The sequence below is a fragment of the Methylocystis sp. genome, assembly GCF_051061225.1.
In the GTDB taxonomy this organism is placed as follows: Bacteria; Pseudomonadota; Alphaproteobacteria; order Rhizobiales; family Beijerinckiaceae; genus Methylocystis.
In genome coordinates, this window is sequence record NZ_JBPFEB010000129.1 from 115,186 (window position 1) to 172,378 (window position 57,193).

51 protein-coding genes (1 of these 51 cut by a window edge) are annotated in these 57,193 nt (G+C 65.6%); 17 read left to right on the top strand and 34 right to left on the bottom strand.

The window, feature by feature from the left end:
• Positions 1-218, top strand: the 3' portion of a protein-coding gene (locus tag ACR652_RS22475) for an FAD-dependent oxidoreductase (protein WP_434508703.1). 1,084 nt of this gene lie to the left of the window's left edge; only the last 218 of its 1,302 coding nucleotides appear in the window; its start codon lies beyond the left edge, outside the window; its stop codon occupies positions 216-218.
• Between the two features lie 67 nt (positions 219-285).
• Here the strand turns inward: ACR652_RS22475 and ACR652_RS22480 are convergent, their stop codons facing one another.
• The gene (locus tag ACR652_RS22480) at positions 286-1,461 is read right to left on the bottom strand and encodes a L,D-transpeptidase family protein (RefSeq protein WP_434508704.1); all 1,176 of its coding nucleotides are present in this window, start codon (positions 1,459-1,461) and stop codon (positions 286-288) included.
• Positions 1,462-1,645: 184 nt separating this feature from the next.
• Positions 1,646-2,611 (bottom strand): acetyl-CoA carboxylase carboxyltransferase subunit alpha, encoded by a 966-nt coding sequence (locus ACR652_RS22485; RefSeq protein ID WP_434508705.1) that lies wholly within the window; start codon positions 2,609-2,611, stop codon positions 1,646-1,648.
• A gap of 123 nt (positions 2,612-2,734) precedes the next feature.
• Here ACR652_RS22485 and ACR652_RS22490 point away from each other — a divergent pair, with 123 nt between their 5' ends.
• Positions 2,735-3,625 carry an alpha/beta fold hydrolase gene (locus tag ACR652_RS22490; protein WP_434508706.1) on the top strand — a complete coding sequence of 297 codons (891 nt, stop codon included), beginning with the start codon at positions 2,735-2,737 and terminating at the stop codon, positions 3,623-3,625.
• A 160-nt stretch (positions 3,626-3,785) separates the two neighbouring features.
• Here the strand turns inward: ACR652_RS22490 and ACR652_RS22495 are convergent, their stop codons facing one another.
• The 3 genes from ACR652_RS22495 to ACR652_RS22505 are packed head-to-tail and all read right to left on the bottom strand — an operon-like array spanning position 3,786 to position 9,334.
• Positions 3,786-5,090, bottom strand: a complete 1,305-nt coding sequence (locus ACR652_RS22495) for a TolC family protein (protein ID WP_434508707.1) — start codon at positions 5,088-5,090, stop codon at positions 3,786-3,788.
• The gene (locus ACR652_RS22500; protein ID WP_434508708.1) at positions 5,087-8,200 is read right to left on the bottom strand and encodes an efflux RND transporter permease subunit; all 3,114 of its coding nucleotides are present in this window, start codon (positions 8,198-8,200) and stop codon (positions 5,087-5,089) included. The genes ACR652_RS22495 and ACR652_RS22500 overlap by 4 nt, the downstream gene beginning before the upstream one ends.
• Before the next feature lie 9 nt (positions 8,201-8,209).
• On the bottom strand, positions 8,210-9,334 hold the full coding sequence (locus ACR652_RS22505) for an efflux RND transporter periplasmic adaptor subunit (RefSeq protein ID WP_434508709.1): 1,125 nt from the start codon (positions 9,332-9,334) through the stop codon (positions 8,210-8,212).
• Between the two features lie 312 nt (positions 9,335-9,646).
• Here ACR652_RS22505 and pepN point away from each other — a divergent pair, with 312 nt between their 5' ends.
• Positions 9,647-12,298 carry an aminopeptidase N gene (pepN, locus tag ACR652_RS22510; protein WP_434508710.1) on the top strand — a complete coding sequence of 884 codons (2,652 nt, stop codon included), beginning with the start codon at positions 9,647-9,649 and terminating at the stop codon, positions 12,296-12,298.
• Between the two features lie 128 nt (positions 12,299-12,426).
• Complete coding sequence (locus ACR652_RS22515) at positions 12,427-14,874, top strand: PAS domain-containing sensor histidine kinase (protein ID WP_434508711.1); 2,448 nt, start codon at positions 12,427-12,429, stop codon at positions 14,872-14,874.
• Here the strand turns inward: ACR652_RS22515 and ACR652_RS22520 are convergent.
• The gene (locus tag ACR652_RS22520) at positions 14,772-16,184 is read right to left on the bottom strand and encodes a sensor histidine kinase (protein ID WP_434508712.1); all 1,413 of its coding nucleotides are present in this window, start codon (positions 16,182-16,184) and stop codon (positions 14,772-14,774) included. The genes ACR652_RS22515 and ACR652_RS22520 overlap by 103 nt on opposite strands.
• A 158-nt stretch (positions 16,185-16,342) precedes the next feature.
• On the opposite strand from ACR652_RS22520, the gene ACR652_RS22525 reads away from it, so the two are divergent.
• Positions 16,343-16,810, top strand: coding sequence for a hypothetical protein (locus ACR652_RS22525; protein WP_434508713.1), 468 nt, complete (start codon positions 16,343-16,345; stop codon positions 16,808-16,810).
• A gap of 38 nt (positions 16,811-16,848) precedes the next feature.
• On the opposite strand, the gene ACR652_RS22530 is transcribed toward ACR652_RS22525, so the two are convergent.
• The 4 genes from ACR652_RS22530 to ACR652_RS22545 all read right to left on the bottom strand — a co-directional run bounded on the left by ACR652_RS22530 (position 16,849) and on the right by ACR652_RS22545 (position 20,716).
• Positions 16,849-17,532 (bottom strand): response regulator transcription factor, encoded by a 684-nt coding sequence (locus ACR652_RS22530; RefSeq protein WP_434508714.1) that lies wholly within the window; start codon positions 17,530-17,532, stop codon positions 16,849-16,851.
• A 174-nt stretch (positions 17,533-17,706) separates the two neighbouring features.
• Positions 17,707-19,212: a Do family serine endopeptidase gene (locus ACR652_RS22535; RefSeq protein ID WP_434508715.1), complete on the bottom strand. Its 1,506-nt coding sequence runs from the start codon at positions 19,210-19,212 to the stop codon at positions 17,707-17,709.
• A gap of 194 nt (positions 19,213-19,406) precedes the next feature.
• The gene (locus ACR652_RS22540; RefSeq protein WP_434508716.1) at positions 19,407-19,967 is read right to left on the bottom strand and encodes a nucleoside 2-deoxyribosyltransferase; all 561 of its coding nucleotides are present in this window, start codon (positions 19,965-19,967) and stop codon (positions 19,407-19,409) included.
• Between the two features lie 5 nt (positions 19,968-19,972).
• On the bottom strand, positions 19,973-20,716 hold the full coding sequence (locus ACR652_RS22545) for a hypothetical protein (protein ID WP_434508717.1): 744 nt from the start codon (positions 20,714-20,716) through the stop codon (positions 19,973-19,975).
• A gap of 215 nt (positions 20,717-20,931) precedes the next feature.
• On the opposite strand from ACR652_RS22545, the gene ACR652_RS22550 reads away from it, so the two are divergent.
• On the top strand, positions 20,932-21,234 hold the full coding sequence (locus ACR652_RS22550) for a hypothetical protein (protein WP_434508718.1): 303 nt from the start codon (positions 20,932-20,934) through the stop codon (positions 21,232-21,234).
• Between the two features lie 47 nt (positions 21,235-21,281).
• Positions 21,282-22,367, top strand: a complete 1,086-nt coding sequence (locus ACR652_RS22555; RefSeq protein ID WP_434508719.1) for a hypothetical protein — start codon at positions 21,282-21,284, stop codon at positions 22,365-22,367.
• A gap of 29 nt (positions 22,368-22,396) precedes the next feature.
• Here the strand turns inward: ACR652_RS22555 and ACR652_RS22560 are convergent, their stop codons facing one another.
• The 5 genes from ACR652_RS22560 to gshB form a co-directional block, all read right to left on the bottom strand.
• The gene (locus tag ACR652_RS22560) at positions 22,397-23,257 is read right to left on the bottom strand and encodes a hypothetical protein (protein WP_434508720.1); all 861 of its coding nucleotides are present in this window, start codon (positions 23,255-23,257) and stop codon (positions 22,397-22,399) included.
• Positions 23,258-23,360: 103 nt separating this feature from the next.
• Complete coding sequence (gene corA, locus ACR652_RS22565) at positions 23,361-24,368, bottom strand: magnesium/cobalt transporter CorA (RefSeq protein WP_434508721.1); 1,008 nt, start codon at positions 24,366-24,368, stop codon at positions 23,361-23,363.
• A gap of 7 nt (positions 24,369-24,375) precedes the next feature.
• Positions 24,376-24,981, bottom strand: coding sequence for a nucleotide exchange factor GrpE (grpE, locus tag ACR652_RS22570; RefSeq protein WP_434508722.1), 606 nt, complete (start codon positions 24,979-24,981; stop codon positions 24,376-24,378).
• A gap of 60 nt (positions 24,982-25,041) precedes the next feature.
• Positions 25,042-27,855, bottom strand: a complete 2,814-nt coding sequence (locus ACR652_RS22575; RefSeq protein WP_434508723.1) for a [protein-PII] uridylyltransferase — start codon at positions 27,853-27,855, stop codon at positions 25,042-25,044.
• A gap of 5 nt (positions 27,856-27,860) precedes the next feature.
• Positions 27,861-28,817 (bottom strand): glutathione synthase, encoded by a 957-nt coding sequence (gshB, locus tag ACR652_RS22580; RefSeq protein ID WP_434508724.1) that lies wholly within the window; start codon positions 28,815-28,817, stop codon positions 27,861-27,863.
• 97 nt (positions 28,818-28,914) lie between these two features.
• On the opposite strand from gshB, the gene ACR652_RS22585 reads away from it, so the two are divergent.
• From ACR652_RS22585 to ACR652_RS22595, 3 genes are all read left to right on the top strand, one after another.
• Positions 28,915-30,237: a methyl-accepting chemotaxis protein gene (locus tag ACR652_RS22585; RefSeq protein ID WP_434508725.1), complete on the top strand. Its 1,323-nt coding sequence runs from the start codon at positions 28,915-28,917 to the stop codon at positions 30,235-30,237.
• Between the two features lie 187 nt (positions 30,238-30,424).
• Complete coding sequence (locus ACR652_RS22590; protein ID WP_434508726.1) at positions 30,425-32,101, top strand: hypothetical protein; 1,677 nt, start codon at positions 30,425-30,427, stop codon at positions 32,099-32,101.
• Between the two features lie 352 nt (positions 32,102-32,453).
• Positions 32,454-33,416, top strand: coding sequence for a hypothetical protein (locus ACR652_RS22595; protein ID WP_434508727.1), 963 nt, complete (start codon positions 32,454-32,456; stop codon positions 33,414-33,416).
• A gap of 94 nt (positions 33,417-33,510) precedes the next feature.
• Here ACR652_RS22595 and purQ read toward each other — a convergent pair whose 3' ends face one another.
• The 5 genes from purQ to purC all read right to left on the bottom strand — a co-directional run bounded on the left by purQ (position 33,511) and on the right by purC (position 36,470).
• Positions 33,511-34,200: a phosphoribosylformylglycinamidine synthase subunit PurQ gene (gene purQ, locus ACR652_RS22600; protein WP_434508728.1), complete on the bottom strand. Its 690-nt coding sequence runs from the start codon at positions 34,198-34,200 to the stop codon at positions 33,511-33,513.
• A 9-nt stretch (positions 34,201-34,209) separates the two neighbouring features.
• On the bottom strand, positions 34,210-34,446 hold the full coding sequence (gene purS, locus ACR652_RS22605; RefSeq protein WP_434508729.1) for a phosphoribosylformylglycinamidine synthase subunit PurS: 237 nt from the start codon (positions 34,444-34,446) through the stop codon (positions 34,210-34,212).
• Between the two features lie 67 nt (positions 34,447-34,513).
• Positions 34,514-34,981, bottom strand: coding sequence for a DUF3429 domain-containing protein (locus ACR652_RS22610; RefSeq protein ID WP_434508730.1), 468 nt, complete (start codon positions 34,979-34,981; stop codon positions 34,514-34,516).
• Positions 34,982-35,073: 92 nt separating this feature from the next.
• Entirely contained in the window at positions 35,074-35,640 is a 567-nt protein-coding gene (locus tag ACR652_RS22615; RefSeq protein WP_434508731.1) for a Uma2 family endonuclease, read from the bottom strand.
• 35 nt (positions 35,641-35,675) lie between these two features.
• On the bottom strand, positions 35,676-36,470 hold the full coding sequence (gene purC / locus ACR652_RS22620) for a phosphoribosylaminoimidazolesuccinocarboxamide synthase (RefSeq protein ID WP_434508732.1): 795 nt from the start codon (positions 36,468-36,470) through the stop codon (positions 35,676-35,678).
• Between the two features lie 359 nt (positions 36,471-36,829).
• Here purC and ACR652_RS22625 point away from each other — a divergent pair, with 359 nt between their 5' ends.
• The gene (locus ACR652_RS22625; RefSeq protein ID WP_434508733.1) at positions 36,830-37,153 is read left to right on the top strand and encodes a DUF1476 domain-containing protein; all 324 of its coding nucleotides are present in this window, start codon (positions 36,830-36,832) and stop codon (positions 37,151-37,153) included.
• 135 nt (positions 37,154-37,288) lie between these two features.
• Positions 37,289-38,275: a tyrosine recombinase XerC gene (locus ACR652_RS22630; RefSeq protein ID WP_434508734.1), complete on the top strand. Its 987-nt coding sequence runs from the start codon at positions 37,289-37,291 to the stop codon at positions 38,273-38,275.
• Here the strand turns inward: ACR652_RS22630 and ribB are convergent, their stop codons facing one another.
• Positions 38,276-39,358 carry a 3,4-dihydroxy-2-butanone-4-phosphate synthase gene (gene ribB, locus ACR652_RS22635; RefSeq protein WP_434508735.1) on the bottom strand — a complete coding sequence of 361 codons (1,083 nt, stop codon included), beginning with the start codon at positions 39,356-39,358 and terminating at the stop codon, positions 38,276-38,278.
• Between the two features lie 238 nt (positions 39,359-39,596).
• On the opposite strand from ribB, the gene ACR652_RS22640 reads away from it, so the two are divergent.
• Positions 39,597-40,331, top strand: a complete 735-nt coding sequence (locus ACR652_RS22640) for a phosphodiester glycosidase family protein (RefSeq protein ID WP_434508736.1) — start codon at positions 39,597-39,599, stop codon at positions 40,329-40,331.
• 1 nt (position 40,332) lies between these two features.
• On the opposite strand, the gene ACR652_RS22645 is transcribed toward ACR652_RS22640, so the two are convergent.
• Both ACR652_RS22645 and aroC read right to left on the bottom strand, forming a co-directional pair.
• Positions 40,333-41,355, bottom strand: coding sequence for a histone deacetylase family protein (locus tag ACR652_RS22645; RefSeq protein ID WP_434508737.1), 1,023 nt, complete (start codon positions 41,353-41,355; stop codon positions 40,333-40,335).
• Positions 41,356-41,467: 112 nt separating this feature from the next.
• Positions 41,468-42,544, bottom strand: coding sequence for a chorismate synthase (gene aroC, locus ACR652_RS22650; RefSeq protein ID WP_434508738.1), 1,077 nt, complete (start codon positions 42,542-42,544; stop codon positions 41,468-41,470).
• A gap of 97 nt (positions 42,545-42,641) precedes the next feature.
• Between aroC and ACR652_RS22655 the strand changes: the two genes are divergently transcribed.
• A complete protein-coding gene (locus tag ACR652_RS22655; RefSeq protein WP_434508739.1) occupies positions 42,642-42,905 on the top strand; it encodes a hypothetical protein in 264 nt (87 codons plus the stop codon).
• Here the strand turns inward: ACR652_RS22655 and ACR652_RS22660 are convergent.
• Both ACR652_RS22660 and ACR652_RS22665 read right to left on the bottom strand, forming a co-directional pair.
• On the bottom strand, positions 42,890-44,089 hold the full coding sequence (locus ACR652_RS22660; protein ID WP_434508740.1) for a hypothetical protein: 1,200 nt from the start codon (positions 44,087-44,089) through the stop codon (positions 42,890-42,892). The two genes, ACR652_RS22655 and ACR652_RS22660, sit on opposite strands and share 16 nt — an antisense overlap.
• Positions 44,090-44,113: 24 nt before the next feature.
• On the bottom strand, positions 44,114-44,650 hold the full coding sequence (locus ACR652_RS22665; protein ID WP_434508741.1) for a SixA phosphatase family protein: 537 nt from the start codon (positions 44,648-44,650) through the stop codon (positions 44,114-44,116).
• 153 nt (positions 44,651-44,803) lie between these two features.
• Between ACR652_RS22665 and ACR652_RS22670 the strand changes: the two genes are divergently transcribed.
• The gene (locus tag ACR652_RS22670; protein WP_434508742.1) at positions 44,804-46,528 is read left to right on the top strand and encodes a hypothetical protein; all 1,725 of its coding nucleotides are present in this window, start codon (positions 44,804-44,806) and stop codon (positions 46,526-46,528) included.
• A gap of 35 nt (positions 46,529-46,563) precedes the next feature.
• On the opposite strand, the gene ACR652_RS22675 is transcribed toward ACR652_RS22670, so the two are convergent.
• A complete protein-coding gene (locus ACR652_RS22675; protein WP_434508743.1) occupies positions 46,564-47,373 on the bottom strand; it encodes a hypothetical protein in 810 nt (269 codons plus the stop codon).
• Between the two features lie 138 nt (positions 47,374-47,511).
• Between ACR652_RS22675 and ACR652_RS22680 the strand changes: the two genes are divergently transcribed.
• A complete protein-coding gene (locus ACR652_RS22680; protein WP_434508744.1) occupies positions 47,512-47,667 on the top strand; it encodes a hypothetical protein in 156 nt (51 codons plus the stop codon).
• A gap of 341 nt (positions 47,668-48,008) precedes the next feature.
• Entirely contained in the window at positions 48,009-48,290 is a 282-nt protein-coding gene (locus tag ACR652_RS22685) for a hypothetical protein (protein WP_434508745.1), read from the top strand.
• Between the two features lie 94 nt (positions 48,291-48,384).
• On the opposite strand, the gene ACR652_RS22690 is transcribed toward ACR652_RS22685, so the two are convergent.
• The 8 genes from ACR652_RS22690 to ACR652_RS22725 all read right to left on the bottom strand — a co-directional run bounded on the left by ACR652_RS22690 (position 48,385) and on the right by ACR652_RS22725 (position 56,947).
• Positions 48,385-48,765, bottom strand: a complete 381-nt coding sequence (locus ACR652_RS22690) for a hypothetical protein (protein WP_434508746.1) — start codon at positions 48,763-48,765, stop codon at positions 48,385-48,387.
• Between the two features lie 436 nt (positions 48,766-49,201).
• On the bottom strand, positions 49,202-50,440 hold the full coding sequence (locus ACR652_RS22695; protein WP_434508747.1) for a hypothetical protein: 1,239 nt from the start codon (positions 50,438-50,440) through the stop codon (positions 49,202-49,204).
• A 198-nt stretch (positions 50,441-50,638) separates the two neighbouring features.
• Positions 50,639-51,052, bottom strand: coding sequence for a hypothetical protein (locus ACR652_RS22700; protein ID WP_434508748.1), 414 nt, complete (start codon positions 51,050-51,052; stop codon positions 50,639-50,641).
• On the bottom strand, positions 51,042-51,392 hold the full coding sequence (locus ACR652_RS22705; RefSeq protein ID WP_434508749.1) for a hypothetical protein: 351 nt from the start codon (positions 51,390-51,392) through the stop codon (positions 51,042-51,044). The genes ACR652_RS22700 and ACR652_RS22705 overlap by 11 nt, the downstream gene beginning before the upstream one ends.
• Before the next feature lie 258 nt (positions 51,393-51,650).
• The gene (locus ACR652_RS22710) at positions 51,651-52,904 is read right to left on the bottom strand and encodes a hypothetical protein (protein WP_434508750.1); all 1,254 of its coding nucleotides are present in this window, start codon (positions 52,902-52,904) and stop codon (positions 51,651-51,653) included.
• Positions 52,905-53,083: 179 nt separating this feature from the next.
• Positions 53,084-55,024 (bottom strand): hypothetical protein, encoded by a 1,941-nt coding sequence (locus tag ACR652_RS22715; RefSeq protein WP_434508751.1) that lies wholly within the window; start codon positions 55,022-55,024, stop codon positions 53,084-53,086.
• Between the two features lie 22 nt (positions 55,025-55,046).
• The gene (holA, locus tag ACR652_RS22720) at positions 55,047-56,066 is read right to left on the bottom strand and encodes a DNA polymerase III subunit delta (RefSeq protein ID WP_434508752.1); all 1,020 of its coding nucleotides are present in this window, start codon (positions 56,064-56,066) and stop codon (positions 55,047-55,049) included.
• Positions 56,067-56,155: 89 nt separating this feature from the next.
• Positions 56,156-56,947, bottom strand: coding sequence for a hypothetical protein (locus ACR652_RS22725; protein ID WP_434508753.1), 792 nt, complete (start codon positions 56,945-56,947; stop codon positions 56,156-56,158).
• Positions 56,948-57,193 lie beyond the last annotated feature (246 nt).

The window sequence follows — 57,193 nt, forward strand, 5'->3', positions numbered from 1 at the left end:
TTTTGCGGGAGATTGTCGAGATTCGGGGCTGGGGCGACTACATGTCCCGTCTCGATGCGGATGCGATCGGTTGCGGGAGCTACGCCACCCTGGAGGATCTTCAGGGAGCCGAAAATGTCTGGCTATCGAATTCAATCCTCGCGCATGAAAACTGGCGCGATCTCCTTGCCCTGAACAAGAGGATCACGGACGCGATCTGTGCGGCGTCGCAAGCATAGGCTGTTCAAGAGCACCCCGCATGGGGAAGCTGCGATTCTCGTCCAGCAGGAGCGCCCGGCCGCGGGGCTATTTCTTTGCGTTGGCCGCGCGCTTGATCGAGGACGTGGGGCCGTCGTCGGCGGCCAGCGCGGACATCTCGCGTCGCGGATCGGACGCGAAGGCATGGGCGCCGCCCGCTGTTTCGGCGATGCGCGTCTGGGCCGCCGCCTTCGCCGCCGCCATGGTGACGACCGGCGATTTGGCGGCAAGCTGGGTCGCCTTGCCGCCCGCCGGCCGCGCCGCCTTGTCGGCGATGGCGATTTCTTCCGGCGGCGCCAACGCTTCCGGACGGCTCGCCTCGGCGACCTTCGAGAAGAAGGCCGGATGCATGCCGCCGTCCTGATAGACCACGCGCACCGGGCTCACGGTCTGCGACAGTTCGGCGATCTTCTCTTCGTCCTTCGACGCCTTGGCGGAGACGCTGGCGACGATCTCGGGGTCCTGCTTCAGCGGCGGGCAGGCGGAGATCGGATCGGCCTGGCCGTCGATCGTGGCGTTGAAGACATAGCGCCGGCCGCAATAGGCGACCTGCGGCTCCTCCCTCGTCACCTCGAAATGGTCGTTGCCTTCCTTGAGGTTCTTCCAGAAGCCAATATTCGGATCGAGACGGTGCTTGGCCAGATTTTCCGCCGTCATGCGGAAGGGGTAGGACTGCATCTGGATCGCCTGCTGGCCGCCGTTGAAGGACGAGCGCGCAATGGCGTAAATCTCGGCGATCTGCGCGTCCGTCATGGAGAAACAGCCGGCCGACGAACAGGCGCCATGCACCATGATGGTGCCGCCCGTGTGTCCCAGCGCCCGGTCGAGCTGATTGGGATAGCCGACGTTGAACGACAGATAATAGGACGAATTGGGGTTCATCTGCGCCGGCGTGATCGAATAGAAGCCCTCCGGCACCTGACGGTCGCCCTCGCGGGTCTTGGGGCCGAGCTGGCCCGACCAGCGGCACATGGGGAAGGTCTTGAGGTGCGTATATTTGCCGTCCGCCCCCATCTTCCAGATTTCGAGCTCCGCCTCCTTCTTGTAGGCGCGGATCAGCATCGGCGCTTCTTTCGTCGTGCCGACTTTCTCCATGAGCGCCACGGTTTCGGGCGGTATGGGCGCGAGCGAGCGATGCGACAGGCCGCTGTCCTGGCAGGCGGCGAGCGAAAGCGCGGCGAGAGCGGCGGCGGCCAGGGCCGGCTTCAGGACCGAAAATTTCATGCGCTCAAGCTCCCCTCTCGCCCAGCCCCGTCCGGATCGCAGGTCGCGCCAGGCGCGCCGCTGCAAGCATCCAGCCGGCTCGGAGCCTCCCAGGCCATCTAGCGGGCTAGACCCGACTTGGGGCAAGAAAGTGTCCAAACCGTCGCCCGACAAGCGGAAACGGGAGAATTTTACGCTTGTTTCGTTAACGCTTCTCGTCCAGCCGACGGCCCATGTTAAGGAATTTTTCGGCTCGGGCGGCGCGAAGCTGCTCGCGGGAGAGATTGGTCAGGCGCGACAATTCGGTCCAGACCGCGTCGCCGACGGCCGTGATCGCGGCTTCCGGATCACGATGGGCGCCCCCGGCCGGCTCGGCCACGATCACGTCGATGATGCCGAACTTCAGGAGGTCCTGCGCCGTGATCTTCATGCTGGTGGCCGCGTCCTGCGCCCTGGCCGAATCGCGCCACAGGATCGAGGCCGAAGCCTCGGGCGAGGCGACCGTATAGACGGCGTGCTCCAGCATCAGCACCTTGTTGGCGGCGGCGATAGCGATGGCGCCGCCAGAGCCCCCCTCCCCCACCACGACGGCCACGTTCGGCACGCCGAGCGACAGGGAGGCGTCGGTCGAGCGGGCGATGGCCTCGGCCTGTCCGCGCTCCTCGGCGTCGATGCCCGGAAAGGCGCCGGCCGTGTCGACCAGCGAAATCACCGGCAGCCCGAAGCGGTCGGCGAGCTCCATGAGGCGCACGGCCTTGCGATAGCCCTCCGGCCGCGCCATGCCGAAATTGTGATGGAGCCGGCTCGCGGTGTCGGAGCCCTTCTCCTGCCCGATGACGCAGACCGGCTCGCCGCGGAACCGGCCGAAGCCGCCGACGATCGCCGAGTCCTCGCCGAAGAAGCGATCCCCCGCGAGCGGCGTGAACTCGGTGATGAGCTGCTTCACGTAATCCGAGAAATGCGGCCGCTGCGAATGCCGGGCGACCTGAATCTTCTGCCAGGGCGTGAGCGTTGCGTAGAGATCGGCGAGCGCCTTGGCGGCCTTGGCTTCGAGCTTGGTCAGCTCCTCGGAGATGGAGACGCCCTCGCCGCCCTCGGCCAGCGCGCGCAGTTCCTCCACCTTGGTTTCGAGCTCGGCGACAGGCTTTTCGAAATCGAGATAGGAGCGCATGGGCGAGGGGATGTCCTGATGATCGACGCGGCCGCAAACTCGCCGCTCGGCGCCGGGAAGTCAAGAAAGGCCGCGCCCCCGGCGTCGCCATTTTGACGCCGTTTGGCGGCAAGGTGGATATTCGTGAAAAAGGAAGCCTGCGTGAACCCGACCCTGCCCGCCGTCAGCCGCTTCGTGGCCGCCCCCGACGGCCTGCGTCTGCATTATCTCGATTATCCCCGCCCCGACGCCGCGCGGCTGCCGCTGGTCTGCCTCCCGGGCCTCGCCCGCTCGGCGGACGACTTCTGGCGCGTCGCGGAAGCCGCGCGGCAGGCGGGGCGGCGCGTGCTCGCGCTCGATTATCGCGGCCGCGGGCGCTCGCAATGGGACGCGGACTGGCGCCGCTACGATCTCGACGTCGAACAGGCGGATATTCTCGCCACGCTCGCCGATGCGGGCGTGACGGAAGCGGTCTTTCTCGGGACCTCGCGCGGCGGCCTGCATACCATGCGCCTCTCCAGGGCGCGTCCGGCCCTCGTGCGCGCGGCGATCCTCAACGACATCGGCCCGAAGGTCGAAAAGGACGGCCTGCTGCGCATCAAGAGCTATGTCGGAAAGCTGCCGCCGCTCTCGCGGCTGAGCGAGGCGGTCGCGCTGATGCGCATGACGGCGGCGCCCCGATTCTCGGGCGTCAGCGCGGAGGAATGGGAGGTCTATGCGCGCCAGACCTTCGTGGAAAAAGAGGGCCGCGTGGAATTGCGTTACGATCCGGCTCTGAACCACACGCTCGACAGCGTCACGCCGGAGGCGGAGTTCGAGGACTTCTGGGAGCCTTTCGCGGCGCTGGCGGCAGTTCCGATCCTCGCCATTCGCGGCGAGACGAGCGACATTCTCTCGGTCGACACCCTCGACGAAATGGCGCGACGGGCGCCTTTGCTCGAGCGCTATACGGTTCCCGGCCAGGGCCACGCGCCGTTGCTGCTCGATCCGCCGACCATCGCGCGGATCATGGAATTTCTGGGGGCTCAGGGGTGAGGCTCACGTAGCGGCCCCGCCCCCTCCCCACCCCTCCCCCGCTGCGCGGGAGAGGGAGCAGATTGTAGCCTTCATCGGCGTTGCGGATCGTGAGCATCCCCTCTCCCGCGCAGCGGGGAAGGGACAGGGAGGGGGCAAAGCCGCTACTCGTACCTCTGCCCTACGGTGCGTACCCCTGCGCCTGATTCAACCGCGACACCGCAGCGCCGACAGCGACGGCCGCCGCCGCCTGGGAACGCTGCGCGTCAAGCTGCAACTGTCGCACGCGATAGAAATCCAGCGCCCCGATTTCGCCCAGCGCGAAGGATTTGCGTGTCAGCGCGAATTGCTCATTGGCGACCGCGAGCCGCTGATCGGCGATCCCGGCCGCGCGTTTCGCCGCGGCGAGATTGACGCGGGCGGCCTGTATCTCCGCGAGCACCATGCGGACCGCCTTTTCATAATCCGCCTGCGCGCGAGTCATTTCGGCGAGCGCTTCCGCCTGACGCGGCTCGTTGCGGCCGGGCGTCGGCAGCGGAATGCGGAAGCGCACGCCCACCGTCGTGGCGTTGGTGAGCTGATCGGTGATTTGCTGCGACGGGTCGGTCGAATATTGCCGGTTGTGCTCCTTGCGGCCGAAGACGCCGACCTCGGGATTGTCGATCGGCGTCGCCTCGACGAGGCGCGCGTGCGCCTCGGCGCGGCGCAGCGCGGCGATCGGCGTGCGCAGCGCGGGATGATCTTCGATGTCGCCCGCCGGTTTCGCGCTTTCGAGCGTCCCGTCCGGCGGCGCGCCGCCGGTCAGCGCCTCGTAAGTCACCCGCGCGACTTTCTCGGCGCCTTCCGCCTGCGCGAGTTCGGTCTCGGCGGCGAGCAACTCGTTTTTGGCAAGCAGCGCGTCGGCCTGCGCGGCGTCGCCCAGCTCCACGCGGCGGGTCATGTCCGCGCCGATCTCGCGCGCCGTCGCCACGCGGCTTCTGGCGACGCCGGCTTCCCGCGCCGCGCGTTGCGCATTCCACCACGCGTCGCGCAGCAGGCCCGCGACCTCGAGCCGCCGCTGCGCCAGCCGCTCGTCGATCTCGGCGACGCCCGTCGTGACCGTCGCCTCCATCGCGTCGCGCTGGCCGGGGAGCCAGAGCGGCATGCCGGCTTCCAGTTCGGTCTCGTTGTAGTCGCGCAAATTGCCGGCGACGGCGTTGCGCTGCGTGCCGCCGACAAAGGGCGAGCCCGGCGTGACCGAGCGCGTCGTGGCGTAGCGGGAGGAGATTGCGCCGCCCTGCGCCGCGAGCCCCCGGCTCTGCGCGTCGATGGCGACCGCCATGTCGAGATGGCGCATGAGCACATGGCCGAGCGGCGTCTTCTTGCCGCGCCGCTCGGCCGGCCTGTCGCCCTTCACCGTCACCTCTCCGCTGGCTTTTGGTCCGGCGAAGGCCGGCGCCGCGAGCGCGCAGACGGCGATGACGAGGAGAGGCGCGCGCCGGCTCATGGATGCAGCACTCTCTGCGCGAGGCGGCTGCGCTTGGCCCGCAGGCTCCAGCCTGTGGCGCGGTCGTAGAGGATCGGCAGCAGCACCAGAGTGAGAACCGTCGCCGAGATCAGGCCGCCGATCACGACGATGGCCAGAGGCCGCTGGATCTCGGCGCCGGGGCCCGTGGCGAACAGGAACGGAATGAGGCCAAAGGCGGCGATGGTCGCGGTGAGCGTCACCGGCCGCATGCGACGGCGCGCGCCCTCCAGCACGGCTTCGCGCACCGTGCGGTTTCCCTCGGAGACGAGCTTGTTGATGTAGGAGATGAGCACCACGCCGTTGAGCACGGCGATGCCGATGAGCGCGATGAACCCCACCGAGGCCGGCACCGACAGGAACTCTCCCGAGAGCCACAGCCCCAGAATGCCGCCGATCGCCGCGAACGGCACGTTGCAGAAGACGAGAGTCGCCTGAAGCGCCGAGCCGAACGTGAAATAGAGCAGCAGGAAGATCAGCCCGAGCGCGATGGGAACCACAATGGCGAGACGCGCGGAGGCGCGCTGCTGGTTCTCGAACTGGCCGCCCCAGTGATAGGTGTAGCCCTTCGGCGTCTTGACGTGACGCGCGACGGCCGCCTTCGCCTCTTCGACGAATCCGACGAGGTCGCGGCCTTCCACATTAGCCAGAACGGTGGCGAAGCGCCGCCCGTCCTCGCGGGCGACCTGGATCGGCCCGTTCTCCGCCTGCACCTCGGCAAGCTGGGACAGCTCGACCACCTTGCCGTCGTTCGACACCATCGGCAGGCGGGCGAAATCCACCGAGGAGCGCCTGGACGTCTCCGAGCCGCGGATCACGAGAGGCGTCCGGATGGGTCCCTCCAGCACGATTCCGACCTGCTGGCCGTCGACCCAGACGCGCAGCGCGTCCTGGATTTCGCCGGCGTTCAGACCGAAGCGGCCCGCCGCCAGGCGGTCGACGCGGGCGGTGAGATAGCGCATGCCGTCGTTCTGCAATCCGAAGACGTCGCGCGCGCCGGGAATTTTCTTGAGCTCGGCCGCCACCTCGCGGGTGAGGCGGTTGAGTTCGCCGATGTCGTCGCCGAAAATCTTGACCACCACGTCGCCGCGCGCGCCGATGATCATCTCCTGCACGCGCATGTCGATGGGCTGCGAGAAGGCGTAGGAAATGCCCGGAATGCCGTCGAGCACCTTGCGGATCTCGTCGATCAGCCAGTCCATGCCCTTGCCCCGCCATTCGCCTTGCGGCGCGAGGGTGAGGAAGTTGTCGGTCTCGTTGAGACCAACAGGGTCGATGCCGAGTTCGTCCGCGCCGGCGCGGGCCATCATGCCCTTCACCTCCGGCACTTTCTCCATGATCTGGCGCTGAATCAGCCGGTCGGTCTCCGCCGCCACGGCGACGCTGATCGTCGGATGCTTGCGGATGGTGATCACCGGCGTGCCCTCGTTCATCACCGGCATGAAGGTCTGGCCGATCCGTGTGAAGGCGAGGCCGGCGACCGCCAGACCGAGAACGGCGACGCCGGCCACGACGAGCGGGCGCGCCAGCGCGATTTCCAGCAGAGGCTCGTAGATCGCGGCGATCTTGCGCACCAGCCAGGGCTCGTCGGCGGCGCCGGGACGCAGGATCGTCGCGCTCAGGGCGGGCACGACCGTCAATGAGAGGATGAGCGCCGATCCCAGCGCGAAGGCGATGGTGAGCGCCACCGGCGCGAACAGCCGGCCTTCGAGCCCCTCCAGCGAAAGAAGCGGCAGGAACACCGTCACGATGATGACGACGCCGGAGGTCAGCGGCGCCGCCACTTCCCGCGTCGCCTCGAGCGTCATGAAGATGCGGTCGGCGAGGGTCGCCTCATGGGCGTGCGCGAGGCGATGCTCGACATTCTCCACCACCACCACCGCGCAATCCACCAGCAGGCCGATGGCGATGGCGAGGCCGCCGAGCGACATGATGTTGGCCGAAAGCCCCCAAAGGCGCATGATCCCGAAGGTGGCGAGCGCCGCCAGCGGCAGGATGACCGAGACGACCAGCGCGGCGCGCAGATCGCCGAGAAACAGCGCCAGCAGGATCACGACCAGCACGATGGCCTCGATCAGCACCTTCTGCACGGTCCAGACGGCCTTGCCGATCAGATCGCTGCGGTCGTAGAAGATGTCGATCGTCGCGCCCTTGGGCAGCATCGGCTCGAGCTCCGCCAGCCGCGCCTTGACGCCATTGACGACTGTGCTCGCATCGGCGCCGCGCAGGCCGAGCACCAGCCCCCAGACCGCCTCGTCCTGCCCGTTGCGGGTCACGACGCCATTGCGCGGCAGCGCGCCGAAGCGCACCTCCGCCACGTCGCCCACGCGCACGACGCCGGTCTTGCGCGCGTCGATGACCACCGAGCGGATGTCGTCGAGCGAGCGCAGCCGGCCCTCCGCGCGCACCAGCAGCGCCTCCTCGCCGTCGCGCACGCGGCCGGCGCCGTCGTTGCGGTTGTTGTTGGCGAGCGCCGACTGAAGCATGGCGACCGTGACGCCGCGCGCGGCCATCGCCGAGGGCGACGGCGCCACCTCGAAGGTGCGCACGAAGCCGCCGAGAACATTGACGTCGGCGACGCCGGGCAGGCCGCGCAGAGCGGGACGGATGGTGAAATCGAGGAGGCTGCGCTGCTCCGTCGGCGTCAGCCCGCCGCCGACGATGGTGAACATCAGCATTTCGCCGAGCGGCGTGACGATCGGCGCCAGCCCGCCCGAAACGCCTTGCGGCAATTGGTCCTGAGCCTGCGCGAGCCGTTCATTGACCTGCGCGCGCGCCCAGTAGATGTCCGTTCCTTCCGCGAATTCGAAGGTGATCAGCGTCACGGAGTAGCGCGTCGTCGAGCGCATCCGCAGCAGCGAGGGGATGCCCTTGGCGGCGATCTCGATGGGCGCGGTGACGCGGCTTTCGAGTTCCTCCGGCGTCAGGCCCGGCGCGCGCATGGCGACAAGAACCTGCACCGGGGCGACGTCCGGAAAGGCGTCGATCGGCAGCTTGAGATAGCTCACCGCGCCCCAGGCGGCGATGAACAACGCCGCCAGCATGGTCAGGAGGCGCTGACGGAGCGAGGCGTGGATCAGGCGCTCAAGCATGCCGGGGCGTCACTTGCTTTCGATCTCGGCCAGTTCGGCCAGCAGCGTGAGCAGGCCGCGCGTCGCCACCCGCTGCCCGGCCGCGAGCGCGCCCTGCACGGAGGCGAATTGCGGCGTTTCCGACACGAGCGTTACCGGAACGGCGCGAAAGCCCTCGGGGATGCGCAGGAACACCCAGTTGTGATTGCGGTGGCTGACGACGGCGTCCGCCGGCACGCGCCATTGGGAGGAGCCGCCGCCCTTCACCCGCAGGATAGCCTGAACCGCCTGCCCCGGCCGCAAGGGGCTGCGTCCCGGCCGAAACTCCGCGACGGCGGTCACCGACTGCGTCGCCGTGTCGACCGTATGGCCGACGCGAATGAGCTTGCCGTCAAGACCGGCGGAGGCGAGATGCACGCGTTCGACGCTGTCGAGCGCCACGGCCCGGCTCAGCGGGACTTGCAGATTGACCCAGATCGGATCGAGCCGGGCGATGGTCACGAGCGGCGCCGAGGCGGCCACGCGCTCGCCGGTGGTGCCATGGCGCTGGAGGATGGTCCCGCCGATGGGCGCGCGAACCAGCAGGGTGCTCGCCAGCCTGCGGTCCTTGCGCAGCGCCGCGATCTCGGGCTCGGTCATGCCGGCCAGCGCCAGGATTTGCCCCCGCTCGTCGAGGGTCGCCCTGGCCTGCGACGCCTCGGCGCGGGTGACGATCAGCCGGCGCTCGGCGATGATGTGCTCGTTGAAGAGCTGTTCGTCGCGGCGCAGCTTTTCGGCGGCGAGATTGGATTCAGACATGGCGTGGAGAAAGGCGCGCTGCGCCTCCACCAGCTCGGAGGACTTGAGCGTGGCGATGGGATCGCCTTCCTTCACATCCTCGTCCGGGGCGACCAGCAGGGTTTCGACAAGCCCGGCCGCCGGCGCCGCGACGATGCGGAGCTGCTGGGGCGGGACAGTGACCACGCCCGGCACGACAATCTCGCCGACCCCCGCCTCGGTCTCGACCGGCTGCGTCTCAATCCCGGCGGCGTGAATCTGCTCTTCCGTGAGCGGGGCCGTAATGTCGCGGAGGGCCGCCTGACCATTCGACTCGCCGCGCGCGGGCGCGGCGAAGCACAGCAGGATCAGCGGGATGAGAAAACAGTTTCGCCGCATGAGAGGAGATGCACACCCCAGCTTTAGGCCGCCGCCCCGCATGGGCCGCAAGGACGCCGAAGGGCGCTCACGCCATCGAGTTTGGCGACGCGGGCGACCGCGCTCAAGGGTTAATAGACCATTAAGCGGGCTTTCCAACGGAAAAGTCGCTTCCCGCGACGCTGGTTGTGACGAGAGCCCCAGGCCGCCCCGGCCGCCGGTCGGCCCCGCCCCTTTGCGCTGGAGGGGCGAGCGTGACCGCCGCCGATCGCAAATCGGTTTGGACCGCCTATATTGCAACCAACCAACCGATTCATTCGATCGAGGATCTGCATGCGTCACCCGGCCAATGTCCCCGTCCGTCTCGTCGACTACCGCCCCGCCGATTTTCTCATCGATTCGGTGGCGCTCGATGTCTCGCTCCACCGGACGGCGACGAAAGTGGTCGCGACGCTCGCCCTGCGCCGCAATCCCAAGGGCGCGCCCGGCGCGCCGCTCGCGCTCGACGGAGACGACGTCACCCTCGTCGGCTTGGCGCTCGACGGCCGCGCGCTCGGCGCCGCGGACTACGAGGCGACCCCCGACCGGCTGATCCTGGCCAAGGTTCCCGACGGCCCCTTCACGCTGGAGATCGAGACCCGGGTCGACCCGACCGCCAACACGCAGCTTTCGGGGCTCTATCGCTCCGGGTCCGCCTATTGCACGCAATGCGAGGCCGAGGGCTGCCGCCGCATCACCTATTTCCTCGACCGGCCGGACGTGCTCAGCATCTATACGACGCGCATCGAAGCCGACGAGAGCGAGGCCCCCGTTTTGCTGGCCAACGGCAATCCGGTGGACGCGGGCAAGATCCCCGGCGGGACCCGCCATTACGCCGTGTGGCGCGATCCCTTCCCCAAGCCCTCTTACCTCTTCGCGCTGGTCGGCGGCGATCTCGGCGTGACGCGCGATTCGTTCAGGACAATGTCCGGCCGCGAGATTGCGCTCGCGATCTATGTCGAGCACGGCAAGGAGGCGCGCGCCAAATACGCCATGGACGCGCTGAAGCGCTCGATGCGCTGGGACGAGGAAAAATTCGGCCGCGAATATGACCTCGACGTGTTCAACATCGTCGCCGTCTCCGACTTCAACATGGGCGCGATGGAGAACAAGGGCCTCAACATCTTCAACGACAAATATGTGCTGGCCTCGCCCGAGACCGCGACGGACGCGGATTACGCCGGCGTCGAGGCGGTTATCGCGCATGAGTATTTCCACAACTGGACCGGCAATCGCATCACCTGCCGCGACTGGTTCCAGCTTTGCCTGAAGGAAGGTCTGACGGTTTTCCGCGATCAGGAATTTTCCGCCGACATGCGCTCGCGCGCCGTGGAGCGGATCAGCGACGTGCGCGGCCTGCGGCTCGTGCAGTTCCCCGAGGACGCCGGCCCGCTCGCGCATCCGGTGCGCCCGGACGCCTATCACGAGATCAACAATTTCTACACGTCGACGGTCTACGAGAAAGGCGCCGAGCTCGTGCGCATGCTGCGCACGCTGATCGGCGAGGCGCCGTTCCGCCGCGGCATGGATCTCTATTTCGAGCGCTTCGACGGCACGGCGGCGACGGTGGAGGATTTCCTCTCCTGTTTCGCGGAGGCCTCCGGCCGCGATCTTTCGCATTTCGCGCTCTGGTACAGCCAGGCGGGCACGCCCATTCTTTCGAGCGACGGCGCCTACGACCCGGACGCCAGGACATTCACGCTCACCTTGCGGCAAGAGACGCGCCCCACTCCGGGCCAGCCCGACAAGAAGCCCGTCGTCATTCCGATCGCTCTCGCCCTGTTCAGCGAGAATGGCGAAAAGCTGGAGCTTGTAAGCCACGACGCGCGAGAAGACGAGCTGGCGCGCGGACTCTTCGAACTCTCCGACGCCGAACGCCGGATCACCTTCCAGAACGCGCCCTCGCGCCCGATCGTCTCGCTGCTGCGCGGGTTCTCGGCGCCGGTGCGGCTGGAGCCGGCCCCGGCGAGCGCCGATCTCGAACGGCAGCTCGCCTTCGACGACGACCCCTTCAACCGCTGGCAGGCGGCGCAGAGCCTCGCCCTGCGCGCCATTTTCGCGCGCGTCGACGCCATCAAGGCGGGCGCGGCGGCGCCCGACGCGCCGGGCTATGTCGCCGCGCTGCGGACCCTTCTCGCCGGCGCCGACGCAGATCCGGCCTTCGCGGCGCAGGCGCTCTCCCTGCCCTCCGAAATCGACCTCGCGCGTGAGGCGGGGAAGGACGTGGACCCCGAGGTGCATTTCGCCGCGCGCATGGGTCTGCGGGCGGAGATTGGCCGCGCGCTGCTCCCCGACGCGGACGCCGCCTATGCGCGGTTCGCCGACGCCGGTCCTTACCGGCCGGACGCCGCCGGCGCCGGCCGGCGGGCGTTGCGCTCAGCGGCGCTCGATCTCGTCGCGGCGGGCGATCCGGGGAAAGGAACGGCGCTGGCGCAGAGTCTCTTCGCCGCCGCCGGCAATATGACGGACCGGCTGACCGCGCTCGCCACGCTGGCGCTCCTGGGCGGCGACGCCCGCGAGGACGCCTTCGAGGCCTTCTACCGGCGGTTCGCGGGCGACCCTCTGGTCATCGACAAATGGTTCTCCCTCCAGGCGACGATCCCCGAGCCCGCAACGACCCAGCGCGTCATCCGGCTCATGTCGCATCCCGACTTTTCGTTGGCGAATCCCAACCGGGTGCGCGCCCTCGTCGGCGCCTTCGCCAACGCCAATCTCACCCGCTTCCATGCGCTCGACGGCTCGGGATACGACCTTTTGACGCAGGTGGTTCTCGACGTCGATCCGAAGAACCCGCAAGTCGCCGCGCGGCTTCTCTCGTCGCTGCGCGCCTGGCGCACGCTCGAACCGAGGCGTCGCGCCTTAGTTGAAGCCCGGTTGAAGAATATCGTCGCGCGCGAGGGCCTGTCGGCGGACACGCGGGATATTGCGACGCGCGCGCTGGCCTGACCCGGCGCGCTCTCCGCCCGTTCGTTAACGGCCAATTAAGCTCTGGACAAAGCGCCCGTGAGAGATTCGAATGAAAGTGATTCGGGCGCGTCCGGGCCCATTATGGATCGCGGATTTCGGAGACAATTATGGCGCGCGCCGCAGCTCGTGCGATGAGTCACGCGGAAACGGTTTGGGGCGCCTATCGTTTCGACGCGGAGGGCGACGGCAAGGACCCGAAGGAAGGCCCATGGCTCAAGCGGATCGCCTTCTCCGTGTCGGCGATCTGCCTCGTCTCGCTCGCCGCCTTCGCCTTTTCCCTCATGAGCTCGATGCAGGATCAGCTCGTGGAGGAGGCGACCGCCGACTTCGAAGTGCTGGCGCGCGCCGTCCGGCATGATCTCCACGACCGGATCCAGACGGACTCGCGCAGACTGCTGGGCGAGCCGCTCGACAAGATCCTGCCGGGCCGCGCCACCGCGCGCGGGCGGCGCATCGTCGTCACGGACGATCAGGGCCATGTCGCCGCCGCCGTCCCGCCGCTCGCAGCCAACAAGGCGACGCTGACGGACGTGCTCGGCGCCGAGCAGGTTCTGACCGAATTCGCCGACAAGGCGGGAGTCATGCGCATCCGTCTGCCGGACGGCTCCGATGCGCTCGCCACCGTTCAGAAGCTGCCCGCGCCCTATGGGCAGATGGCGATGATCTATCCGCTCGAAAATGTGCTGGGCGAGTGGCGCACCATCGCCTCGCATTACGCGGTGATCTTCGCCTTCACGACGCTGATGCTGCTCGCCGTCGTCTACGCCTATTTCCGGCAGTCGCGCCGGCGGCAGGCGGCCGAGCAGGTCAACGCCGTCATTCGCCGCCGGCTGGACGCCGCGCTGTCGCGCGGGCGTTGCGGCCTCTGGGACTGGGACATAGCGCGCGGGCGCATCTACTGGTCCGACTCCATGTACGAGCTGCTCGGCCTGCCCGCCGAACGGCGGTGCCTGACCTTCGGCGAACTCAACGGGCTCCTGCACCCCGAGGACGGGGACCTGTCGGTGATCGCGGAAATGGTGTCCTCCTCCCGCAGCAGGAGCGTCGACCACGAATTCCGCGCCCGCCACGCGGATGGCCGCTGGATCTGGCTGCGCGCCCGCGCCCAGATCGAGCAGGACCCCGACGACGCCGGCGGCCGGCATCTCATCGGCATCGCGGTCGACGTCTCCGAACACAAGGCGCTGGCGCAGCAGAGCGCCACCGCCAGCATGCGACTGCGCGACGCCATCGACGCGATTTCCGAAGCCTTCGTTCTGTGGGACGCGCAAAACAGACTCGTCGTCTGCAATTCCAAGTTTCTCGATCTGCACGGCCTGACGCCCGAGATCGCGGCGCCCGGCGCGAGCTATGCGGAGATCATGATGGCCGCGACCGCGCCCGCGCTCCAGACCGAGACGTCGCCCGCGCAGTTCCGCGCGCAGGACGCGCGCACCTACGAGGTGCGGCTCGCGGACGGCCGCTGGCTGCAAATCAACGAGCGCCGCACCAAGGACGGCGGCTATGTGTCGGTGGGCGCCGACATCACCGCGCTCAAGCGTAATCAGGAAAAACTCCTCGAGTCCGAGCGCCGTCTCACGGCGAGCGTCGCCGATCTCACCCGCTCTCGCCAGACGCTCGAAATGCAGGCCCAGCAGCTCGCGACCCTCGCCGAGCAATATCATCACCAGAAGGCGGAAGCCGAGGCCGCCTATGTCGCCAAGTCCGAATTTCTCGCCAACATGAGTCATGAGCTGCGCACGCCGCTCAACGCCATCATCGGCTTCTCCGAAATGATGCTGGCCGAGCCCTTCGGCGCGCTCGGTTCGCCGAAGTATGTCGAATATTGCAGCAACGTCCGGCAGGGCGGCGCCTATCTCAACGAGATTCTCTCCGACATTCTCGACATGTCCCGGCTGGAGGCGGGCCTTGTGCGCCTCGCCGAGCGCGAGGTGAATGTCGCGGACGCGGTGGACCGCGCCCTGGCCTCATGGCGCGCCCGCGCCGAGGAGAAAAAACTTACGCTGACCGTGGATGTCGACGAGAAGCTGCGCTGCGTCGGCGATGAGGCCGCGATCGTCAAGGCGCTCGGCATTCTGCTGTCCAACGCCGTCAAATACACCGAGGCCGGCGGCTTCGTGCGGCTGCGCGCGCGCCATCAGGGCGAGTCGATCGCCTTCTATGTGGAAGACACGGGACTGGGCATCGACCCTTGCGCGCTGCCGAAACTCGGGCGCCCGTTCGAACAGGGCGCCGGCGTCATGGAAAACGGCATGAAAGGCTCGGGACTCGGCCTCGCCATCGCGCGAGCGCTGATCGACCTGCACGGCGGCGGGCTGCGCATTCGCTCGCGCCTCGGTCTTGGCACGGTCGCCATGATGCGCCTCGCCTGCGCGCAATGCGCCGGCAAGAACGTCACGCCGCTGGCGCCGCCGAGGGCCGAGCCGGCGGCGGCCATCGCCAAGGGGCCGGCCTACGCCCGCTCGCGCGAGACCGTGGCGAGCGCGCGCGTCGTCGGCAGCGAAAGCACGACGCGCAAGCCGGGCGCATTGTCCTCGATGCGCAGGGCGCCATGATGCAGGCGGGCGACCGCCGCCGCCATCGACAGGCCGAGGCCGGAGCCCGGTCGGGACCGCGAATTTTCGAGCCGGACGAAGCGCCCGACGACGCGCTCGCGGTCGGCAGGGGAAATGCCGGGCCCATGGTCGGCCACGGTGATCTCGACGCGGTCGCCCGCGCGCTTCGCGCTGACGTCGATGCGCGGCGTCTCCCCTGACACGCCGTATTTCAGGGCGTTGTCCACGAGATTGACCAAAGCCTGGCCGAGCAGTTCGCGGCTGCCGGTGACGGCGAGGTCGGATTCGGTCGAGACCCTGAGTTCAACACCCTGCTCTTCCGCGACCGGCTCGTACATTTCGGCGATGTCGCTCACCACCGCGCCCGCCTCATAGATCGCGAGATTGTCGCTGCAATAGCCCGCCTCCGCGCGCGCGATCATCAGCAGCGCGTTGAAGACGCGAATGAGGCTGTCGGATTCCTCGATGACCGCCGTGAGCGCCTCGCGATGCTCGCCGTTGCCCGAGGCGCCGCGCAACGCCGCCTCGGCGCGGTTGCGCAGCCGCGTCAGCGGGGTCTTGAGATCATGCGCGATATTGTCGGAGACCTCGCGCAGCCCCTGCATGAGTTCGGAGATGCGCTCCAGCATGGCGTTGAAATTCTCGGCCAGGCGATCGAGTTCGTCGCCGGCCCCCGACACGGCGAGCCGCTCGTGCAGATCGCCGGCCATGATGCGCCGCGCCGACGCCGACATCACGTCGACGCGCTCCAGCATCCGGTGCGCGACGAAGAGTCCGCCGAGCGCGCCGACGAGCGCCAGCCAGAACAGCGAAACGCCGAGCGCGCGGCGGAGAATATCGCGCAGCACCTCGTGGTCTTCAATGTCGTGGCCGATGAGCAGGCGAAAGCCGCCGGGGATGAGAAACAGCCGCATCAGCGCCGGATGCAGCACGCCCGGCTCGCCCCGGCGCTGGTAGGGCATTTCGGTGAGCTTGTCGCCGCCGACCGGCCCGGTGGTCGGCTGCTCGATATTGCCGACGATGAAATCGCCCGAATGGGTGCTGAGGAGGTAGAGCGAGCCGCCCGGCGCGCGCACCCGCCGCTCCAGCGCATTGGTGAGCTGATGCAGGCCGCCCTGCGCATATTGCTCGGAGAGCGCCCGGATTTCGGCGTCCACGGTCTGCTCGATCTGCTCGTCGAGCACCTCCTTCACCCGCGCCCCGACGCGCGTCAGCACCAGACCGGCGCCGATGGAAAAGAGGATCAGATAGGCGAGCGACAGCTTGAAGGCCGTCGTGCGAAAGAGCTTGCCGAGTTTTCCGGGGAACACGGGCGAGGGTCCTGTCTCATGCGCCGGCGCGGCGCCGCCGGCTCTTTTGCCAAGATATGGGCGCCGGGGGCGCTTGTCGCAGCGATCCCACCGTTTCGGGAACCAACCGGGTGCGGCAGCGTTGAACGCGAAAGGGGGGCAGCCAAGGTTCAAGAGTCATGCGTAACATGCTTAAATCCTCGCTTCTCGGCGTTCTCTGCGCCACGACGGCGCTGAGCGCCTTGCCGCCCGAAGCTCTGGCGGGTCCGATGAGCGTCGCGCCGCCCGCGACGGTCGCCCTGAACGCGCCGGTCACGGACGTCCACTACTACCGCCACTGGGGGTATCGCCATTGGGGATGGCACAGGCCCTACCATCGTCATTGGGGATGGTATCGCCCCTATCACCGGCACTGGGGATATTACAGGCACTGGGGCTACTATCGTCCCTACTATCGCCGTGTGTATTACCCGGCCTATGGCTATTACAATCCCGCCGGCTCGCTCTTCGCGGGCGCGGCGCTCGGGCTGATGGGCTTTGGCCTCGCGGCCGCGACCGCGCCGCGTTGGGGCTGGGGCGGCGGCTGGGGCCCCGGTTGGGGCTACGCCGGCTGGGGCCCGGGGTGGGGCGGAGGCTGGTGGTGGTGACCGCCTGACGTCTGAAGGGCCGCGACGGCGCCGTGTCGTCACCGCACGCCGTCGCGGATCATGTAACCTGCGCCCCGGATCGTGTGCAGAAGCGGAGTCTCGCGTCCCTTGTCGATCTTGGAGCGCAGACGCGAAATGTGCACGTCGATGACGTTGGTCTGCGGATCGAAGTGATAATCCCAGACGTTTTCCAGCAGCATCGTGCGGGTCACGACCTGGCCCGCATGTTTCATGAGATATTCCAGCAGCCTGAATTCACGCGGCTGCAAGACGACCTCCTGGCCGCCCACCGTCACCTTGTGGGAAAGCCGGTCGAGTTCGAGATCGCCGACGCGATAATGCGTCTCCTCGCCGCGCGGGCCGATCCGCCGCCTCACCAGCGCCTCGATACGGGCGAGGAGCTCTGAAAAGGCATAGGGCTTCGGCAGATAGTCGTCGCCGCCCGCGCGCAGCCCCTTGACCCGGTCGTCCACCTGCCCGAGCGCCGAGAGGATGAGCACCGGCGTCTCCACCTTCTGCTCGCGGAGGGAGGAAATGAGCGACAGGCCGTCCATCTTCGGCAGCATGCGATCGACGATCAGCACGTCGTAATCGCCTTCCTGCGCCGTCGCATAGCCTTCGAGCCCGTCGGCCGCATGGTCGGCGACATGGCCCTGCTCGCGGAACGCCTTGACGAGATAGTCGGCCGCTTCGCGGTCGTCTTCGATAATGAGGATGCGCATCGGACCCATTATAAATCACTTCGCGGAAAATCGGCAGGCCGGCGCGGGGGCGCCGGCCTGCCTTGCGGCGGACCAGGAGGGGGCCGGTCCGTCGCTCTCCTTTGCGTGGGACCAACTGCGGGCGGGTGCAGTTCCGAGGTCCACGTCGCAAGAAGCTTTCACATCTGCGGGCGCTTATCCCGCGCTCTGCTTCACCGGCACGGCGATGAATTTGGAGCCGTCCGCCGACTTCACCCGCAGCAGCACCGAACGCCGGCCATCCTTGCGGGCCCCGTCGATGGCGGAGGAGAGATCGGCCCTGGAATTCACGGTCTGGCCGCCGGCCTCCACGATCACGTCGCCCCTCCGCAAGCCTTTCTGGGCTGCGGCGCCTTCCGGATCAATGTCCGTCACATACAGGCCCTGGCCGCCGGCGCCACGCACCTCGGACGCAGGCGCCACTTCGATCCCGAGCCCCGCGACCTGCGCGCCGCCAGCGGCGCCGCCGCCCATGTCTTCCTCGTCGACGCGCGCCTCCTTCTCCTCCGGCAGCTTGCCGAGCGTCAGCTTGGCGCTTTCCTCCGAGCCGTTGCGGATGTAGGTCAGGTCAACCGTCTTGTTGGGCCCCATGGCGGCGATGCGACGCGCCAGATCGCGCGGCGTCTCGACCTTGTCGCCATTGACGGCGACGATCACGTCGCCGGCCTTCAGACCCGCCGCCTCGGCGGGGGCGCCCCTTTGCGGCTGCGCGATCAGCGCGCCCTTGGTGGACTTCAGGCCGAGGCTGTCGGCGATCTCCGGCGTGACCGGCTGAATCTTGACGCCGATCCATCCGCGCGCCACGACCCCCTTGTCCTTGAGCGAAGCGATCACATCCTTTGCGACCTCCGCCGGAATGGCGAAGCCGATGCCCACCGAACCGCCCGAGGGCGAGTAGATGGCCGTGTTCACGCCGACAACATTGCCATGCGCGTCAAAGGCGGGACCGCCGGAGTTGCCGCGGTTCACCGGCGCGTCGATCTGGAGGAAGTCGTCGTAGGGGCCCGCGCCGATGTCGCGCCCGCGCGCCGAGACGATGCCCGCCGTCACGGAGCCGCCGAGGCCGAACGGATTGCCGACCGCTATGACCCAGTCGCCGACGCGCGGCGGCGTGCTCGCCCAATCGACATAGGGCAGCTTTCCGTCGCTGACCTTCAGCAGCGCGAGATCGGTGCGCTTGTCCGTGCCGATGACCTTGGCCGGCAAGGTCCGGCCGTCGTCCAGCGCCACCTCGACGTCGCTCGCGTGTTCGACGACATGGTTGTTCGTCACGACATAGCCGTCCGCGCTGATGATGAAGCCGGAGCCCTGCGACTGCGTCATGCGCCGCTGCGGGGTCTCGCCACCGAAGCGCTTGAAGAAGCGATACATCGGATCGTCGGGCGAGATCTCCTGGCCCTCGAAGGGATTGTGCGACTCCTCATAGGCCTTGACCTTGATCGCCACGACCGCGCCCTTCACGCGGTCGACGACGTCCGCGAACGAAGCGGGGCCGGCGGCTGCGACGGCCGGCGCTTCAGCGAAAGCGGGTCCAACGGGCGCGACGACAGCCGAGCCGAAGGCGAGCGCCGCAGCGGCGCCCATCAGCGCGAAGCGCGAGGCGCGGCGACGGCGCGAGGGCGCCGACGTGCGGGAGCTGCGCTCGATAATCGGATGCTGCATGAAATTCTCCATTCTCGCGGCGAAGGCTGGGAGGCCCGGAGCACATCGGCTCCTCCGCCGCCTGCAACAGGAAAATGGAGGCTCGGCGCTTGCCGTCCAATGTCCGCCGGATGAAACTTTCGTAAGGCGAAGCGCGACCGCGCAATTTCTGACGGAAGCCGCGCCGTGGCGGCGCCCGGATCGCAGCTCGCGGCTTACCCCTGAAAGTAAGCCGCCGCCTGCCGCAAACAGAGTTCGAAGCCCGCGAGCTCCTTCTGGCGGCGGTCCGCCTCCACGTCACGGGTCACGATCTCCCATCCCTGCGCGCGGATGGCTTCCTCGATCATGAGATTGTCGCGGAGTCCGAAATCCTCGACGCTCATGCCGTCGCGGGCGAAGCGCTGTCCGTTGCGCTCGATGAGCGGCCCATGGCTCTCGTCGACGCGCAGGAGATAAGGCGCATGGTGGTTCGTATAGGCGAAAACCGGTTTTCCGAGCGCCAGCGCGAAGCCGACCTCGAAAACGGTTCCCGCATCCGCGCTGGGGCCACGAAAGGGCGTCAGATTGGCGATCACCGCGTCACAGGCGCGGATCAACCCCACATTGGACTGGAAAATCCGAGCTGAAAGCCGGACGTCTGCTTTGCTCTCGAGCTCGGCGTCGAGCGGATAGAGCCCGCGAAATCCATGCTGCTCACACAGCATCGCCTTGGCGCGGCCGGCTTCGACCGCATCGCTGAGGAAAACCTCCGGCCCGGCGAGATAGATCGCCCGCATCGCCGCTAGGGAACGGAGCCGAGACGGGCGCGCAGCGGGCGCGGGGCGCCCGGCGCGTTGGGATGCAGCGTCGGATCGAAAGCGTCGCCGTGACGCCTGTGACCCGGCCTGTAGCCTTCCTCGACGCGCACGGTCGTGGCGAGACGCGGGGGCGCGACGGCCGCCGCCGCCTCGGAGGCGGCGCGTTCGGCCTGACGCGAGGCCGCGCCAATCTCCGCGAGGCGGGCGTTCATCTCGCGCTGAAGCTGCTCGACATTGCTCGACAATTGCCGGATCTCGGTCGCCGTCTCGTTTTTCGCGGCGTCGATGCGCCTGTTCAGCTCTTCGACATTCGGAGCAGTGGGCGCGTCCTTCTCCTCCCGGCGCGGCGCCGCGCCGAGCGCATCCACGCGCGTCTGAAGCGCCTGGAGCTGGGCCGCGATCTTCTGCGTCGCCTGCAACAGTTGCGCGGCTTCGGACGCCTTCTGAGCCGGCGGCGCGGCCGGCGGCAGGGACAGCGCGCTGATGTAAGCCGGCGCCAATTCGTAGAGCGACCATCCGGCCAGGCCCGCACAGAAATAGGCCACGCCCGCGCAGAGAAGCCGCATCGCCTTGAGCGTGAGGCGACGCCCGGACGACGACGGAGCCTCGTCGGCGTCGCTCGCGCCGTCCCTCGCGGCGCGCGCATGCGATGAAGCGTCATCCGCCGCGACGACAACCCTCGGAACGCCCGCCGCCTGCAAGGCCGCCACGCCGGAGCCAAGCGTCATGATTGCTCCATTCAGTTCACTCGACATGCGCCGCGGCCTTTTTTTGCCATTCAGGAATTCGTAAGGCTCAAACCGATTTTATTAAAATTGCACTAAGGCGCCGCGCGAAATCGGAACTCGGGGCGAGAGTCGCAGGCGGGATTAAGAATTCATTCATGATCCCGCGCCTAGCCTTCTCAAGTCGTTTTCTGCTCACGTGTTCCTGGGAGTTTATCATGAGGCGCGCGCTCCTTGCGGTTCCTGTCCTCATGTCGGCCGCGGCCCTTGCGGGATGCTATTCGCCCACCGAGCGCGCGATCGGCGGCGGCGCCATCGGCGGCCTTGGCGGCGCCGGGATCGGCGCGGCCGTGTCGGGCGGCTCGACGACGGGAACGCTGGCCGGAGCCGCGATCGGCGCCGCGAGCGGCGCGGCCATCGGCGCCGCCACGGCGCCCCCGCCGCCCCCACCGCCGCCGCCCGCCTGCGCGGAATGGGGATGGGACGATTACGGCAACCGTATCTGCGTTGCGTACTACTGACGTCAACCGTCCCGACTCAGGCGGAGCGCATGCGAGGAGAGATGTCCATGACCGAGGCGGCTGTTCAACTCCCCCTCGACGCGCCCGACGGCGCCAGCGGCTCGCCTGCGCCGGCGGAGGCGCCGGCCACGGACCCCGCCACGGCGGCGGCCGAGACGGCGCCGGAACCCAAGCCCGAAAAGCCGACGGTTGAAATCCGCATCAGCCTTGGCTCGGACGAGAAAGACATTCTGCAAATCCTCTCGGCGCTGAAGCTGCAAGACGGGCCGCTGGCGTTGAAGCAGCCGGAGACGCCGCCGGCGCCAAAGCCGCAGGAGGCTTCGCTGGCGCCGAAGGCGCAAGACACGCTCGCGGCGCCGAAGACTGCGGAGACGCCGAAGCCGGAAGCGCCGCCCGCAAGCGCCGCGCCCGTGTCGTCCAGCCTCGCCGCGCCGCTTCTCGGCGAGCCGCTCACCCCGGTCGTCGCCTCGCGCCGGGCGCCGGCGAGGGCGTCCTGGCTGTCGCCTTTCGGATTGATCGCGGCGCTGGCGCTCGGCTTCCTCCTCCACTCACAGATCGGCGCGCTACGCCTTTCCGACCTCCGGCAACGCGCCGACGCGTCGACGGGCGCGCTGGTCGATCTCATCATCGGCGCCGAGTCCTCGGGCAATGCGGCGGCTCGAAACCAGTATTCATCCGCGCTGGGGCTTGGACAATTCGTGGAGGCGACATGGCTCGATCTCATGCGCCGGCACCGCCCGGAGATCGCCAGCAGCCGCAATGAGAAGGAAATCCTCGATCTGCGAAAGGACCCGGAGCTGTCGCGTTTCCTGACGACCCGCTATGTGGAGGAGAACACATCCATCCTTGCCCGCAAGGGCCTGCCGGTGACGCCCGGCGCGATCTACCTCGCGCATTTCGCCGGCCCCGGCGGCGCCGTCGCGATCCTCACCGCCCCGGAAAACGCCAATGCGGCGGATGTCATCGCCAATGTCGACAGCCGCCCCGGCGTCACGCGCGAGAAGATCGTGACCGGCAATCCCTTCATGAAGAATTTCACCGCGCGCGATCTCAGAAACTGGGCCGAGCTGAAAATGCAGGGGCTGACGCTGGTGGAGGGCGGCGACAGGTCGGCGGCGAAACGCGATCTGTAAGCGACCGGCCGTCCCACGCTCACGCCGACTTACATGTCCCCAGGTGAATTGTTGTGTTTTTCGGTGGCGGCAAACTCCTCCCGGCTTTTCTCGCCCGTCAGGCTTTCAACCAGGCTGACGACATAGTCCCGAGTCACAGGCTCATCGGCCAATAGTCTTGGCGCAATGTCCAGGTATAACGCCGCCGCGGCGCTTCCGCGGTCATGGACACTTTCATAATCGTTGAATATCTGCAGAATTTCCGTCATTTTGTCCCGCTCGGGCATCTTTCTTGCTGCTTCCCTTATCGACTCGCGCACGATATTCCCGGCCGCTTGGATGATCGCAAGATCGTTGACCATCTCGCCACGCGCCTCGAAATCATCGATCATGGCGTCTATTTTTTCCTCGATCTGCGCGATATCTTCATAGGTGACGAAGACACCCACGCTACCAACAGGATTATTGGTTGCGGCGGCAATTTCCTGATAAATCTCACACAGCCAGGGGATGTAGTTTGGGGCATTGTCGTTGGCTTCCGAAAGCGCGTAGTATCGCGCGTCCTTCTTGACTTCCTTTCGAAGAGCTTGCTTCTCGATCTCTGTTCGCTCATGGGACCCAAGCACCTGCCTCTTCACCTCCGGTCCTGTTGACCCTGACGTCGAGGGTGAGGGAGAGGGTGAGGGAGAGGGTGAGACGATCCTGTCTTCAAGGCGCGCCGGCGTCTCGGCGCTCACCGACTGCGCAAATTCCGCATTGTTGGCGCTGCCCTGGACGAGGTCGCTGACAATCTCGTTTCGTTGGCTTTCCGCGCCCTCCCGTGGAGACGCTTTCTGCTTTGCATCCGTCTCGTCGACGGGCGGCGTCGCGCCGACGGAGGGCGGCGCGTTGTTGTTGTTCACATAGGACATGGTCCGGCTTCTCCAGCTTTTCTCGAAAGAAGCCTAGCCGAGGAGCGCGGCGCCCTCTGTCACGAAGATGACAGATACGGGCCGCGCCTGGGGTGAAGGCGGCTCAAAGCCACCCGGCCTTGCGGAAGCGCCAGTAAAGAAACACGCAGACGGCGCATGTGGCCGCAAGAACCATGTAGTAGCCGTATTGCCATTTGAGTTCCGGCATGTTCTCGAAATTCATGCCGTAAACGCCCGCGATCGCCGTCGGCACGGCGAGGATGGCGGCCCAGGCGGCGAGACGGCGCGAGATGTTGGTCTGCTGCATTTGCGCATTCATCAGGCTCGCCTCGAATGCGAAGGCGAGCGTCTCGCGCAGCGTGTCGATGCGCTCCTCGGCGCGCCGCAGATGGTCGCGCACGTCGCGGAAATGCGGCCGCATGCCGGGATCGATGAAGACAATGTCGGTGCGCTCCAGCCGCCGGCAGACATCCTCGAGCGGCACGACGACATTGCGCAGCCGGAGCAGATCGCGCCGCAGCCTGTAGAGTTGCTCGATCTCCTCCTGCCCCATCGTCGTCGCGAGCACGTGATCCTCGATGTCGTCGACCTGTTCCGCCATGTTGTCGAGCACGGGCGCGTAATTGTCGACGATGAAATCGAGGATGGCGTAGACGATGAAGTCCTCGCCCTCGGACAGCCGCTGCGCCCGCGCTTCAGCGCGCTCGCGCACGTCCAGATAGGTGCGGGAGGCGCCGTGGCGCACGCTCACCACATAGCCCGGCCCAACGAAAAGATGCGTTTCGCCGAAGGCGAGCAGCCCGTTCTCTATCTGCGCGGTGCGCGCGACGATGAACAGGCTGTCGTCGAACTCCTCGAGCTTGGGGAACTGATGCGCCTTGGCCGCGTCTTCGATGGCGAGCGGATGCAGGGCGAACTGGCGCCGCACCCGCTCGAGCAGGGCGCCGTCGGGTTCGAACAATCCGATCCAGACGACATGGTCCGGCCGTTTGGCCCACTCCCCGGCCGCGTCAATGTCGATGTCGGCGACCTTGACGCCCCGGCAATAGACCACGGCGGCCACGAGGCCCGGGGCGGGCGGCCTGATCTGGAGATTCGCCGCCCCGTCCATCGGGCGCTCAGGCCTTCGGGCCGCCGCGTGTCACGCCGACCTTCGCCGGACGCAGCACGCGCTCGCCGATCGTGTAGCCCTGCTCCATGACCTGCGCGACCGTGCCGGCGGGTTTCGACTCGTCGGGAATCTCGTACAGGGCTTCGTGCAGGTTCGGGTCGAATTTCGCGCCCAGCGCCTCGATCGGCTTCACGCCGAAGCGCCCGAGACGGGACATGAAATCGCGCTCCGTGACCTCGAGCCCTTCCAGCAGCGCCGTCGCGACCGGGTCGAGCGTGGCCCGCGCCTCGGCGGGAACGCTCTCGGCCGCGCGCCGCAGATTATCCGCGAAGGGCAGCATCTCGCGGGCGAAATTCGTGACGCCATAGACGCGCGCGTCCGCGACCTCCTTCTCGGCGCGGCGGCGCGTGTTCTCGGACTCCGCCATGGCGCGCAGAAGCCTGTCCTTCAGGGCCGCGACTTCGGCGTAGAGATTCTCCAGTTCGGTGAAGGGCTCGGGCTCGTTGGCGCTCGATTCCGCCGAGGGCTGCGCCAGGGAGGACGCATGCGCCGCAGTCGCCTCCGCGCCGGGCGTGGTCTGGGCGTTGTTGTCGGCGTTGCTCTGGTCGCTCATGCTTTTGGTCCGCTTTCGGTCACTCTAAAAGCCTCGATATCAGCGCTGGGGACGTCAAAATCAAGTCGCGGCAAGCGTGGCCGTTCGGGCGGTCCGCTTGTCCGGCGCCGGGTCCAGAACCTCGAGAAGCTGCCGCTTGATCGCCGTAGAGCGTTGTTGCGACAGGATTTTTGCCCCGGTCAGATCGGTCACGTAGAACGTGTCGACCGCCCGCTCGCCGAAGGTGACGATATGGGCGGAGGCAATATTCAGATTGAGTTTCGACATGGCGTTGGTGAGGTCGAACAGCAGCCCCTCCCTGTCGAGGCCCGAGACCTCGATGACCGTATAGACATTCGAGAGGCTGTTATCGACCACGACCTCCGGCGCGACCGAAAAGGCGGCGTTCGCCGGTGTTTGCCTGGCGCGGGCCTTCACGGCGTCCGAGACGATGACCTCGCCGCGCAGCGCCTTGGCGATGAAATCGGCGATGCGGCGGGCGCGGCGCAACTCGTCCTCGTCGAAATCGAAGGCGCGGGAGAAGAAGATCGTGTCGAGGGCGAGGCCGTCCACGGTGGTGAAGATATGCGCGTCGACGATATTGGCGCCGCTTGCCGCGCAGCCGCCCGCGATGATGGAGAGCAGGCGACGATGGTCCGGCGCGATCACGGTCAATTCCACGGCCCCGCGCGTTCGGTCGAGTTCGACGGCCGTCGCCAGCGGCGTCTCGGCGCCGGTCAGCTTTTCGAGCATATGCGCGTGTCGCACCTTGCGGTCGACATCGACCTTGAGCCAGTAGGCCGGGTAATGGCGCCGCGCATAGGCGTCGAACTGCTCCTCGCTCCAGTCCGGCAGCGCCGCCCGCAGGTCCGCAATGGCGGCCGCGACGCGGCTCTTGCGGTCCACGGAGGAGTGGCCGCCCCCGAGCACGACTTCCGTCTCCCAGTAGAGCACGCGCAGGAGCTGCGATTTCCAGGCGTCGAGCACGCCGGGGCCGACGGCGTTGATGTCGCAGACCGTGAGCACGAAGAGCATCTTCAGCCGCTCGATCGTCTGCACGATGGCGGCGAAGCTCTCGATCGTGACGCGATCCGACAGATCGCGGCTCTGCGCGAATGTGGACATGGTGAGATGATGCTCGACCAGCCAGGCGACCGTCTCCGTCTCGCCCGGCGTGAAGCCGAGTCGCGGACAGAGCTGGCGCGCCACATCCATGCCCGCGATGGAGTGATCGTCCTTGCGTCCCTTGGCGATGTCGTGAAGGAAGAGCCCGAGGTAGAGCACCTTGCGATTGACGATCGTCGGCAGGATTTCGCCCACGAGCTGCTGATGCTCCAGCAGGCGGCCCGCTTCGAGATCGGAGAGCCCGCCAACCGCGCGCAGCAGATGCTCGTCCACCGTATAATGATGATACATGTTGAATTGCATCATCGCGACGATGCGACCGAAATCCGGAACGAAGCGGCCGAGCACGCCCGTTTCGTTCATGCGGCGCAGAATGATCTCCGTCATGTTGCGTGACAGGAGGATTTCCAGGAAGAGGCGGTTCGCCTCCTTGTCGTGACGCAGTTCATAGTCGATTTCGCGCAGGGACAGCGTCACGGCGCGCAGCGCGTCGGGATGCAGCGGCAGGCCATGATGATCCGCCATCCAGAACAGGCGGATGATGTTGACCGGGTCGCGCTGGAAGACGCTCGCGTCCGTCACGCTGATGCGGTCATGGGCGATGATGAAGTCGCCCTGCGGACCCTTGCTGCGCCGCCGCCGGAACGGCTGAAGGAAGCGATCGAAGATCGCGCGAGGCTTCGCCTGCCGCTCCTCGAGCGCCGCGCAGACGATCGCGGTGAGATCGCCGACTTCCTTGGCGACGAGGAAGTAATGTTTCATGAAGCGCTCGACGCGCGAGAGACCGGCGCGATCGTGATAGCCGAGCCGCGTCGCCATCATCGGCTGAACGTCGAAGGAAACGCGCTCCTCCGCGCGGCCCGTGGCGAAATGGAGGTGGCAGCGCACGCGCCAGAGAAATTCCTCGCAGCGCTCGAAAAGGGAGAGTTCCGCCGACGTGAAGAGCCCCGCCGCCACCAGCTCCTTGGGGTCGCGCACGCGATAGACATATTTGGAAATCCAGAAGAGCGTATTGAGATCGCGCAGCCCGCCCTTCCCTTCCTTGACATTGGGCTCGACCAGATAGCGCGAGGCGCCGGCGCGGCGCACGCGCGCGTCGCGCTCGGCGAGTTTCGCGGCGACGAATTCGCTCGCGTCCGAACGCGCCACCTCGCGGTCGAACGCATCCTGCAATTCGTTGAAGAGTTCCGCGCTGCCGAGCAGGAAACGCGCCTCCAGCAGCGTCGTGCGGATCGTCATGTCGGCGCGCGACTGCTTCATGCATTCGGCGACGGACCGCGTCGCGTGACCGACCTTCTGGCGCAGATCCCAGAGAATATAGAGAATGGCCTCGACCACGCTCTCGCCCCAGGGCGTCTGCTTGTAGGGCAGAAGGAAGAGCAGGTCGATGTCGGAGCCCGGCGCGAGCATGCCGCGCCCATAGCCGCCGACGGCGACGATGGTCAGGCGCTCCGCGAAGGTCGGATTGTCCGCCGGATAGACGAAATTGACGACATAATCATAGATGGCGCCGATCAGCTCGTCCTGAAGCTGCGAGATCAGCCGCGCGCAGGCGAGGCCCGCGCCGCGCGCCTCGAGGCCGGCGCGGGCGCGCTCACGTCCCTCCGCCAGCGCTGAACGGAAGAGTTCGACCGCCGCCGTGCGGCGCGCGTGCCCCTTTTCCGCCTTGCAGACCTCCGCGACCGGGGCGGCGAGCGCCTCCCGCAATCCCGCGAAGCCCCCCGCCGGATCGAGGCTGTCGAAGATCGTTGCGCAAACCGTCTCGCTCATTTCTCTCATCCTGCCGCGCGCAGCGTCTCGAGCCGGGTCTCGATGGCGTCGAAGAGCGGAACCGCGAGGTCCGGCCCGCCGATGCGCTTGAGCGCGCGCAGCCCCGTCGGCGACGTCACATTGATCTCCGTCAAGCGGCCGTCGATCACGTCGATGCCGACGAAGATCAGCCCGCGCTTTTTCAGCTCCGGCCCCAGACGCGCGCAAATCTCCTGCTCGCGCGCGTCGAGCTCGGTCGTCGCCGCCGCGCCGCCGCGCACCATGTTGGAGCGGATGTCGTCCTGCGCCGGGACGCGGTTGATGGCGCCCATGGCCTCGCCGTCGATGAGGATGATGCGCTTGTCGCCCTTCACCACCTCGGGCAGGAACTGCTGGACAACCCAGGGCTCGCGAAAACTCGTATGGAACATGTCGAAGAGCGAGCCGAAATTGGGATCGCGGGGCGTCACCTTGAAGACCGCCGCGCCGCCATGGCCGTAGAGCGGCTTCATGACGATGTCGCCATGCGCCGCCCGGAAGCGCTCGATCGCCGCGCGGTCGCGGGTGATCAGCGTCGGCGGCATGAGGTCGTCGAACTCCATCACGAACACTTTTTCGGGGGCGTTGCGGACATGGCCGGGATCGTTGACGACCAGGACGCGAGACTGCAGCCGCTCCAGGAAATGGGTGGAGGTGATATAGGCGAGATCAAAGGGCGGGTCCTGGCGCAGCAACACCACATCCATGCGCGCGAGATCGAGCTCGGTCGCCTCGCCGAGCGCATAATAGCGCGACGGATCGTCGAAAACGTCGATGTGACGGGCCCGCGCCGTCAGCCGGTTTCCCTCCAGCGCGAGCTGGTCGGGCGTGTAGAACCAGAGCCGATGCCCGCGCCGCCTGGCCTCCAGCATGAGGGCGAAGGTCGAGTCCCCGGCGAAATTGATCCGCTCCAGAGGGTCCATCTGCACCGCGATTTCGAGCATTGCGCCTCCTTCGCGCTAGCTAGGGCTTCAGCGTTAACCGAACCTGAAAGACTCGTATTTAGCTTGTCGACAATCCAATAGCAGGACAAGCGGACATATGCCCAATCTATCCATCGGCGCCGGCCTCGTCTTCCGCCAATCCCTCTTTCTCGCGCTGACCCTGATCATGGGGGCGGCGGCCTATTTCGAAACGGTGAGCGTGCGCGACCTCACCGCCGCGGCGGCGGCGGCGGTGGACCACGCCCATATGGCGGCGCTCGCCAGGGACGCCCATGAGGCGGCGGCGGCGATGTCGTTCCACCTCCTCTTTGGCACGGTCTTCGCGGCGGCGCTGATCGCCGGCGTGTCCGTGCCGACCATGCATCGAACCCTCGCGACCCCGATCCGCGCCATCGCCCAGCAAATGACCGACTTGGCCGCCGGCGACACCCAGATCGAGGTTCACGAGACCGATCGCGCCGACGAGATCGGCGACATCTCCCGCGCGCTGGTGGTGCTGCGCGACGCCGTGCGGGCCAACAATGAGATGGCGGAGGAGATCAAGGCGCGCGATGATCGCGAGGCCCGGTTGCGGCGCGAAGCCGCCATCCGGGAGAAGGTGGCGCATTATTCCACCGAACTCTCCGCCACCACCGCCAAACTCGGCGACATGACGCGGCGCATGGCGCTCTCCTCGGAGGAAATGATCGTTCACGAGCGCCGCGCCCGCGCCGACAGCGATTTTGCCCGCACGGCCTCGACCCAGGCCGCCGCCGACGTTGGCGCCGTTGCGACCGCGTCCGAACTGCTGCTCGACGCCATTGGCGAAATCAGCCGGCAGGCGGTCGAATCCACCGCCGTCGTCCGGCAGGCGGTGGTCGAGACCAACGGCTCATCGGCGGAGATGCTGCGCCTGTCGGCGGCCGCCAATCGCGTCGGCGACGTGGTCAATCTCATTTCCCGCATCGCGGCCCAGACGAATCTTCTGGCGCTGAACGCCACGATCGAGGCCGCCCGCGCCGGCGAGGCGGGCCGCGGTTTCGCGGTCGTGGCGCAGGAGGTGAAGAGCCTCGCCACCCAGACCGGCAAGGCGACGCAGGACATCGCCGACCAGATCGCCGAGATTCAGGCGGCGACCGACCAGTCGGTGACGTCGATGGAGCGGATCCGGTCCAAGATCGCCGAGGTCGAGCATATTTCGGCGATCATCACCCAGGCTGTGCACGAGCAGGACGCCGCCACCAAGGAGATCGCCCGCAGCGTGCGCTCGGCGGCGACGAGCGCGGGCGCCATGTCCAGCCACGCCGATCAGGTGGCGAACGCCATGGCCCAGACCGGCGCCGGCGTGGAAGCCATGGTCGCCATGGCGCGCGAGATCGACCAGATGGCCCGCCGCATGCACGCGCATACGGACGAGCTGGCGAAGAGCCTCGCGAGCTGAAGGGACGTGATTATCGGCCCCATCCGCGCACGTGAGCGCGGATGGGGCTTCGGGGTGCGCATGTGTCGTTGCGGCCGGTTCCTCCGTAGAAATGCGCTCCAGCGGGAGTCGCCACCGCGCTACCTCTGATTGGTTGTGCGCTCAAGCCGTCGCGCTAATGTTCTTTCAAGAACATGAGGAGGCGCGAATGTATTGGGATCCTTCCAGATCCAACACTGTTCCTTCCACGCCGCCGCAAGGTCAGGGGCCGCAGAACAACGCCGGACTCAACCCGAACACGGGCGTGCGCGTCCAGTGGCAACAAGGCGGCGCGCTTCCACCTCATCCGCCGGCGCAAGGGCAATCGCAGCAGGCCCAGCGATATGGGAGGCGGCTCGATCAGGAGCAAGGGCGTCCGTTGAGCGGCCGCACCGTGACGCCGGAGAGCGCGAACAACAATTCAACCGCGCAAACCCAAAACCGTAATCAGCCAGGCACGCCCTTCAATGCTCGCGCCCGTTCCTATGTGCCGCCTTACGTGATCAACAACGCGGTTACATCTGGCATGCAATTCGCACAAGGAGCTCTTCAGGACGTCAATTTTATGCTCTCTCTCTATCCGTCATCCATGCTGGAGAGCTTAAGGAGCTTCCTGGGCGCGCCTTGCGTTCCGATGTGCGACACGAATATTGGCGGCCAATTGGCCGAGTCGGTCTCCGCTCAGCCAGAGAAAGCCTCCGACGAGAAATTCCTTCGAAGCGAGACCCACAGACTCCTCCGGTTCAACGCCTGCCAGGCCGCCGTCGCGACCGAAACGCTCATGATCGAGATGAAATTCGCTGGCGCGGATGCCTGGGATCCTGGGCTGAAGAACCAAATTCTCACCCAGTCAATGCTTCGCTTCCCTCAGATTATCAGCGGCCAACTCTCCGCCAAGACAGTGATCATGCAGGAGCTCGCTCGAATTGGTCGGTATCTGCCGGTTTCTCAGCAAATGGTCACCATCGACGATAATTTCGTGAGGCAGCGCGCCTCGGGGCGCACCGGCGACCTCAAAGGGCTGTACGGCGACGCCGTATGCGACGCCCTGGCGAAGGTAGGGCTCCAACCTCCCCCCATCTTCCTTTCGCCCGCACGAAAGAATGCGATCTTCGCATGCATCCGAGACGCGACGCGGCAACGTGACGGGGCCGGGATTCAAGAGAGAGTGGAGGTGCAGCTCGTCGCAGGCGCGAAGGAGACGAGCCGATTCATGGGGACCTTTCTGAACAGGATGAGCGCTTTGCCAAAGGAAATACTCAGCAATTCAGACGAGCTCAACTCACTCTTCAACGGCTATCTGACCGATTGCGGTAATATATACTCGGAAAGCAGTAATGCTGCGCCAGAGAACGCAGCTTTCGAGAAGACCCTCTCGCGGGCGACGATCCGGGCGACGGAGATGGAGAAGGCGGCAAGGCTCGCCGAAAAGGAGGGACGGGAGAGGGCGCAAAAGAGCCTTGAGTCCTTCTCGCAGGAATGCCGCAACACGCTTGCTTTCATACCCAGCGGCAAGACCATAAGCCTTTCTGCCTTGTATCCCTCCGGGCTCAAGTCATCCCTTGAGGCATTTCTGGGGAAACCCGGCGCCGACCTTCCGCAGGTGCGGCTTTCCGCGATGGAGCAGCAGCGACTGGAAACTGAAATACAACGATCATTTCGGGAGGACGCCCCCGGAGATCGCGTGGGGCATATGAGTGATTGGAGTCAGAACTTGTTGAGGGAAGCTGCGACCAGAAGCGCCGGAGTCATGGAAACTCTGATGAAGGACCCGGAACTGGCGCAATTGCAGGGAGACGCGAAGGCGCAAGCCTTCTGGGCAAAATTTGAAACCGCCATGCAATGAGCGCCGGCAGGCTTGTTGGACAGATAGCGGCGGGGAGCCGGGAAAGACGTTGACGGCGGCTGTCATGGGGGAGCCATCGACCGCCGTCGTCCAGCGGTCGATCGTCGAGACCAATGGCTCATCGGCGGAGGGGCTGCGCCTTTCGGCCGCCGCCGGTCGCGTTGGAGCAAGCTGAGGCCGCTGGCCGCATCCACGAGCGCGGATCGGGCTTGGGGCCGAAAGCGCGTCATGACGCGCAATGAAGGTTGCTCGGCAGACATGCGACCTGGCGGGAGCGGCCGTGCGCTACTCCTGATTGGTTGTGCGCTCAGGCCGTCGCGCTAATGTTGTTTCAAGAACATGGGAGGCGCGGATGTATTGGGACCCTTCTTCCAACACTATTCATTCCACGCAGCAGCAAGATCACGGGTCGCAGAACAACGCCGGACTCGACCCGGACAGGAGCGCGCGAGTCCAGTGGCGACAAGGGGGAAGGCTTCCACCCAATCACCCGTCGCAAGGGCAATCGCAGCAGGCGCAGGAATATGGGCGTCAAATTGACCAGCAATTGGCCCGTCCATTGAGGAGCCGTAATGTGGCTCCACAGGGCGGAGCGAACGTGACGCCATTCGACGATCCGCAAGCGCCACAAACCAGCAACACCTATTACCAATATGGGATTCCTGCGGACGATCCATACGGGCGCGCCCCACAGCCATTGTGCCAACCGAATAACAGCGGACCATCTCAACACGTATTTGTGCAACCACAGCATCACGGCCGGCACAGCGTCCCGTCTCAGCCCGTCCATAACGCGGCGACCAATCTCTTCCACGAGAAGGGCGTGGCGAACTTTGCCAAGCGAACGATCAGCGCCATCGCTTCAGGCAGCCATCCTCGTTTCCCCCTTTCCGCGCTTTATCCACAGGACGAAGGGTCTCAAGTCGCGCTGGCGTACATACAAAGCCTCTCCGTTACGCTCCCGAAAATTTCTTTCGACCGGGATCATGCGCAGACATTCGCGCAAGCGCTGGCGTCCAGAAAGGAGCTGACGATGCCGGAAGTCGAAGGATGGTGCGTCAAATACGTCCAACAGCAGGCGGCTTCTTTTCTCGATGTCCTGAAAGCCGTCGCCAGAGCGGCCCAGCAACTTCCCCGGTCCGATGAGGAAAACAGGATCTGCTTTGAAGAAATCGCCCGGCAGGCTCCAGATCTGCTGAAAAGCGTCGACACGAAACACGAAGCCGAAAAAATCATCCTGCAAGCATATGTCGATCTGCTCGCGAGCCACATGGGCAATTCCAGGTTCAATAAATTCCTGCATGACTTGGATTGAAGAAGCGAAGCGTTTTCGCCCCGCTCGCAGGAAAAGATTGGGGGGGGGTATTGTAAGTGGGACTACCCCACGCGGAACTGTGCGTGCAGGCGACTCACGCCGCGCTGGCGAGACTCTCGAACAGCGCGCGGCCGTCGATCCCGCCCACCAGCGGATCGATGAGATTTTCGGGGTGCGGCATCAAGCCCAGCACATTGCGCTTTTCCGAATAAATCCCGGCAATGTCGTTGCGCGAGCCGTTCGGATTGCTGGCGCCGCCGACCACGCCGGCCGCGTCGCAATAGCGGAAGGCGACAAGCCCCTCGCCTTCGATCCGTTCGATGGTGGCGTCGTCGGCTTCGTAATTGCCTTCGCCGTGCGCGATGCAGACCTCGATGGCCTGCCCCTTGCCATAGTGGCGGGTGAAGACGGTGTCGTTCCGCTCCACGCGCAAATGCTGCATCTTGCAGACGAAGCGCAGATTGGCGTTGCGCATCAGCACGCCGGGGAGCAACCCGCTCTCGCAGAGAATCTGGAAGCCGTTGCAGACGCCGAGCACCAGGCCGCCGCGCGCGGCGTGGGCGCGCACCGCGTCCATGATGGCGGCGCGGCCGGCGATGGCGCCGCAGCGCAGATAATCGCCGTAGGAAAAGCCGCCCGGAAGAACCACGAGGTCCGTGCCGGCGGGCAGGTCATGATCGGCGTGCCAGAGCATGGCGGGCTTTTGCCCCGTGGCCTGCTCGAGCGCGCGCGCCATGTCGCCTTCGCGATTGGAGCCGGGAAAGACGATGACGGCGGCTTTCATGGGCGAGCCTCAGATGTCGATCTTGTAGTTTTCGATGACCGTATTGGCGAGCAGCTTCTCGCAGGCGGCCGTGAGCTGCGCCTTCGCGGCGGCGGGGTCCGCGCCGGCCACTTCGACGTCGAAGACCTTCCCCTGCCGGACGCTCTCGACGCCCTCGACGCCGAGCGACTTCAGCGCGCCCTCGATCGCCTTGCCTTGCGGATCGAGGACGCCGTTCTTCAGGGTGACGACGACACGTGCTTTCATGGGGCCTGAGCTCTCGCGTGGAATTGCGACACGGTTAGCGGCGCCGGACGCAAAGGGCAAGCGCCGTTTACCAGAACTGCGCCGCCGCCCCGCCGAGCAGGGACGCCGTCACGATCGCCGTCAGGGGCCGCCGCAGATGGGGATACCAGCTCGGGAGCCGGCCCATGCGCGTCTCCTGCTCGTCGTAGAACAGCAGGCCGACGAAGCCCGCCGCGAGCATGACGAGCCCGAACGCGCCGCCGATCAGCGCCGCCGGCAGGGCGAGGAGAGAGGCGGCCACACTGCGGCCGAGCGGGCCGACTTCGGCGTCGTCGCGCATCATGGCCGCGCCCCAATGCACGCCGCCCATGAAGGACAGGATAATCGCCCCGTAGTCGAGCAGCAGCGGCAGGCCCAGGGGCCGCAGCGTTCCGGCGACCGGAAGCGACGCCAGCGCCCCGGCGACGAAGGGAACGGCGCCGGCGAAACCGAGCCACCGGGCGGCCGGCGGAACGAGCCATTTGGCTGAGGGGGGAACAGTGGTCTGTGCGGTCATGATCGACCCTCCTTCCACCCCGAAGATGTGAGAGAGGAGAAGGAGCCGCCAGCGATGCGACCGCCAAAGACCGGCCGCCCGTCGCCAGCCCCCTACAGAAGGCCCGTGCCGCGGTAGATGTCCCGCAGCGTCAGCCGCGCGCCGATGATCGGGAGGTCGAGGTCCGCCTCCGCCGATTCGAACCGCCGCTCGGCGAAATCCGACTTGCGGTCATAGGACACGACCTCGACCGCATCCTGCGCCACGACGACATATTGCGAGAGGCTCGGCAGGCTGGCGTACGCCTTGCGTTTCCAGCGCAGGTCACGATTGGCCGTTGAGGGCGAAAGAATCTCGAAAGCTACAAGCGCGTCGTCGCATTCGGCGCCGTTCAGACCATCGTTCGGACGGATGAGCACATCCGGCACAGGGGCGCTGATCGCCGAAATCCGGATGCCGACGCCAGGAATCGCCGCCCAAGCCTCGCCGGCGGCGAAAGCCGCCCGGTCCAGAAGGACAATCAGATTTCGCGCAATGATCTGGTGAAGAAAAGTCGCGGAAGCGTTCAAGACCGGCTCACCCTCGATCAGCTCCCACTTCTCGTCATCTGGACGCGTGGCGGTGAACGCGAAGAAGTCCTCCGCGTTCATCGGTCGAGGATCAAGAAAAGGGACGCCCATGAGAACCCTCCGGCCTCCTTTTTCCGGCCGTCTCCTTACTGCACCAGCTTGGGCGCGCCGACCCGGACGGTCTCGCCTTCCTGCATGATGCCGAGCCGGCGGGCGACCTCCGTATAGGCCTCCACCAGCCCGCCGAGGTCACGGCGGAAGCGGTCCTTGTCCAGCTTGTCGTTGGACTTGATGTCCCACAGGCGGCAACTGTCCGGGGATATTTCGTCGGCGACGACGATTCGCATCATGTCGCCTTCCCACAGACGCCCGCACTCCATCTTGAAGTCGACGAGGCGGATGCCGACGCCCAGAAACAGGCCCGAAAGGAAGTCGTTGACGCGGATGGCGAGCGCCATGACGTCGTCGATCTCCTGGGGCGTGGCCCAGCCGAAGGCGGTGATGTGCTCCTCGGAGACCATCGGATCGTCGAGCGCGTCGTTCTTGTAGTAGAATTCGATGATCGAGCGCGGCAGTTGCGTGCCTTCCTCGAGCCCGAGGCGCTTGGCCAGCGAACCGGCGGCGACGTTGCGGACCACCACCTCCAGCGGGATGATCTCAACCTCGCGGATGAGCTGCTCGCGCATGTTCAGCCGGCGGATGAAATGCGTCGGCACCCCGATGTTGTTGAGATGCTGGAAGATGTATTCCGAGATGCGGTTATTCAGCACGCCCTTGCCGTCAATCACCTCGTGTTTCTTGGCGTTGAAGGCGGTGGCGTCGTCCTTGAAATGCTGAATCAACGTGCCAGGCTCCGGGCCCTCGTAGAGGACCTTGGCCTTGCCTTCGTAGATGCGGCGACGGCGGTTCATAGGGATCAACCGGGGCTTGAGAAAGTCCATGGGGTCGGCCGCGGCTCCTCCGAATATGGCCCCGCGTCCGGGAGTCGTCCAGGAGCGGGTCAAGGGTGACCGACCGCAACGACGCGCGGTCCTAACGTCTTTGAGGGCCAGTGACAAGCCAGCGCTCACCCTCGCGGGGAACGACCGGGCCACCTTATCTGAAACCGAATGTCCGCACAACGCGGTCTTTCGGCCCGCGAGAGCCTCGCGCCAGACCCGCGTGGGAATGTCGCAGCCTCGCGGCTTGGCATTGGCGCCGGACGCGAATTTCGCCTATATGCGTGCGGCGCGCGAGATGCGGCGCGCAGCGGATGGCCCGCAGTTTCCTGAAAAGAAAATCAAACCGGCTGAGGATGGACATGAGCACTTTCGACCAACGCGAGGACTCGTTCGAGAAACGCTACGTCCACGACGCCGAGCTGCGGTTCAAGGCGGAGGCCCGCCGTAACAAGCTCGTCGGACTGTGGGCGGCTGAAAAACTCGGCAAGACGGGCGCTGACGCCCAGGCCTACGCCGAAGCCCTTGTCGTGGCGGAAGTCGCCGCCGACGCCGACGAGCGCGTCGTCGCCACGCTGAAAAAGGATTTCGAGGCCGCCGGCGTCGAGCAGTCCGAACACCAGATTCGCCGCACCATGGACGAGATGCTGGCCAAGGCCAAGGCCGAAATTCAGGCCGGCGCGTAAGCAGCGGCGGGGCCGCCCTCCCCCTGCAAGGGAGGGCGAGTTCCCCATGACCGTCGACCGCCGGCTTCCCCCACGGGGAGGCCGGGCGCGGCCAGGCATGGCTGATTTTAACGTTTCGCGCGCAAGCTCCTCCCCATGCGCGAGTTCTCCCCGCCCCCGGCCCCCAAGAAGCCCGCCCCGGACGCCGCCCGCTTTTCCGCCTCTGCTCAGATCGCGCAGGAAGCGCTGCTGTGGCTCCAGTCGCTCGCGGCCGAAAAGCGCGCCTCCCGCCACACCCTCGACGCCTATGCGCGCGACGTGGCGACATTCCTCGCCTTTCTGACCGACCACCTGGGCGAAAAGCCCGACTCCGCCGCGCTCGTCGCGCTGCAACCCGCTGATCTGCGCGCGTTTCTGGCCCGGCGGCGGATTGACGGGCTTGAGAGCCGCTCGCTGCTGCGGGCGCTCGCCGCGATCCGCAACTTCCTGCGTTTCCTCGAAAAAAAGGGGCTAGCGAAGACAGACCCGTTCGGGGCCGTTCGCCCGCCCAGGAAGCCCCACAGCCTGCCCAAGGCGCTGACTGTCGCCGACGCGCGCGACCTGATCGATCCGGATCAGCGTGCCGGCGAGGCGCGCGAGCCCTGGGTGCTCTCCCGCGACGCCGCCGTTCTGGCGCTGCTGTACGGCGCGGGGCTGCGCATCTCGGAGGCGCTGTCGATTCCGCGCGCCGACGCGCCCGTCGGCGGCAGGGACCGCGTGACCATCATCGGAAAGGGCGGCAAGGCCCGCACCGTCCCCGTGATCGAGCCGGTGAGGCGGGCGATCGAGGACTATCTCGCGCGCTGCCCCTACGAATTGTCCGGGGGACCGCTCTTTGTCGGCGCGAAGGGCGGGCCATTGTCCCCGCGCATCGTGCAACTTGCCGTGCAGCGGCTCCGCGGCGGGCTGGGTCTTCCCGAGAGCGCCACCCCCCATGCGCTGCGGCACTCCTTCGCCACCCATTTGCTCGGGCGCGGCGGCGATCTGCGCACGATTCAGGAGCTGCTTGGCCACGCTTCGCTGTCGACGACGCAGATTTACACCGCCGTCGACAAGAAGCGCCTGCTCGACGCCTGGACCTCCGCCCATCCGAGGGCGAAGTGACTACTCGATCGGCTCCACCGCGGTAATCTCGATGCCGAAGCCGGAGAGGCCCACGAAGGCCCGCGGCTTGGCCGAGGAGGAGCGCAGGCGGATCGACGACACGCCGAGATCCTTGAGGATCTGGGCGCCGAGACCCACGTCGAGCCATTGCCGCTTGCGCGTCTCTTCCGCATTCTCCGCCTCCCGGCCGACGATATTCGTCGGCACGCCGGCGGCCCCGTCCCGCAGATAGACCAGCACGCCATGCCCCTCGCGGGCGAAGCGGGCGAGCGTCTTCTTGATCGTCGGCGCGCCGCCCATCACGTCGGAGACAATATCGGCGCGATGCAGCCGCGCCGGCACGTCGCGGCCGTCGCCGATGGCGCCGAGCACGAAGGCGAAGTGCTGCACATCATCGAACGGGGTGACATAGGCGTGGCCGGTGAATTCGCCCATTTCGGTGCGCACGGGGAAGGTGGCGACGCGCTCCACGAGCTTCTCGCGCGCCTGCCGATAGGCGATCAGGTCGGCGACGGAGATCATCTTCAGCTTGTGGGCGGCCGCGAAATCCGCAACCTGCTGCCCCGCCATCACCGTGCCGTCGTCGTTGGCGAGTTCGCAGATCACGCCGACCGGCGGCAGGCCCGCGAGGCGGCAGAGATCGACGGCCGCTTCGGTATGACCGGAACGCATGAGCACGCCGCCGTCACGCGCGATCAGCGGAAAGACATGGCCGGGACGCACGAAATCGGCGGCGCCCATATTGCCGTTGGCCAGCGCGCGCACGGTGTTGCAGCGCTGCTCGGCGGAAATGCCGGTAGTCAGACCGTGGCGCACGTCCACCGAGACGGTGAAGGCGGTGCCGAGCGGCGCGTCGTTTTGCGCCACCATGGGCGCGAGATGCAGCCGGCGCGCTTCCTCCAGCGTGAGCGGAGCGCAGACGATGCCGCAGCAATGGCGGATGATGAAGGCCATTTTTTCGGGCGTGCAGAGTGACGCGGCGATGACAAGATCGCCTTCGTTCTCGCGATCGTCGTCGTCGGTGACGACGATGATCTCGCCGCGCGCAATGGCCTCGATGGCCTCTGTGATGGAATGGGGCAAGCGGGTCTCCGGGCCGCCGAAGGGCGGCGTTTTTTGCATATCTAGCCGTCTGGCGGCGGCGTTTCAAATGCGGCGGCGTGATTCCAAACGGGGAGAGGGCTAGGGTGAGGGGCAGGCGGGTTTGCGCAGCCTCTCCGTTACAATGCACGGGCGACGGCGCCGCCCACAGCCTGCCCCTCACCCCGACCCTCTCCCCGCGCAGGCGGGGAGAGGGGGAGCACTGCACGATGAAGCAACCATGTTGAAGCCGCTCGTCCCGCTTTCCGCTCTGTTCTGGTGCGCGGCCGCTCTCGCGCAGCCCTGCGCCGATATCGAGGCCGGGAGCGCCTCCTACACGGTCTGCGATTTCGACGCGCGCCAGAACGTCATCCGTCTTTTCCTGCGCGACGGCGGCGGCGGGCTCTACGGCGGGTTTTCATCGCTGGCGGACGATCTCGCGCGTCGGGGCGAAACGCTCGCCTTCGCCATGAACGCCGGCATGTATGCGCCGGACTATGCGCCCGTCGGCCTTTACGTGGAGGGCGGCCGGCAGTTGCACGGCGCCAATACGGCCGCCGGCGAGGGCAATTTCCACATGAAGCCCAATGGCGTGTTCTGGGTGGATGGCGCGCGGGCGGGCGTCACCGAGACAGGCCGCTTTCTGACATCACGGATGCATCCCGCCGACGCCACGCAGTCGGGGCCGATGCTGGTCATCGGGGGGCGGATCAATCCGCATATTCACGAGAGCGGCGCCTCCGGGAAATTCCGCAACGGCGTCTGCGTCACGCAGGGCCATGTCGCCCATTTCGCCATTTCCAACCAGCCGGTGACCTTCTTCCAGTTCGCCTCGCTGTTCCGCGACCGCCTGAAATGTTCGGACGCGCTGTTTCTCGACGGCGGCACGGCCTCGGCGATCTATGCGCCGTCGCTCTCGCGCCACGACCGCTTTCATCCGATGGGGCCGCTGATCGGCGTGACGCCGAAGAGGTAGCTCAGCCTTCCATCAGCGCGCCGATATGGGCCGCGGCGCTCGCGGCGAGGTCCGCCGGAACATAGCCGCCCTCGAGCAGCGACACGATGCGGCCGCCGCAGCGGCGCGCCGCGATCTCCATGACGCGCAGGGTCACGTCACGGAAGTCGTCCGCCACGAAGCGCAGCCCGCCGAGCGGATCGTGTAGATGCGCGTCGAAGCCCGCGCAGAGAATAACGATGTCTGGCGCGAAGGCGTCGAGGCGCGGCAGGATGCGGGATGTCAGCGCGGCGCGAAACGCCTCCCCGCCGTCGCCCTTGCGCAGGGGCGCATTAACGATGGTGTCATGCGCGCCGGTCTCCGTGACGGTGCCCGTGCCGGGGTAATGCGGCGCCTGATGCGTGGAGCAATAAAGCACGCGTTCCTCGCTCCAGAACATCTCCTGCACGCCATTGCCGTGATGCACGTCGAAATCGACGATGGCCACACGCTCCGCCCCATGCGCATCCAGCGCGCAGCGCGCGGCGACAGCGGCGTTGTTGAAGAAACAGAAGCCCATGGGCGCGTCGGCGCGCGCGTGATGGCCCGGCGGGCGGGTCGCGACAAAGGCGTTGCGCGCCTGGTTGCGCATCACCGCGTCGACCGCCGCGACCGCGCCGCCGGCCGCGCGCAGGGCGGCCTCATATGTCCCGGCGCTCATCACCACATCCGCGCCGAGCTGCGCGCGGCCGTCCGTGGGCGCGGCGGACTGGAGCCGCGCCAGATGCCCGGGGGCGTGTACGCGCAGAAGGGCCTCGGACGCGGCTCGCGGCGCATCCAGACGGGCGAGCGTCGCGAAGCGGGGATCGTCGAGGGCGGCGAAGAGCGCGCGCAGACGTTGGGGACTGTCCGGCCAGCCGGGGCCGGGATCATGCGCGAGCGTCGCGGGATGGGAGATAAAGAGCGTGGGCGGCGGCGCGGCGCGGGCGCGGAAGGCGGTGAGAGACGCGGCGGCGGCTAAGAAGGCGCGGCGGGTGAGGCGCGGAGGGTGAGCCCCCCTCCCCAACCCTCCCCCGCTTCGCTGGAGAGGGGGCAGATTCGGGCTTTCATCAGGAACGCGGATCGCGAGCGTCCCCTCTCCGGTGAAACGGGGGAGGGACAGGGAGGGGGCGTCGCCGCTACCCGCCAATCTGCCCTCTGTGCCGCAGGAAGTGGTCCGCGAGCACGCAGGCCATCATGGCCTCGCCCACCGGCACGGCGCGGATGCCGACGCAGGGGTCGTGGCGCCCCTTGGTGACGATTTCGGTCTCATTGCCGTCGCGGTCGATCGTGCGCCGGGGCGTGAGGATCGAGGATGTCGGCTTGACGGCGAAGCGCACGACGACCGGCTGCCCCGTCGCCAGCCCGCCGAGAATTCCGCCCGCGTGATTGGACAGGAACGTGGGCCCGGCGCGCATTTCGTCGGCGTTTTCCTCGCCGGTGAGTTCGGCCGCCGCGAAACCGTCGCCGATCTCCACGCCCTTCACGGCGTTGATGGACATCATGGCGCCGGCCAGTTCGGCGTCGAGTTTGCCGTAGAGCGGCGCGCCCCAGCCCACCGGAACGCCTTCCGCCACGACCTCCACGACGGCGCCGATGGAGGAGCCGTTCTTGCGCACCGCGTCGAGATAATCCGCCCATTGCGCCGCCATCTCCGCGTCGGGGCAGAACAGCGGGTTGCGGTCGACCTCGGCCCAGTCGAAGCGGGCGCGGTCGATCCTGTGCGGGCCGATCTGCACCAGCGCGCCACGGATCGTCACGGCTGGAATGACCTTGCGCGCCACGGCGCCGGCCGCCACCCGCGCCGCCGTTTCGCGCGCCGAGGAGCGCCCGCCGCCGCGATAGTCGCGGACGCCATATTTGGCGTCGTAGACGTAATCCGCGTGGCCGGGGCGGTATTTGCTGGCGATCTCGCCATAGTCCTTCGAGCGCTGGTCGGTGTTCTCGATCATCAGCGCGATCGGCGCGCCAGTCGTGACCTGCCGGCCGTCGGCGTCCGTGAAGACACCCGAGAGAATTTTCACAGCGTCCGCCTCGCGGCGCTGCGTCGTGAAGCGCGATTGCCCCGGCTTGCGCTTGTCGAGAAAGCCCTGAATATCGGCCTCGGTCAGCGCCAGGCCCGGCGGGCAGCCGTCGACGATGGCGCCCAACGCCAGGCCGTGGCTCTCGCCGAAAGTGGTGACGCGGAAGAGGTGGCCGAAGCTGTTGTGTGACATGGGAGGCTTCTAGGGCGCGCGGGCGAATGGGTCAAACGCTGGCGCTCATGACAGGACGCTCAAAAAGGCGTAGCAGCAGGTTTCCGGGAGGATGATCATGCTCAAACACATTTCACTTGGCTTCATAGCCGCCACCCTCTTTGCCGCCCTCTTCGCGGCTCCGGCGAGCGCCCGCGACTCCTTCGGCGTCGACAACCGCCGCACTGAAAACCATTACGCCGCCCCTCACAGGCACAACCGCAGCGGCGCCTGGATCGGCGCCAATCACGGGCGTTTCGGCGGGCCACATGGCCAGCGCTGGGGCGGCGCTCACGACCATTTCAGCCCGCGCGGACAGGGTGGCCATCACTGGGGCTGGTGAGCGGCCTCCGCGGCGGAATCAGCCTTGGCCGGGTCTTGCTTGAACTGATCCCGCTTGGATTGATCTTTGCTGGGCGGTTCCGGCGCTCCCAACTCCGTCTCGGGCGGCGGCGCGGCGGCTGCGGCTTTGGCCGGGTCTTCGAGCAGCCGGCGCAGTTGTGACACCGCCGCGGTGACCAGCGCCATGCGCGGGCGGTCGGGGCCGATCTCCACGGCCGCCATATTGGCCAGCACCCGCGCGAGATTGCCGGTCGGCTGACCGTCCGTAGAAAAGAGCAGAAGATCGTCATTCGGGGAGGCGGCGACGCCCTCCGCCACATACGCGGCGTAATTGGCGATCCGCGCCAGTTCGCCCGAACAGTCGATCGCCCCGCCCAGCGCGGCCGGCGGCGACGATCCGGGCGACGACATGAGCGGCGGCATGGAGGATGGCGGCGGCAGAAGGGTCAGCCCCGCGACCATATCCGCGTCCGGCTCGCGCGGCGGCGGCCTGATCTTCTCCCGCCGTGGCCGCGCCTCGGAGACGCCCGCCATGATCGAGGGCGCCGGAATGAGGTCCGGCGCCTCGGCGATCCGGGTGCGCGCCGGCGCCGCGCCGACGCCGCCCCGGCCATGCGCGGCGAGCCAGCGCGCGCGCAACGTGTTCTGAAGCCCGCGCGGCGCGAGGCCCATCGGCACGACCCGCTGCGGCATCATCCGCGCCATGCCCTCCCGCGAGGCCGGCAGGCCCGGCGTCGGGCGCGCGATCACCGGCGAGCATTGCGCCGGCGCCCAGCGCTCGACAATGGCGCGGGCGGTATGGCGCTTGTAGTCGACGTAATAGCGACGCAGCAGCAGCGCGGCGACGGCGGCGCCCTCCTCCGCCGAGGCGAAGGCCACATGGCCGTCGGCGTCGGCGGCGATCTCGCCGGTCCAGCCCGCGCGCTTCACGCACCAGTAATTATTGAGCTTCACGCAGCGCGCCGGGTCCCGCTCCTCGGCGTCCAGCGCGCGCTTCATGGCGGCGAGCGGGCTCATCTCCAGCCATTGGGCGCTTTCGACGCGCCAGTTGTCCACCGCGCGCTTGTCGGGAGCATAGGCCGGCGCCGGCGTGCGCCAGAAGAGCGAGGCCGGGGCGACCACAATGGCGGGCGGCTTTGCGGGCGCCGCCGCCATCAGCAGCATCACGAGCGTTTCGAGCAGCATGGGCCGCGCGCCCCCGGTTCATCCTCAGTCCGGGTCGTCGACCACGTCGCCGCGCAGAGCCGACGGCGTCACGAATCGATGCAGCCGGGCCGCGCCCTTTCGGACCTCCGCCCAATGTTCTGTGTCAAAATCAAGAATCGCAAGCGCCGCCGTCGGATAAGACGAGCGCATATGGTCGAGGTCCTCGGCGTTCCCGCTCCCCGCGAGCCAGACGGCGAGCTCCGCGAAGCCAGGGTTGTGCCCCACCGCGAGGAGGGTCTGCACCTTGTCGGGCGTCTGCCGGAGCACGTCGACCAGATGGTCGACGGTCGCGAGATAAATCGTGTTTTCGATCAGATGCGTCACATGGCCGGGGAACGCCGCCAGGGCGCATTCCAGCGTCTGCTTGGCGCGGCGGGCGTTGGAGGCGACCGCGAGATCCGGCGTCATGCCGGCGTCGCGCAGAAATTCGCCCACGCGGCGGGCGTCCTCCTCGCCGCGCCGCATCAGCGGGCGCTCGCGATCCCCTCCGGCGGAATGACGGTCGGCCTTGCCGTGGCGCAGTAGAAGTAAACGTCGCATGGCCCCTCTCTACCACGCGAATCGAAAGGACCGCCATCCGGCGAGCGCGATCTTTGCAGAGGCTGCGACGAAACAACTCGGGGCTTTACCAGCGGCTCCCACATGTGCAAGCTCGCGGTCGTCTTTTCCCCGCGACAGCGGAAAGCCTCGTACATGCAGAAGCTTATCAGTCGAAATGTCATTTTCGGCGGCGCCCTCGCGCTCTCATCGGCGGCGGCGCTCGCCACCCTGCCCCGCGCCACCCGGGCCGCCGACGGCGCCCTCGCCCTCGACAATCTGACCTTCACCCTGGGCGCGACAACCTACAGGATCCCCCATCTGGAGCTGAAGGGCGCCTCCCTTTCGGCGCTGGAGATGGCGGCGCTGTTTTTGGGCGACGAAAAATCTGTGGAGAGCCGCCTCGCCCGATTCGCCGCCAAAACCGTCCTCATTCCGAGCCTCTCCACCGAACGGAAGGTCGGCGACGCCACCGAGCGCGCCGTCTATCGCGACCTCGTCGTGGAAGGCGTCGCGGCGGGCCGGGTCGCATCCCTGCGGGCGTCCGGCGCGGAGCAGACGGTCGAACGGCCGGACGGCCGGTCGGCGCATTATATCTGGGGCGCAAGCCAGGCCCGGGGGGTCGACCTGCGCCAACTCGCGCATCTCGCCACCGCCGTGCGGGTCGATCCGCAGGAGGCGCTGAAACCGGTGATCGACGAGGAAAGCGTCGAGTCGCTCGCCATCGAGGACAAGGGCGAGCGGATGGCGGTGAAGACCGGCCGCCTCGTCGCAACGGGCGTGAAGGGTCGCGCGCTCGCCACGCCGCCCGGCCAGCTCATCGACCGGCTCGGCAAGATCGATCCGGACCGGACGGACGCCGATCCGGCGCTGCTCAAGGACCTGATCGAGGCCGTCGCCTCCTTCGACGTGGCCGGGATCGAGGTCCGCGACGTCATCGCCGCCGGCAAGGGCGAGCCTGCCGACAAGCCCTATTCCATCCGCGCCGGGCGAATCGCAGCAAGCCGGATCGCGGGCGCGGGCGTCGGCGACTTCGCTCTCGAGAACTTCTCGCTTCAGTCTTCCGACGGCGGGCGTATCGCCTTCGGCCGCTTCGGCCTGCGCGACGCCAGGCTCGCATCGCTGCTCGACGGCCCATTTCCGCAGCTCTCCCATCTCGAACTGAAGGGGCTCGACGCCGATCTCCCGGACGGACGGATGGGCGAAACGTCGCGCATGAAATTCAGCCTGTCCGACATCGAGGCGAATTTCGCGGACTTCCGGGAGATTGCGCCCACGAAGCTCTCGGCCCGGCTCGACCGGCTGGCGATCGACCTCGCCGCACGCGGCGAGGCCCCCTCCACCGCGCAGTTTCTCGCCCTGGGTTACCGGGACATCGACCTCTCGGCGGCGCTCGCCGGCGAATGGCGCGAGAAAACGCAGGAAGCCGTCTTCGCGCCGATGCGCGTCGAGGGCCGCGACATGGGCGCCGCGACCTTGAAAGTGACTTTCGGCAATGTGTCGGGCGCGGTGTTTTCCTCCATGGCGCTCGTCTCCAGGGCGGCGGCTCTGGCCGCCTCGCTGAAATCGGTGGAGCTGGCGCTCGAAGGCGGCGGCCTTGTCGACCGGCTTCTCGCGCTCGAAGCGAAACAGCAGAAGAGCAGCATGGAGAAGGCGCGCGCCGAATACGCCAGGGGCGCGGACCTCGCGGTCACGGCGGTTCTGGGCGGCGGCGACAAGGCGAAAAGGATCGCCGACGCCGTGTCAGCCTATATCATGAAGCCACGGCGGCTCGTGCTGCGCCTAGCCTCGGAGAAGGGGATCAACGCCTTCGACGCGATGGCGCGCAAGCCGGCGGAGATTCTGGAGAGCATGGACGTCGAGGCGATGGCGGAGAGGTAGGACGCAGCCAATCTCCGTCTCCGCATCCCGGCGAGCTATCGAGGGGGGATTCCACACCCCTCCGCGCATTTTTGCATCAACTGATTGTACGCGGCATCAAGTTGTGACGGATCTGCTTCCAGGATCAATGTGTAGTTAAGGGCGGCCATGTCGTAAAGTAACGCTTTTTGATCTGGCCGAAGAGCCGCGTATTTTTCCGCGATAATCGAGGTGACTTGCTCAGCGTGAAAGATCGCGTCTTCTATTGCGTCCGCGTATATGTCATCGAGAGCGCTCAGCGCTTCATCGTACTTTCCCTCTACGATAAGGCGTGTGAGGAGGCTGTCATCCTCCTCCAGTTTGTGCCGATAAAAGGGCGGCGGCGCCCCAACGACCGTCCCTATGGCGGCATTCATGCGTTGTAAAAATTCGGGCGGGTAAAGGTTTCCATGCACTTTCTCTCCGAGGAGCCAATTACAATGGCTCCGGCCGTCTCGTATGACACTGTCTTTCAGTATTTGATCGTAGGCTTGCTCGAGTTCTTCTGGAGCAAGCGGCAAGATAACCTCGAACTGGCGGAACGCGAGGCCGAAAATCTCTCGCCTCACTTCCTGCGGAAACTCCATGTATTTGCGCTCAATGTGGCTCAGGATCGTTTCCGCATGCGTCGCCGTATCAGTGATCGACATCATGTACAGGGAGTTAAGTCGCCTATCCAAAGCGCTGACATCAAAATTTCCGTCCTTACACATTTCGTTGCGTACATATTCAAAGTGCGTGTCTGTTACTATCCGCCAGAATGGTTTGGGTGGCTCATTGTGTCCCGTGACGTTTTGAAGCTGCTTGAGGAACTCGTCGCTGTGCAAATCGTCGTCCGACGGCGGTATCAGATTTTCGAGAGACTCCCGACACCAAAACCAGGCTTGCCTGAATTTCTCGCGAAGTTTGGGATTGAGTTGAACGCTCCCTTCAGGCGCAGATCTCTTTAGCGACGAGGGTCCGCTGTGGCTCTCGCTTCGAGAAGGCATCGCCTCGGAGGATCCCTGCGCGTTCCCGGGAGCGCTGCTGCTATTTTTATTATTGCCGTTGTTACTATTATTGCTATTATTATTTACATTATTGTTGTAATTGTTGTTGCAGTTATTGTTGTTATTAATTGAATTGCCTGTGGAGATATTATTGTGAACATTTCGTTTTTGGATGGACTGGCTCCAAAAGCCTTGCGTCTCATGAGAAGGCGTTTCGTCCTGGTCCAGATGCGTGGGGGACTGGGGCGTAGGAAACGGGTCCTGGGACCATCCAATATTGTCGGTCGGCAGGAAAGGGCTGAAGTGCGTGGCCCCCCATGCGAGAGCTCCGGGAGATGTAAGGGCGGCCCGACCAACTGCGAATACTGAAACGCAAATGGGGACGGGGGGGTCAGCGGCGATGGTGATGGTGATGGTGATGGCGAAGGAGACGGCGCAACGTCGGTGGGAGGAGCGTCGCTCGGCGGCGCTGGATGCAGGGCGTTGTTCAAAGGCAAAACCACTCTCTGGCCCAACGGCGCCGCGGATTGGTCATTCAACGCATTGTTGAACGCGCCGGCCGGCGCATTCTGAGCGATTTGCTGGTGAAACTGGATCTGCTGGCCTTGCATTTCCGGAGGCTGCCCGACCAGCGCGCCCGTGGTCGGATGAGTTCCGAGCGTCTGCGCGTTCGTGTTATCGGGCTGCGGCGTTTGACTTGGCGTAACGCCGACTTCCGGTTTCGGGACGCCGTGCATAATGCTCCCCCTCGCTGACCTTGAGGAAGGCTACGCGCACTCTGACCCTGGCGCCACTAACCACCAATTGCGGGCGCGCGCCGCTCTACCGCCGCACAACCTCCGCGATGCGCTACGCACGCTCGGCCTCCAACCGCATTTTGTTGAGCCAGCCATCCGAACCGACGCCGAAAAATGGATACCACTTGCCCGGCGTTATACCCTGCTTCGCAGCCTGACCGCTGCTCAGGTAAAAAGGCATCCGGAAGCTGCGAAATCTCACGGCGGCCATGACCCGTTCGTCGCATTTCACGAACCTCGCGGATTTTCCGGAGGCGAGACGTATGTTCTCCATGCGAGTGTAGAGTGGACCGAGAGGCACGGTCTTCGGGCGCTGCACCGCAATCACCGGCGTGTTCTTCTTGCGTCGCCCCTTCGGATGACTCTGCTGGCCCCCCACATGACCCGGCGCGTTGTTGACGCCGGACACAGGCGCAGGAGACGGGGAAAGCATCGAACGAGAGTTCTCGACAGATGGAGACGGCGCAGGTGCTGGCGCCATGACCCGATCACCCAGGGCGGTCGCCGGCCGACCGAGCTGCTGCTGGAATTCGCGGGGCCTCCGGGGACGCATGTGTCTGGAACTCGGCCTGGCTCGCCTGAGCCGGCGCCTGGCCACTCCCTGCTTGGACGGCGATCGTCGCGCCTGTCTCCGGGTGTCTTCCTACCGTCTCCTGACCCGACGCTTCCTGATCCTGACGCGCGATGTGAAACGGCAGCGGCGTCGTGTTGGTGATGGACATAGGCGTCGTCTCGCGCTTTCCGGTCAGAAAGACTAGACCCTGCGCCGGCGCCGAGCCACCAACCAGTGGCGGCCTTGGCGGCTCTGTCATCAACCTCAGGACGCAGGGACTTGATTCGTCCTCAAGGGGTCAAACACGCGTTTGGCTCTATTGGTTCCGCTTGTCCTCCGGCGTCGCCTCGCCCATGAACATTCCTACAAAGCGCCGAGCGAGATGCTCAATGGAATCGCTCCCTTGCTGCTCGTCCTGCATCTGCGAGAACGTTTGCGCCGCCGCCACGGCCTTTTGGTAAAGCGTGTCAGTGTCATCACAGGCGTTCAAAAGTTCCACCATGTGCATGTTCATCTCGCAATCGCGTATTTCCATATCCTTGTGCGCAACCGGGTCCATTGACTTGTTTATGAATGTCACAAACGCGCGCTCGTCGCTGACCTCGGGGATGCCTGAGTTGTCGCGAATATCGCCAAAGAAAGTGTCGAGTTTCCGGGCAACATCCTTCAGCTTCGGGCTCCCATAATAATTCGGCATGCCATTTACGACTTTATTGAACCAAAAGTCGGAACCGACGCCAAAAAATGGATACCACTTTCCAGGTTCGATGCCCGTCTTTGGCGTTTCGCCGCTGGAAAGGTAAAACGGCATGCGAAAATTGCCGAACTTCGCCGCGACGACAACCCTTCCGTACAATTGCACGAACTTGGAAGAGGACTTAGGAGAGAAGGGAATGGCTTCGAGCTGATTCAGGAATGAATCAAGAGGCGAAACCTTTTCGCTCCCGACCTCGTCCACTGAGCTTTGCGCCTCGAGTTGCTCCGCCGGATAGCTGCCCGTCGAGGCCGCGATCACGTCTTGCATCGCCTCCTTGAGCGCCAGTGGCCCACCATGGAGATAAATTGCCGCCATATTTTGCACCACTCCGGCAAGGAACTCGCCCCGTTCGTCCGGCGCCTCAGGAGCCCTCGATGCACAGATCGTTATCAGGAATTCGGTTGCAGCCCGGTGCATTCGCCTTCGGAATGGCGTCTGTGAGATCAGTTCCTGTATGATCCGCTCTGTCTGCGGGTCGCCGACACGCGCGCCCGGCGGTCTGCTCGCGTTTGATTCAGAATGATTGATCTCACAGGATGGGGACGGCGCCGCTGTTCCCACACGATCGGTCAAAACCGTCGCCGGCCGATCGAGCTGCTGCTGTAACTCGTGGGCCTCCGGGGTAAGACGTGTCTGGAGTTCCGCCTGGCTCTCCTGAACCGGCGCCCGGCCGCTCCTCGCTTCAACGGCGATCGTCGCCCCTGTCTCCGGGTGTCTGCCGACCGTCTCCGGAGCCAATGCTTCTTGATCCTGGCGCACGATCTGCAACGGCAGCGGTGTCGTGTTGGTGATGGACATGGGCGTCGTCCCGCGCTTTCCGGTCAGAAAGACTAGACCCCGCGCCGACGGCGAACCACCAACCAGTGGAAGCCTTGGTCGCTCTACCGTCAACCTCTGGGCGCAGAGATGGTCGAAGCCGCTCGGACGCCGCCTCCCGCGCGACACATGCGCGCCGGGGGCGACGTTCGCGGCGTGGCGTGCTACTGTTGATTGTTATTATTGGCACGATTCGGATCCGAAAACATCTTCCTGATTGCCTCGCCGACGGCTTCGCGATTCAAGCTCGCGCTGTTGACGTTGACAAAAAAAAATATGGGCAATATCGTCGATAAGCGTCGGGTCGTCTACGTTCGGGAACAGCCGTTGCAGTTTATGAATGAGCTTAATGAAATGAACCTTATTATCTCCAAGCACGTCCTTTAGTTTCTTTTTTGAATCTCTATGAAAGGAGCCCTCTATTTCACCGCAAATCTGGTAATATCTACCCTTCGCTTGCAGAGCCTGCTTGAGGCGAGAAATTTCCAGCCTCATGGAACGTTCGAGTTCCGGTCCAGATTTTTTCTGCAGCCAGCTCGCGTTCTCCAGCGTCTTTTCTATATGCTCGTCTTTCAGTATTCCATCAGCGATCATTGGCCTTACCCAGCGCTTTGATGTCTGCGCCTCCTCCCGATATCTGGGCCTCAAAATCTGACTGGCTGCAGCATTCGTAAACATTGACGAGATTATTCAGCTCATCACTGATCTCATCAGCGCTGCTGTTGTTATCGGCTGCATAGTTCAGCAAATAGGTGTGGACACGTGGGAACGTGTCGTCGTCGAATGATCCGTATTGGGCAATATCATCTGCAATGTAGATCGCACGAGAGTTGACTTTTTGCATCTCCCCAGAAACGAAACTGTTCACGAGATGCGCCCTGTCATTTCCTAGCAAATCGGGCGTGGCTGATAAATTTGCGACAAACGCGTCCATTGCTGACCCTGCATTCCCGGAGGCTGCTGGACCAACGCGCCCGTAGTCGGATGCGTTCCGGGGGTCTGCGCGTTGGGGACATCGGGCTGCTGCGTTTGGCTTGGCGTAACGCCGACTCCGGGCTTCGGGGCGCCGTACATATGCTCCTCCTCACTGATTTCGTGGAAGGCTACCCGCGCCCTGCCCCCGGCGCCACTAACCACCAATTGCACGCGCCCGCCGCATCGGCGACAGACCCCGGCGCGCGCCGTTGCTGCTCTATTGGTTCCGCTTGTCTTGTTGTTCCGGCGGCGCCTCGGCCGTGAACTTCTTTACGTAGAATTTGGCGATTGGATCGATGAAGGCGGCTTCCCCTTTGTAGCGATGTTTCACAATAGCTTTCGCGGCTGCGACGGCCTCCTGGGAAAGCTTGTCAGGGTCGTCACAGGCATCCAGAAGTCCGACCATGTGCATATTCATCAGAAAATCGCTTGCGCCCGCCTTCGCGCGCTCGACCGGGTCTTGAAGCATGGATTTGTTCATGAAGGCTGCAAACGGCTCCACTTCGCTGACCTCGGGGACGCCCGGGTTTTCGCGAATATCGCCGTACGTAGCGTCGAGCTTCTGGGCCACCTCTGTCAGCTTGGGGCTCCAATAATAATGGGGCATGCCCTTCACGAATTTATTGATCCAGGAATCCGGACCGAGGCCAAAAAAGGGATACCACCTTCCCGGCACAACGCCCGGCTTCGGCCTTGCGCCGCTGGAAAGATAAAACGGCATGCGAAAATTGCCAAATTTCGCCGCCGCGAAAACCCTTCCGTGATATCTCACCAATTTGCATGCGGACTGCGTAGAGAAGGGGATGTCTTCGAGCCGACTGAGGAGCTCGTTGCGAGATGACGCCTTTTCGCTCTGGACATCGTCGAGTGAGCCTTGCGCCTCGAGCCGCTTTTCGGGATGGCTCCCTGTCGCGTATGCGATTTCTTTTTGCATCGCGTCCGCGAGCACTGCCGGCCCGTGGCTGGAATGAACACCCACCATGTTTTTCACAACTTCGGCCAGAAACTCGGCGCGTTCCTGCGGCCCCTCGGGAGCCCTCGATGCACAGAGCAGCGTCAGATATTGCGTTGCGTCCGCATGCATAGCGCTCGGGAGCGGCGTCTCTGAGACCAGCTTGTGTATCGTCCTCTCTGTATCGGCGTCGCCTGCATGCGTGCCCGGCGTTCTGCTTGCGTCTGACTCAGAAGGAATGATTTCCGGGGACGGGGATGGGGACGGCGCCAGTGTCGTCACGTGATCCGCCAACGCGGTCGCTGGCTGATCGAGTCGCCGCTGCAAATCCTGGGCCTCCGGGGAAAGATGTGTCTGGAGCCCGGCCTGGCTCTCCTGAACCGGCGCCTGACCGCTCACCGTTCCAACGGCGATCGTCGCGCCTGTCTCGGGGTGTCTTCCGACCGTCTCGGGCCCCGTCGTTTGCGATTTCTGGCGCGCGTTCTGAAACGGCGGCAGCGTCGTGTTGTTGATGGACATGGGCGTCGTCCCTCGCTTTCCGCGAGGAAGACTAGACCCGGCGCCGACGGCCAGCCACCAACCAAGGGGGCTTTGATCGCTGCGTGGTCAACTTACAGACGCAGCCATGATCAAAGCCGCTCGAACGCCGCGCAAGCCGGCGGAGAGGTTGCGCAAGCGCATGGCGGCCCGAGCGGTGATCAGTTTTTCTGTTCGTTCGACTCGGCTGTTCGTTTTGGAGAGATGGCGATGGGGTCCTGGACTCCGAGATAGTGGTTCCTCCGCTGCTCGATGAATTTTCGGCGACTGGGGTCCCACTTCGGACGTGTTGAAAATCTCGTGGCCTCAACATCCTCTTCCGCGAGCTTGGCGGCTATATTTCGTTGATCGTCGGGTTCAGATTCCAAAAGAAGGACGAGGTCGACGATCTTTGCCGTCATGTATTTCAGGTTGATGACGATAGGCTTTTCATCGTCCAGATCACACGCCGGCATGTCCCTGTTGATGAATTCAAGCGTATTTGGAGGCAAATCTTCATCGCCGATTGTGCCGGGTAAGATGTCATTGTCCATGTAACGAAGGTCCCCGAAATCCTCGTCCAGGAGCTCCGCGATTTTCCTCAGCTTTCCGCTTCTGTAGTATTCGCCCACCTCATCTGCTTTGTTTATCCACCCGGTTTTCGGACCTATCCCGAAAATGGGATACCATTTCCCCTCCTCGACGCCTTGTTTAGGATTCTGTCCCGAACTCATGTAGAATGATATTGTAATGGCTCCAAACTTTACCGCCACAAGGCGCCGTTCTGCATAGGCCAGCATTTTTTGGGACGACTCACCGAACGGAATATTTTCCAGGCTGTCAATAAGGGGGCTCGGATCCAAGTCGATCGGCAGATCATCTTCGATGAGAGCCGTTTCCGATATTCTTTGTTGGAGATCCAGTCCGCGCAAGTTTTCAACCTCAAGCTTGAAGATGCGGGAACAGGTCGTCCCTTCCGTCGAAGCCTTGCAAGCCAGATGCATGAGATATTGCAGGATTCTGGGCTCTTCTTCTGGACCGAAGGCATCGTTTGCCTCTAAAATCGCATTCCTTGCGGCGTCCAGCGTCTCCCCGTAGCGCACGCTCGCTTTCCTGATGGCCATGTCGGCCAGTTCGGTTATCCGACTGCCCGATATGCTGGCCGCAGGCGGATCGAACTCCGCTTTTAGCTTCGACTCCAGAAGGTTCACTATTTTTCGGTCAACGCGAAACGGAAGCTGATCTGCCTTCAACAGCGGGAAGCTCTCCTCACACAATTGCAGCGCTTCTTTATATGAGCCTTCGTCGCCTTTCGTGGCGAATTCTCCAATAAGGCTTCTGAACGCTCCTTGGGCCTTACTCCAATCGTCGAATTTGGCGGCGCCAAATTTGTCCAAACCCAACTTGGCAAGGGGGCTCAACGCCTTTTCTGTCCCACCACCCAAAACTGAAGGCGAGGGCGAGGGCGAGGGTGAGGGTGAGGGTGAGGGTGAAGGGGAAGGTGAGGGTGAGGGTGAAGGTGAAGGCGAAAGTGAAGGGGAAAGTGAGGAAGAGGAAGAGGGAGAGGGAGAGAGCGAATGTGAGGACGACGTGGTGGCATTAGCGGGCGCCGGATGCGCAATGGCGGCGGGCAGCGGGGCGCCGATCGTTTCTGTGACGGTATAGTCGGGCAACGGCTTTGGCTCTGGCAAATGCGCCAGTTGCTTCTCGAACAATTCCGCCGCCTTACCCTTGGGCAATTGATCCTGTAGCGCCTGCCCGCCGCCCGGAAGCGCCTGGACCTGGGCGCCGTTGGATGGATGGACGCCGATGGCCTGATCGGAAGCGCCTTGCGTCGCAATGCCCTGCGCTGACGCGGGGAGAGGTGTGTGGTTGATTGAATTCGTCATGCCGGCGGCACCCTGTTTCCTTGCAAAAAGGCTAGGGGCATTCTCCTGCTCCGGCCACCAACCTGAAGTGCGTCCTCGTCGGTTCCTGTCGAGCGCCGTCAACTTCCCGGCGAAATGGCGCCCGCGCTCCTGCGCGTCTTCGTGCGGAGGCGCAGCCGCCACATCCCTGCCGACGCCTTGATGACTTTTTCCGCCGACCCCGAGGGGGGCTATGCGCGCCGTGGCCACAAACAACCAATTGCGCCCGCCCGCCGCTCTACCGCCGCCCCGCCCTGGCGACGCGCCACAGCGCGCGCTCGGCCTCCATTTGCGCGCTCGCCGCATTGGCGCGGGCGCGGGTTTGCGCGTCACGCAGCGGCTCGATCAGCGTCCCGAGACGCGATGATGTCCATGCTTTGAGCTGCGCCTCCATCTGGCCGCGGTGCATGAAACCGAAGCCCGCGCGAAACAGCGCGTTCACGCCGGCGTCCGTGCGTCCACCCTCGCGCTCCATGGCGAGGCGCGCGCGATGCAGCGCGACCGCATAGCGCAGGGCGCCAAACAGCAGCGCGCCGGCGTCGCCGCCCTGCCCGAAATAGGCGTCGAGCGTCTCGCCGGCCGCGCCCGCGAAGGCGGCGGCCACGACGCGATCCGAGGCGATGCTCGACGCATGGGCCACGATCGCCTCCACATCCGCAGCCGTCACCTCGTCGCGGCCGTGCATGTAGAGGATGAGCTTGGAGAGTTCCGCGCGGCTCATCAGCCGGTCTTCGCCGAGCGCGGCCAGAAGCAGCGCACGCGCCTCCGGCGTCGCGACGAGATTGGCCTCCAGCAGGCTGCGGTCGACCAGCGCGTGAATATCCTGCTCCGTGTCGGGCAGGCACTCGATCCCGGCGCCCTGCTTCGCGCTGTCGACGAGCTTGCGCAGCGGCGCGTCCTTCTTCAGTGCGCCGGCGGTCAGCACCACCGTGCAGGCGGCGGGCGGCGCCGAGATCAGCGACGTGACCGCGGGGATCACCGATTTTGTTCCCGTCTCGACGAGCACGGCCCGCCGCCCGCCGAAGAGCGGCGTGGTGTTGGCTTCGTCCAGCAGCGTCAGCGGATCGGCGGAGACGGCGTCGCCGGAGAGTTCGACGAACTGGAACGGATCATGACGATCATCGACGCGCTTCGCCACAAGGGCGAGCGCGCGCTCGCGCACCATGCCGGCGTCGGAGCCATGGACGAGAAAGAGGAAGATGTTTTCCGGCGGCGCGGCGACGAAACGTTCGGCGTCGCGGCTCAAGACGGCGACCATTCAGCCTCCAGTGTTAGTCTTCGACCGCAAGACAATGAGGCCAAACCCGAGCGCTGTGCGCCTCATCGCCCTGCTTCGTCTCCTCGTTCTTATCCGAAAGGCGGCATGCCCGTCGGTGATCCTGGAATTTCCATGGCTTGCTCGCGAACCAATGAATCGTAATAATCCGCGAGATCGTCGTCGTCACTCGATCTTTCCAATATCTCGTCGTAGCGGTCGAAGACACTCCAGAACAACCGCTCCTTGAAATCCGCGCTCGCATTGGGACAATGCCGTCCGATCGCATTCAGAATATCAGTAGTATGCAACAAGGTTTCGTAGGTCACCTCCTGGATCATCTCGTCGATGGTTGTCACCAAATCGTTGATCGGCGTCCCGGCCTCGATTTTCTGCCGGATTTCATTGCAGAAAGTTTGAAAGACCGATGCGTCCACCATTGGCCGGGGCAGCTTTACCTCACGCCCTATGACGTTTTGCAGCTGTCCTGGAAATTCCTCCGGATAATAGGAGAGGTAGTTCCTCAGCAACTTATCTTCGGCATAGGTTAGGCAGGACGCGTAAAGGTCGCCGTGGCTGGACGGTGAAGCGGGGGCGGGCGTCCCCCCTGCCGCGTGGCCGGATTGAATGGGCGCGGCTTGCGTGGGCGCCACATTGGAATTCGAGACCGCGTTGTTCGAGGCGGTCGCGGGGTCTTGCGGCGCCGGGGAGCCTGGAGGCGTGGGGCCAATCGGGGGAACGCCATTGCGCAAGACGCCAGGGAAGGCAGGGACCTGAGGCGTCGGAAACGCGTTAGCCGCCGAAAACGAGGGGAACAGAGACTGGATCGAGGGGAGCGGGCCTTGCGACCCGCCGATGTTTCCGTCCAGCGGGGCGAGGACCAACGTTGCTCCCTGCGGCGCGTGTGGCGACGGACAGCCGAGAGAGGGCTGGTGCGACGGCAGAAGAAAGCGTGGCGGAGCGTCATTCTGGGGAGAGGGAGAGGGAGAAGGCGTATAGGAAACGGGTTGATCACCCAAGGAACGCGGGGCCGGTCCGCCGAGAGACAAGAAGGGAGCGGCGTTCGCCGCCCCGCCCGGCGGCTGCCCCGGAGCGGGCGCCTGCGACGGCGAGAAGGAAATGGGCTGGCC

Coding starts and splice junctions, on each gene's coding strand:
- ACR652_RS22665 (WP_434508741.1), bottom strand. CDS start 44,650: ATGCGACGTTTACTTCTACTGCGCCACGGCAAGGCCGACCGTCATTCC.
- ACR652_RS22660 (WP_434508740.1), bottom strand. CDS start 44,089: ATGCTGCTCGAAACGCTCGTGATGCTGCTGATGGCGGCGGCGCCCGCA.
- ACR652_RS22595 (WP_434508727.1), top strand. CDS start 32,454: ATGTATTGGGACCCTTCTTCCAACACTATTCATTCCACGCAGCAGCAA.
- ACR652_RS22575 (WP_434508723.1), bottom strand. CDS start 27,855: ATGAGCGAGACGGTTTGCGCAACGATCTTCGACAGCCTCGATCCGGCG.
- ACR652_RS22610 (WP_434508730.1), bottom strand. CDS start 34,981: ATGACCGCACAGACCACTGTTCCCCCCTCAGCCAAATGGCTCGTTCCG.
- ACR652_RS22690 (WP_434508746.1), bottom strand. CDS start 48,765: ATGCTTTCCCCGTCTCCTGCGCCTGTGTCCGGCGTCAACAACGCGCCG.
- ACR652_RS22705 (WP_434508749.1), bottom strand. CDS start 51,392: ATGGACGCGTTTGTCGCAAATTTATCAGCCACGCCCGATTTGCTAGGA.
- ACR652_RS22530 (WP_434508714.1), bottom strand. CDS start 17,532: ATGCGCATCCTCATTATCGAAGACGACCGCGAAGCGGCCGACTATCTC.
- ACR652_RS22695 (WP_434508747.1), bottom strand. CDS start 50,440: ATGTCCATCACCAACACGACACCGCTGCCGTTGCAGATCGTGCGCCAG.
- purS (WP_434508729.1), bottom strand. CDS start 34,446: ATGAAAGCACGTGTCGTCGTCACCCTGAAGAACGGCGTCCTCGATCCG.
- ACR652_RS22500 (WP_434508708.1), bottom strand. CDS start 8,200: ATGCTTGAGCGCCTGATCCACGCCTCGCTCCGTCAGCGCCTCCTGACC.
- ACR652_RS22615 (WP_434508731.1), bottom strand. CDS start 35,640: ATGGGCGTCCCTTTTCTTGATCCTCGACCGATGAACGCGGAGGACTTC.
- gshB (WP_434508724.1), bottom strand. CDS start 28,817: ATGCTCGAAATCGCGGTGCAGATGGACCCTCTGGAGCGGATCAATTTC.
- purQ (WP_434508728.1), bottom strand. CDS start 34,200: ATGAAAGCCGCCGTCATCGTCTTTCCCGGCTCCAATCGCGAAGGCGAC.
- ACR652_RS22685 (WP_434508745.1), top strand. CDS start 48,009: ATGCAGGGCGTTGTTCAAAGGCAAAACCACTCTCTGGCCCAACGGCGC.
- corA (WP_434508721.1), bottom strand. CDS start 24,368: ATGGACGGGGCGGCGAATCTCCAGATCAGGCCGCCCGCCCCGGGCCTC.
- ACR652_RS22560 (WP_434508720.1), bottom strand. CDS start 23,257: ATGTCCTATGTGAACAACAACAACGCGCCGCCCTCCGTCGGCGCGACG.
- ACR652_RS22590 (WP_434508726.1), top strand. CDS start 30,425: ATGTATTGGGATCCTTCCAGATCCAACACTGTTCCTTCCACGCCGCCG.
- ACR652_RS22485 (WP_434508705.1), bottom strand. CDS start 2,611: ATGCGCTCCTATCTCGATTTCGAAAAGCCTGTCGCCGAGCTCGAAACC.
- ACR652_RS22545 (WP_434508717.1), bottom strand. CDS start 20,716: ATGACGCTTGGCTCCGGCGTGGCGGCCTTGCAGGCGGCGGGCGTTCCG.
- grpE (WP_434508722.1), bottom strand. CDS start 24,981: ATGAGCGACCAGAGCAACGCCGACAACAACGCCCAGACCACGCCCGGC.
- ACR652_RS22525 (WP_434508713.1), top strand. CDS start 16,343: ATGCGTAACATGCTTAAATCCTCGCTTCTCGGCGTTCTCTGCGCCACG.
- ACR652_RS22710 (WP_434508750.1), bottom strand. CDS start 52,904: ATGTCCATCAACAACACGACGCTGCCGCCGTTTCAGAACGCGCGCCAG.
- ACR652_RS22700 (WP_434508748.1), bottom strand. CDS start 51,052: ATGATCGCTGATGGAATACTGAAAGACGAGCATATAGAAAAGACGCTG.
- ACR652_RS22555 (WP_434508719.1), top strand. CDS start 21,282: ATGACCGAGGCGGCTGTTCAACTCCCCCTCGACGCGCCCGACGGCGCC.
- pepN (WP_434508710.1), top strand. CDS start 9,647: ATGCGTCACCCGGCCAATGTCCCCGTCCGTCTCGTCGACTACCGCCCC.
- aroC (WP_434508738.1), bottom strand. CDS start 42,544: ATGTCACACAACAGCTTCGGCCACCTCTTCCGCGTCACCACTTTCGGC.
- ACR652_RS22535 (WP_434508715.1), bottom strand. CDS start 19,212: ATGCAGCATCCGATTATCGAGCGCAGCTCCCGCACGTCGGCGCCCTCG.
- ACR652_RS22625 (WP_434508733.1), top strand. CDS start 36,830: ATGAGCACTTTCGACCAACGCGAGGACTCGTTCGAGAAACGCTACGTC.
- ACR652_RS22550 (WP_434508718.1), top strand. CDS start 20,932: ATGAGGCGCGCGCTCCTTGCGGTTCCTGTCCTCATGTCGGCCGCGGCC.
- ACR652_RS22640 (WP_434508736.1), top strand. CDS start 39,597: ATGTTGAAGCCGCTCGTCCCGCTTTCCGCTCTGTTCTGGTGCGCGGCC.
- ACR652_RS22480 (WP_434508704.1), bottom strand. CDS start 1,461: ATGAAATTTTCGGTCCTGAAGCCGGCCCTGGCCGCCGCCGCTCTCGCC.
- holA (WP_434508752.1), bottom strand. CDS start 56,066: ATGGTCGCCGTCTTGAGCCGCGACGCCGAACGTTTCGTCGCCGCGCCG.
- ACR652_RS22540 (WP_434508716.1), bottom strand. CDS start 19,967: ATGCGGGCGATCTATCTCGCCGGGCCGGAGGTTTTCCTCAGCGATGCG.
- ACR652_RS22585 (WP_434508725.1), top strand. CDS start 28,915: ATGCCCAATCTATCCATCGGCGCCGGCCTCGTCTTCCGCCAATCCCTC.
- purC (WP_434508732.1), bottom strand. CDS start 36,470: ATGGACTTTCTCAAGCCCCGGTTGATCCCTATGAACCGCCGTCGCCGC.
- ACR652_RS22670 (WP_434508742.1), top strand. CDS start 44,804: ATGCAGAAGCTTATCAGTCGAAATGTCATTTTCGGCGGCGCCCTCGCG.
- ACR652_RS22505 (WP_434508709.1), bottom strand. CDS start 9,334: ATGCGGCGAAACTGTTTTCTCATCCCGCTGATCCTGCTGTGCTTCGCC.
- ACR652_RS22515 (WP_434508711.1), top strand. CDS start 12,427: ATGGCGCGCGCCGCAGCTCGTGCGATGAGTCACGCGGAAACGGTTTGG.
- ACR652_RS22630 (WP_434508734.1), top strand. CDS start 37,289: ATGCGCGAGTTCTCCCCGCCCCCGGCCCCCAAGAAGCCCGCCCCGGAC.
- ACR652_RS22655 (WP_434508739.1), top strand. CDS start 42,642: ATGCTCAAACACATTTCACTTGGCTTCATAGCCGCCACCCTCTTTGCC.
- ACR652_RS22495 (WP_434508707.1), bottom strand. CDS start 5,090: ATGAGCCGGCGCGCGCCTCTCCTCGTCATCGCCGTCTGCGCGCTCGCG.